The organism is Planococcus lenghuensis (assembly GCF_001999905.1).
Taxonomy (GTDB): Bacteria; Bacillota; Bacilli; order Bacillales_A; family Planococcaceae; genus Indiicoccus; species Indiicoccus lenghuensis.
Genome location: NZ_CP019642.1, coordinates 1 through 56,336, shown reverse-complemented (window position 1 = coordinate 56,336; position 56,336 = coordinate 1). Strand labels below are relative to the sequence as shown.

At 44.8% G+C, this 56,336-nt stretch carries 61 protein-coding genes and 1 pseudogene; 19 read left to right on the top strand and 43 right to left on the bottom strand.

The window, feature by feature from the left end:
• The first annotated feature begins 3 nt into the window (after positions 1-3).
• Entirely contained in the window at positions 4-159 is a 156-nt protein-coding gene (locus tag B0X71_RS21195; RefSeq protein ID WP_156890014.1) for a hypothetical protein, read from the top strand.
• A 47-nt stretch (positions 160-206) separates the two neighbouring features.
• Here the strand turns inward: B0X71_RS21195 and B0X71_RS20525 are convergent, their stop codons facing one another.
• Both B0X71_RS20525 and B0X71_RS20520 read right to left on the bottom strand, forming a co-directional pair.
• Entirely contained in the window at positions 207-473 is a 267-nt protein-coding gene (locus tag B0X71_RS20525) for a hypothetical protein (protein WP_077591418.1), read from the bottom strand.
• On the bottom strand, positions 454-726 hold the full coding sequence (locus B0X71_RS20520) for a hypothetical protein (RefSeq protein ID WP_077591417.1): 273 nt from the start codon (positions 724-726) through the stop codon (positions 454-456). Before B0X71_RS20520 ends, B0X71_RS20525 begins: the two co-directional genes overlap by 20 nt.
• Positions 727-941: 215 nt before the next feature.
• On the opposite strand from B0X71_RS20520, the gene mobQ reads away from it, so the two are divergent.
• Genes mobQ through B0X71_RS20500 form a run of 4 tightly spaced genes read left to right on the top strand, consistent with a single transcriptional unit; the run spans position 942 to position 6,859 of the window.
• The gene (mobQ, locus tag B0X71_RS20515) at positions 942-3,002 is read left to right on the top strand and encodes a MobQ family relaxase (protein ID WP_198038783.1); all 2,061 of its coding nucleotides are present in this window, start codon (positions 942-944) and stop codon (positions 3,000-3,002) included.
• 15 nt (positions 3,003-3,017) lie between these two features.
• Positions 3,018-5,003, top strand: coding sequence for a VirD4-like conjugal transfer protein, CD1115 family (locus tag B0X71_RS20510; RefSeq protein ID WP_232336896.1), 1,986 nt, complete (start codon positions 3,018-3,020; stop codon positions 5,001-5,003).
• A gap of 22 nt (positions 5,004-5,025) precedes the next feature.
• The gene (locus B0X71_RS20505; RefSeq protein WP_077591415.1) at positions 5,026-5,247 is read left to right on the top strand and encodes a hypothetical protein; all 222 of its coding nucleotides are present in this window, start codon (positions 5,026-5,028) and stop codon (positions 5,245-5,247) included.
• Positions 5,240-6,859 (top strand): ArdC-like ssDNA-binding domain-containing protein, encoded by a 1,620-nt coding sequence (locus tag B0X71_RS20500; protein WP_232336895.1) that lies wholly within the window; start codon positions 5,240-5,242, stop codon positions 6,857-6,859. Before B0X71_RS20505 ends, B0X71_RS20500 begins: the two co-directional genes overlap by 8 nt.
• 54 nt (positions 6,860-6,913) lie before the next feature.
• Here B0X71_RS20500 and B0X71_RS20495 read toward each other — a convergent pair whose 3' ends face one another.
• Entirely contained in the window at positions 6,914-7,369 is a 456-nt protein-coding gene (locus B0X71_RS20495; protein WP_077591414.1) for an ASCH domain-containing protein, read from the bottom strand.
• 344 nt (positions 7,370-7,713) lie between these two features.
• Between B0X71_RS20495 and B0X71_RS20490 the strand changes: the two genes are divergently transcribed.
• The 4 genes from B0X71_RS20490 to B0X71_RS20475 all read left to right on the top strand — a co-directional run bounded on the left by B0X71_RS20490 (position 7,714) and on the right by B0X71_RS20475 (position 9,941).
• On the top strand, positions 7,714-8,037 hold the full coding sequence (locus B0X71_RS20490; RefSeq protein ID WP_077591413.1) for a hypothetical protein: 324 nt from the start codon (positions 7,714-7,716) through the stop codon (positions 8,035-8,037).
• Positions 8,038-8,576: 539 nt separating this feature from the next.
• The gene (locus B0X71_RS20485) at positions 8,577-9,035 is read left to right on the top strand and encodes a JAB domain-containing protein (RefSeq protein WP_077591412.1); all 459 of its coding nucleotides are present in this window, start codon (positions 8,577-8,579) and stop codon (positions 9,033-9,035) included.
• Between the two features lie 55 nt (positions 9,036-9,090).
• Positions 9,091-9,324, top strand: coding sequence for a hypothetical protein (locus tag B0X71_RS20480; RefSeq protein WP_077591411.1), 234 nt, complete (start codon positions 9,091-9,093; stop codon positions 9,322-9,324).
• 140 nt (positions 9,325-9,464) lie between these two features.
• Positions 9,465-9,941 carry a hypothetical protein gene (locus B0X71_RS20475; protein WP_077591410.1) on the top strand — a complete coding sequence of 159 codons (477 nt, stop codon included), beginning with the start codon at positions 9,465-9,467 and terminating at the stop codon, positions 9,939-9,941.
• 376 nt (positions 9,942-10,317) lie between these two features.
• Here the strand turns inward: B0X71_RS20475 and B0X71_RS20470 are convergent, their stop codons facing one another.
• Positions 10,318-10,695, bottom strand: coding sequence for a PBECR3 domain-containing polyvalent protein (locus tag B0X71_RS20470; RefSeq protein WP_077591409.1), 378 nt, complete (start codon positions 10,693-10,695; stop codon positions 10,318-10,320).
• 24 nt (positions 10,696-10,719) lie between these two features.
• On the bottom strand, positions 10,720-11,622 hold the full coding sequence (locus B0X71_RS20465; protein ID WP_077591408.1) for a hypothetical protein: 903 nt from the start codon (positions 11,620-11,622) through the stop codon (positions 10,720-10,722).
• Positions 11,623-12,067: 445 nt separating this feature from the next.
• Between B0X71_RS20465 and B0X71_RS20460 the strand changes: the two genes are divergently transcribed.
• From B0X71_RS20460 to xerS, 4 genes are all read left to right on the top strand, one after another.
• Entirely contained in the window at positions 12,068-12,799 is a 732-nt protein-coding gene (locus tag B0X71_RS20460; RefSeq protein ID WP_077591407.1) for a DUF4145 domain-containing protein, read from the top strand.
• Positions 12,800-12,829: 30 nt separating this feature from the next.
• A complete protein-coding gene (locus tag B0X71_RS20455) occupies positions 12,830-13,828 on the top strand; it encodes a hypothetical protein (protein ID WP_077591406.1) in 999 nt (332 codons plus the stop codon).
• 223 nt (positions 13,829-14,051) lie between these two features.
• Positions 14,052-15,215 (top strand): toll/interleukin-1 receptor domain-containing protein, encoded by a 1,164-nt coding sequence (locus B0X71_RS20450; protein WP_077591405.1) that lies wholly within the window; start codon positions 14,052-14,054, stop codon positions 15,213-15,215.
• 100 nt (positions 15,216-15,315) lie between these two features.
• Positions 15,316-16,461: a tyrosine recombinase XerS gene (xerS, locus tag B0X71_RS20445; RefSeq protein ID WP_232336899.1), complete on the top strand. Its 1,146-nt coding sequence runs from the start codon at positions 15,316-15,318 to the stop codon at positions 16,459-16,461.
• Between the two features lie 185 nt (positions 16,462-16,646).
• Here the strand turns inward: xerS and B0X71_RS20440 are convergent, their stop codons facing one another.
• The 23 genes from B0X71_RS20440 to B0X71_RS20330 all read right to left on the bottom strand — a co-directional run bounded on the left by B0X71_RS20440 (position 16,647) and on the right by B0X71_RS20330 (position 31,690).
• Positions 16,647-17,672: an NADP-dependent oxidoreductase gene (locus tag B0X71_RS20440; RefSeq protein WP_077591403.1), complete on the bottom strand. Its 1,026-nt coding sequence runs from the start codon at positions 17,670-17,672 to the stop codon at positions 16,647-16,649.
• Positions 17,673-17,782: 110 nt separating this feature from the next.
• A complete protein-coding gene (locus B0X71_RS20435; RefSeq protein WP_077591402.1) occupies positions 17,783-18,388 on the bottom strand; it encodes a hypothetical protein in 606 nt (201 codons plus the stop codon).
• A 142-nt stretch (positions 18,389-18,530) separates the two neighbouring features.
• Positions 18,531-18,737, bottom strand: coding sequence for a hypothetical protein (locus tag B0X71_RS20430; RefSeq protein WP_077591401.1), 207 nt, complete (start codon positions 18,735-18,737; stop codon positions 18,531-18,533).
• 51 nt (positions 18,738-18,788) lie between these two features.
• Positions 18,789-19,109 carry a hypothetical protein gene (locus B0X71_RS20425; RefSeq protein ID WP_077591400.1) on the bottom strand — a complete coding sequence of 107 codons (321 nt, stop codon included), beginning with the start codon at positions 19,107-19,109 and terminating at the stop codon, positions 18,789-18,791.
• Between the two features lie 112 nt (positions 19,110-19,221).
• On the bottom strand, positions 19,222-19,536 hold the full coding sequence (locus B0X71_RS20420) for a YolD-like family protein (RefSeq protein WP_198038789.1): 315 nt from the start codon (positions 19,534-19,536) through the stop codon (positions 19,222-19,224).
• A gap of 195 nt (positions 19,537-19,731) precedes the next feature.
• The gene (locus tag B0X71_RS21190; RefSeq protein ID WP_156890013.1) at positions 19,732-19,938 is read right to left on the bottom strand and encodes a hypothetical protein; all 207 of its coding nucleotides are present in this window, start codon (positions 19,936-19,938) and stop codon (positions 19,732-19,734) included.
• 385 nt (positions 19,939-20,323) lie between these two features.
• Complete coding sequence (locus B0X71_RS20410; protein WP_077591397.1) at positions 20,324-20,911, bottom strand: HAD-IA family hydrolase; 588 nt, start codon at positions 20,909-20,911, stop codon at positions 20,324-20,326.
• Between the two features lie 61 nt (positions 20,912-20,972).
• Entirely contained in the window at positions 20,973-21,602 is a 630-nt protein-coding gene (locus B0X71_RS20405) for a hypothetical protein (RefSeq protein ID WP_077591396.1), read from the bottom strand.
• 51 nt (positions 21,603-21,653) lie between these two features.
• A complete protein-coding gene (locus B0X71_RS20400) occupies positions 21,654-22,358 on the bottom strand; it encodes an undecaprenyl pyrophosphate synthase (RefSeq protein WP_077591395.1) in 705 nt (234 codons plus the stop codon).
• A gap of 67 nt (positions 22,359-22,425) precedes the next feature.
• A complete protein-coding gene (locus B0X71_RS20395) occupies positions 22,426-22,953 on the bottom strand; it encodes a GrpB family protein (protein ID WP_077591394.1) in 528 nt (175 codons plus the stop codon).
• Positions 22,950-23,510: a nucleotidyltransferase family protein gene (locus B0X71_RS20390; RefSeq protein WP_077591455.1), complete on the bottom strand. Its 561-nt coding sequence runs from the start codon at positions 23,508-23,510 to the stop codon at positions 22,950-22,952. Before B0X71_RS20390 ends, B0X71_RS20395 begins: the two co-directional genes overlap by 4 nt.
• 124 nt (positions 23,511-23,634) lie before the next feature.
• Positions 23,635-23,853: a hypothetical protein gene (locus B0X71_RS20385; protein ID WP_077591393.1), complete on the bottom strand. Its 219-nt coding sequence runs from the start codon at positions 23,851-23,853 to the stop codon at positions 23,635-23,637.
• A 39-nt stretch (positions 23,854-23,892) separates the two neighbouring features.
• Positions 23,893-24,171, bottom strand: a complete 279-nt coding sequence (locus B0X71_RS20380) for a YjcQ family protein (protein WP_077591392.1) — start codon at positions 24,169-24,171, stop codon at positions 23,893-23,895.
• Between the two features lie 67 nt (positions 24,172-24,238).
• Positions 24,239-24,721, bottom strand: coding sequence for a tetratricopeptide repeat protein (locus B0X71_RS20375; protein WP_077591391.1), 483 nt, complete (start codon positions 24,719-24,721; stop codon positions 24,239-24,241).
• A gap of 82 nt (positions 24,722-24,803) precedes the next feature.
• Entirely contained in the window at positions 24,804-25,877 is a 1,074-nt protein-coding gene (locus B0X71_RS20370; protein ID WP_077591390.1) for a DmpA family aminopeptidase, read from the bottom strand.
• A gap of 33 nt (positions 25,878-25,910) precedes the next feature.
• Entirely contained in the window at positions 25,911-26,846 is a 936-nt protein-coding gene (locus tag B0X71_RS20365; RefSeq protein ID WP_077591389.1) for an alpha/beta fold hydrolase, read from the bottom strand.
• A gap of 283 nt (positions 26,847-27,129) precedes the next feature.
• On the bottom strand, positions 27,130-27,627 hold the full coding sequence (locus B0X71_RS20360; RefSeq protein ID WP_077591388.1) for an NUDIX hydrolase: 498 nt from the start codon (positions 27,625-27,627) through the stop codon (positions 27,130-27,132).
• Between the two features lie 44 nt (positions 27,628-27,671).
• Complete coding sequence (locus tag B0X71_RS20355; protein WP_077591387.1) at positions 27,672-28,136, bottom strand: NUDIX domain-containing protein; 465 nt, start codon at positions 28,134-28,136, stop codon at positions 27,672-27,674.
• 165 nt (positions 28,137-28,301) lie between these two features.
• Positions 28,302-28,700 carry a group-specific protein gene (locus tag B0X71_RS20350; RefSeq protein ID WP_077591386.1) on the bottom strand — a complete coding sequence of 133 codons (399 nt, stop codon included), beginning with the start codon at positions 28,698-28,700 and terminating at the stop codon, positions 28,302-28,304.
• A gap of 199 nt (positions 28,701-28,899) precedes the next feature.
• Positions 28,900-29,439, bottom strand: coding sequence for a S66 peptidase family protein (locus tag B0X71_RS20345; protein WP_232336897.1), 540 nt, complete (start codon positions 29,437-29,439; stop codon positions 28,900-28,902).
• Positions 29,440-29,628: 189 nt separating this feature from the next.
• A complete protein-coding gene (locus tag B0X71_RS20340; protein ID WP_077591385.1) occupies positions 29,629-30,099 on the bottom strand; it encodes a GNAT family N-acetyltransferase in 471 nt (156 codons plus the stop codon).
• 23 nt (positions 30,100-30,122) lie between these two features.
• Positions 30,123-30,632: a GNAT family N-acetyltransferase gene (locus B0X71_RS20335; protein ID WP_077591384.1), complete on the bottom strand. Its 510-nt coding sequence runs from the start codon at positions 30,630-30,632 to the stop codon at positions 30,123-30,125.
• A gap of 53 nt (positions 30,633-30,685) precedes the next feature.
• Entirely contained in the window at positions 30,686-31,690 is a 1,005-nt protein-coding gene (locus tag B0X71_RS20330) for a serine hydrolase domain-containing protein (RefSeq protein WP_077591383.1), read from the bottom strand.
• A 182-nt stretch (positions 31,691-31,872) separates the two neighbouring features.
• Here B0X71_RS20330 and tnpC point away from each other — a divergent pair, with 182 nt between their 5' ends.
• Positions 31,873-33,330 carry an IS66 family transposase gene (tnpC, locus tag B0X71_RS20325; protein WP_077589265.1) on the top strand — a complete coding sequence of 486 codons (1,458 nt, stop codon included), beginning with the start codon at positions 31,873-31,875 and terminating at the stop codon, positions 33,328-33,330.
• A gap of 204 nt (positions 33,331-33,534) precedes the next feature.
• On the opposite strand, the gene istB (B0X71_RS20320) is transcribed toward tnpC, so the two are convergent.
• The 6 genes from istB (B0X71_RS20320) to B0X71_RS20295 all read right to left on the bottom strand — a co-directional run bounded on the left by istB (B0X71_RS20320) (position 33,535) and on the right by B0X71_RS20295 (position 40,306).
• A complete protein-coding gene (istB, locus tag B0X71_RS20320) occupies positions 33,535-34,260 on the bottom strand; it encodes an IS21-like element helper ATPase IstB (protein ID WP_077591382.1) in 726 nt (241 codons plus the stop codon).
• Positions 34,257-35,711: an IS21 family transposase gene (gene istA / locus B0X71_RS20315; protein WP_077591381.1), complete on the bottom strand. Its 1,455-nt coding sequence runs from the start codon at positions 35,709-35,711 to the stop codon at positions 34,257-34,259. The genes istB (B0X71_RS20320) and istA (B0X71_RS20315) overlap by 4 nt, the downstream gene beginning before the upstream one ends.
• Positions 35,712-35,880: 169 nt before the next feature.
• Positions 35,881-37,230 (bottom strand): 3-phosphoshikimate 1-carboxyvinyltransferase, encoded by a 1,350-nt coding sequence (gene aroA, locus B0X71_RS20310; protein WP_077591380.1) that lies wholly within the window; start codon positions 37,228-37,230, stop codon positions 35,881-35,883.
• Between the two features lie 250 nt (positions 37,231-37,480).
• Positions 37,481-37,921 (bottom strand): DinB family protein, encoded by a 441-nt coding sequence (locus B0X71_RS20305; protein WP_077591379.1) that lies wholly within the window; start codon positions 37,919-37,921, stop codon positions 37,481-37,483.
• 659 nt (positions 37,922-38,580) lie between these two features.
• A complete protein-coding gene (locus B0X71_RS20300; protein ID WP_077591378.1) occupies positions 38,581-39,057 on the bottom strand; it encodes a DinB family protein in 477 nt (158 codons plus the stop codon).
• Between the two features lie 16 nt (positions 39,058-39,073).
• Positions 39,074-40,306, bottom strand: a complete 1,233-nt coding sequence (locus B0X71_RS20295; protein WP_077591377.1) for an MFS transporter — start codon at positions 40,304-40,306, stop codon at positions 39,074-39,076.
• 117 nt (positions 40,307-40,423) lie between these two features.
• Between B0X71_RS20295 and B0X71_RS20290 the strand changes: the two genes are divergently transcribed.
• Positions 40,424-41,002: a CGNR zinc finger domain-containing protein gene (locus B0X71_RS20290; RefSeq protein ID WP_077591376.1), complete on the top strand. Its 579-nt coding sequence runs from the start codon at positions 40,424-40,426 to the stop codon at positions 41,000-41,002.
• A gap of 261 nt (positions 41,003-41,263) precedes the next feature.
• Here B0X71_RS20290 and B0X71_RS20285 read toward each other — a convergent pair whose 3' ends face one another.
• The 3 genes from B0X71_RS20285 to B0X71_RS20275 all read right to left on the bottom strand — a co-directional run bounded on the left by B0X71_RS20285 (position 41,264) and on the right by B0X71_RS20275 (position 43,854).
• Entirely contained in the window at positions 41,264-41,656 is a 393-nt protein-coding gene (locus tag B0X71_RS20285; protein WP_077591375.1) for a tautomerase family protein, read from the bottom strand.
• A 74-nt stretch (positions 41,657-41,730) separates the two neighbouring features.
• Complete coding sequence (locus B0X71_RS20280; RefSeq protein ID WP_077591374.1) at positions 41,731-42,810, bottom strand: NAD(P)H-dependent flavin oxidoreductase; 1,080 nt, start codon at positions 42,808-42,810, stop codon at positions 41,731-41,733.
• A 30-nt stretch (positions 42,811-42,840) separates the two neighbouring features.
• A complete protein-coding gene (locus tag B0X71_RS20275) occupies positions 42,841-43,854 on the bottom strand; it encodes a YbfB/YjiJ family MFS transporter (RefSeq protein WP_232336898.1) in 1,014 nt (337 codons plus the stop codon).
• Positions 43,855-44,126: 272 nt separating this feature from the next.
• Here B0X71_RS20275 and B0X71_RS20270 point away from each other — a divergent pair, with 272 nt between their 5' ends.
• Complete coding sequence (locus tag B0X71_RS20270) at positions 44,127-45,026, top strand: LysR family transcriptional regulator (protein ID WP_077591373.1); 900 nt, start codon at positions 44,127-44,129, stop codon at positions 45,024-45,026.
• Positions 45,027-45,107: 81 nt separating this feature from the next.
• Here the strand turns inward: B0X71_RS20270 and istB (B0X71_RS20265) are convergent, their stop codons facing one another.
• Together istB (B0X71_RS20265) and istA (B0X71_RS20260) are read right to left on the bottom strand one after the other, a co-directional pair.
• A complete protein-coding gene (gene istB, locus B0X71_RS20265) occupies positions 45,108-45,866 on the bottom strand; it encodes an IS21-like element helper ATPase IstB (protein ID WP_077591372.1) in 759 nt (252 codons plus the stop codon).
• Complete coding sequence (istA, locus tag B0X71_RS20260; protein ID WP_156890012.1) at positions 45,863-47,410, bottom strand: IS21 family transposase; 1,548 nt, start codon at positions 47,408-47,410, stop codon at positions 45,863-45,865. The genes istB (B0X71_RS20265) and istA (B0X71_RS20260) overlap by 4 nt, the downstream gene beginning before the upstream one ends.
• 452 nt (positions 47,411-47,862) lie before the next feature.
• On the opposite strand from istA (B0X71_RS20260), the gene B0X71_RS20255 reads away from it, so the two are divergent.
• Together B0X71_RS20255 and B0X71_RS20250 are read left to right on the top strand one after the other, a co-directional pair.
• A complete protein-coding gene (locus B0X71_RS20255; RefSeq protein WP_077591370.1) occupies positions 47,863-49,494 on the top strand; it encodes an ATP-dependent nuclease in 1,632 nt (543 codons plus the stop codon).
• A complete protein-coding gene (locus tag B0X71_RS20250; RefSeq protein WP_198038787.1) occupies positions 49,472-50,608 on the top strand; it encodes a UvrD-helicase domain-containing protein in 1,137 nt (378 codons plus the stop codon). Before B0X71_RS20255 ends, B0X71_RS20250 begins: the two co-directional genes overlap by 23 nt.
• A gap of 459 nt (positions 50,609-51,067) precedes the next feature.
• On the opposite strand, the gene B0X71_RS20245 is transcribed toward B0X71_RS20250, so the two are convergent.
• From B0X71_RS20245 to B0X71_RS20235, 3 genes are read right to left on the bottom strand one after another with little or no spacing between them, the layout of a single operon-like run.
• The gene (locus B0X71_RS20245; protein WP_077591368.1) at positions 51,068-51,856 is read right to left on the bottom strand and encodes a helix-turn-helix transcriptional regulator; all 789 of its coding nucleotides are present in this window, start codon (positions 51,854-51,856) and stop codon (positions 51,068-51,070) included.
• Positions 51,853-52,233 (bottom strand): DUF6075 family protein, encoded by a 381-nt coding sequence (locus B0X71_RS20240; protein ID WP_077591367.1) that lies wholly within the window; start codon positions 52,231-52,233, stop codon positions 51,853-51,855. Before B0X71_RS20240 ends, B0X71_RS20245 begins: the two co-directional genes overlap by 4 nt.
• A 31-nt stretch (positions 52,234-52,264) precedes the next feature.
• Positions 52,265-52,549 (bottom strand): AbrB/MazE/SpoVT family DNA-binding domain-containing protein, encoded by a 285-nt coding sequence (locus tag B0X71_RS20235; protein ID WP_077591366.1) that lies wholly within the window; start codon positions 52,547-52,549, stop codon positions 52,265-52,267.
• A 443-nt stretch (positions 52,550-52,992) separates the two neighbouring features.
• Between B0X71_RS20235 and B0X71_RS20230 the strand changes: the two genes are divergently transcribed.
• Positions 52,993-54,120: a tyrosine-type recombinase/integrase gene (locus B0X71_RS20230; protein ID WP_077591365.1), complete on the top strand. Its 1,128-nt coding sequence runs from the start codon at positions 52,993-52,995 to the stop codon at positions 54,118-54,120.
• Positions 54,121-54,858: 738 nt separating this feature from the next.
• Here the strand turns inward: B0X71_RS20230 and B0X71_RS20225 are convergent.
• Positions 54,859-56,171: pseudogene (locus B0X71_RS20225) on the bottom strand (transposase).
• Positions 56,172-56,336 lie beyond the last annotated feature (165 nt).

Below are 56,336 nucleotides of genomic sequence, written 5' to 3'. Positions count from 1 at the left end.
CGCATGCCGTATATTATCCGTTCCATAAACGGGCTTATCCTCAGCGAAGAGGACAAAGAGAAAGTATTTCCGACCAAAGAGGAAGCAGAAGAAGAACGGACATTTCTGCAACAGAATACATCGCTGGACTGGACTATCATTCCGCTCAACGAAACCTAAACCTTCCGGATAGAGAAAGCCCGGAAAGTTTGGGTTTTTAGCTTTTCTTATCCTTTTGGCTGCCGCTTACTCTTCACGAATTCCGCGAACGTCCGGAAGATATTCTCCCGCTCTTCCACAGACAAGTCTTCCAAAGCAAAATACTTTTCAGCAAGCGCTCCGGTCTCGATCAGCCGCTTGGTCCGCGCTCTCCGCTTCTCCCAGCTCGCTCTCCGCTTCGTTTCATTTTCCAGCTGTTTTTTCTTTCGTTGCAACTCTGTGATTTGCTGCTTCAGTTCATTCGATTTCGCCAGGTTATTCGGCTCGTTGTTCATGGCGGTCCCACTCTGCAAGCTGCGCAGGTTCTTCTTGCTGTTCAGGCTGCTCAGACGCTTCAGGTTCGCCGTTTACTTGTCCGGCCAACTGATGAATCCACTCAATTGCTTCCTGTTCTGATTCGATATTCCACGTTTTCAGCACTTCCTGGCCGATGTTCTGCTGCATTTGCTGTTCCAGCATTTTCTGTTTCTCTTTCAGCTTTTCGATTTGCTGTTCGATGGATGAAATTTTTTCGAAATTGTTCCGCATGGTTTTCACTCCTTTTTTGTTTATATGTAAATATTTTAACATATATATAAATAAAGTCTACGAAAAATGGGAATAATATGGTATGATGAATCCGAGTCATCAAGACGAGTGCCCAGTTATACACCACTGTCGTGGTGCTAGGCTTCGGACCTCGCGGTCCTGATTTGTCGCCTTCGGATGTTTTAACCCCATTGAGCAGAAAGGAGGGAAGGGACGTGAGCTACTTCCGCCTGCAGGCCAACATCATCAGCAAGAAAAACCAGTCCGCGGTAGCGAGTGCGAGCTACCGCAGCGGGGAAGATCTGTACTCGGAACGGGACGAAGAACTGAAATCGTTCAAAGCCCGGGAAGTAGCGCCCGTCTCCTTCATCCTGAAGCCGGACCATGCGCCCGAGTGGACGCTTGAACGGGAACGGTTATGGAACGAAGTCGAACGAGTTGAGAAGGCGTGGAACGCACAGCTCGCACGCGAAGTGCTCGTGGCGCTGCCGGTTGATCTGAACGAAGAACAGCAAAGCGAACTCGTCCGTTCTTTCGTCCAAGACCAGTTCGTGGACGCCGGCATGGTGGCGGACGTTTCGATTCACCGGGACAAAGAACACAACCCGCACGCGCATATCTTGCTGACAGTCCGGCCCTTCGAAGCCGACGGAACGTGGGGCAATAAAAAAACGCGCCAGTATGAGTACGAACCGAACGGCGACATTAAGCGAAATGAGGAAGGGGAGAAGATCTTTAAAACCGTTTCGACGACCGACTGGAATGAGCGGGAGACACTCGTGAAGTGGCGCATGCAGTATGCGGAAGCGATCAACGCGGCCTTCAAGGAAGCCGGGATTGAGAAGACGGTTTCTGCGCTGTCGTTTGAAGAACAAGGACTCGATAAAATCGCACAGGTCCGGCTCGGCCGGAACGAGTACCAGTACGTCAAACGGATGGAAGAGAAGGGGCTGGAAGCGACGACTTTCTATCACGAACTGAATCAGGAAATCCGAAAAGCGAACGACCAGATCGCGCAGCTGAACCGCAACATTTCCTTCCTGTCTTCAAAAGAAAAAACGCAGAACGTGCAGCTCACCCTTCACCGGCAGACGAAGGCCATCACGATGCAGCTGGATGCCGATTATCAAAAAAGCCTGCGCTTCATGAAAGGGCGTTTAAAAGAAGACCTGTCCTTCAAGAACGTGAAAAACGAACTGGAAGGCTTGTACCGGTGGGAGGAACGATCACTCGAACCAAAACAGATGAAAGAACAGGTAACACATACGGTACTGGATGCTTCCCACAAGGCGTATCTTGCAGGCGATACCGCTGCATTACTGAATCAGGGCTTTTCGTCCGACCGCTTCCATGAGCGGTTCACCGCCCGGCTCGATGCATTCGAAGCGCAGGAAGAAACGCTCAAAAAAGACCGCCAAACGAATCAAACGGTCACTGAACACGCGGAGCGCGCTTACCGGGTGACCAGCCTGATTACGCACAACACCTTCAATGACTTGTATCCGGACCTGGCTGAACGGTATCAGTTCAATGACCGGACCACTGCTTTCAAAGCGGAGGTCATCGAATCGGCGCGGAGCGGCGATTGGCACCGCGTCCCGGCTCCGGAAGACGTGGAGAGGGAACTTCACTTGAGCGAGCTGGAGACAGCCTGTACGCTCGCTGAGAAGGCGACTGAAAGCATCCGGATTCAGGCGAGAATCCGTGATAAGCTGGGCACGCAAAAAATGAAACTCGTCGGTGAGGGGCAGAAGCTGGACGCCATCTACCAAACTTCTTTAAAGTTGAATACGGCGCAGCAATTGATCACTCGGTACGAGGAAAAAGCAAAGCATCACGACCAGCAACTGAATGAACTGATCTGCGAGACATTCCCGCATGCGAACGAGCGCGTGCTGCAGAAAGTAGAAGCTCTTCCGCTGGAAATGAAGACAGACGTGCTCAATCATTACCGTGAAAATAAAATGGCCGGGCGCGAGCCGTCCTTGTCTAACTGCTTACAGGCGGCATGGGGGAAACAAGAACAGCGGGAAGCCCAGCATGAACAGTACCGGCAGTCCCAAACTAATCCGTTCTACCGCGGACTCGATGCCCGTGAACAAGAAAAGGGCCACTTACCGGGCGGAACCGTTGGCGCTGATCTGATGGATGAACTGGTCCGGCAATCCGCGCAGCCGAATCCGCATACGAAAGAAACGGGCCGGCTGGATAAACTGAACCGGAAGGGGAAAAACACGCGAATGCGGCGGTACCTGGGACTTGAAATTGAACTGTAGAAAGGGGATAGCGATATGCGGAATAAATCACTGAAAAAGGGCGCCGGACTTAAAGTGGGTGTCGTCCTCCTGCTCACACTGGTGGTCGGGTATACGATTGCCGGACTCCTTCGCTTTCTGGAGGAGAAGGGGCGGCTCGATGCCCTGCTGCTTGATTGGTCCGGCACACTCGGCTTTTTGTTCGAAGAAAGCGGCCGTCAGTCCCAACTGCTGGTCGGCCTGCTGGCGCTCGTCTTCTTCACCTGGTTTCTCTCCAAGATGAATTTGTTCGAGCCGAAGTATGAAGATGCCCACGGCTTTGGCGTACATGGCTCTGCCCGGTTCACAGCACCAAGCGACGCAGCCAACGGCATTCAGTTCTCCAAACAGAATACGTTCTATCCGAAGGATTCGGAAAAAACAATGGAAGCTTTAGCGAATGGACTGATTGTCGGGCGCATGCCGAAAAAGAAACGGCTTCTGATCATTCCGCGAACGACGAAAATTGATAACCGGAACGTCTACATTGTCGGGTCCAGCGGAAGCGGGAAAGGCCAGTCGTATGTGATTCCGAACCTCCTCAACAACAAAGAGGAGACGCTGATTGCGACGGATCCAAAAGGGGAGCTGTTCGATCAGACGGCAGCTATTAAGCGGAAGCAGGGTTACAGGGTCTATCAGATCGACTTCATCAACTTCCAGCAGGACGGGTACAACCCGCTGGATTATGTGCTGGATGACCAGGATGCGCAGCGCATTTCCCTTACCGTGGCGAAGAATGCCACGAAAGACGGAAAAGAAGACTTCTTTATGGAACGGGCGCAGAAGATGCTGGCCGGGCTGATTGTGTACTGCAAGACCGAGATTCCGGATGCTTCCATGCAAGACGTGCTCAATGTGTTTAATGAAAAAGTGGCACCAGATGAAGAAACGTTTCAGCAATGGGTGGACCAGGAATTGGGCCAGCACCATCCAGCGTATCAGTTGCTAAAAGGACTCACGACACTCGGCGGCAACACACGGGCAAGCGTCACGTCTTCCTTCGCGTCCCAAATCAGCATCTTCACACTGCAGAAGATTAGTCGGATGACCCGGAAAAGCGACTTCGATTTCCGGGAGTTCCAGGAACATAAAAGTATTCTGTACGTGAAAATGCCGATGGATGAGAACCCGTTCACGGCGCTCACGTCGGTTTTCTTCGATCAGCTGATTGCCCAGTTTTACCGGATGGCCGATGAAAACAGCGGGAAGCTCAAGATTCCGACGATCTTTCTGCTCGATGAATTCGCGAATATCGGGAAAATCGAGAAATATGGACGCGTGCTGGCCACGTGCCGCGGACTCGGGTTATCGATGAACACGATCGTCCAGGACAACGGCCAGCTCGAAGCCATTTACGGGAAGGAAATGACCCGTTCCATTCTTTCGAACCACGATACACTCCTGTACCTTCGCAGCAAGGACATGGAGACGATCAAGTATTTCTCCCAGTTGGCAGGAGAGACGACGGCCAAAATCCAGACCGGTTCCACAAGCCAGAGCGGCGGATTCATGAGCGGGAAATCGAATGCGAGTCAGAGCCAGTCCGAACAGTACGTCAAACGCTCGCTCATTCCGGAAGGCGACCTGGCCAATATCGATCGAAACGACAGCTACCTGTTCGTTAGCGGGCTACATCCGATGAAACTGCAAAAGGCGTGGCAATCTGATATCTTCGGTGATTACGTCGAGCGCCACACAGAAGTCCATGCGCCGGTACCCGTTACCGAGAGCTTCAGTTCCTTCCGGAAAGAGCGGGAGGCGCAGCAGCCCGAGCCGCAAGCGGACACCTTTGCTTCAGGCGGAACCGTGACCCGTGTCATCGAGGAGGAGATCGACCAATCGGCGCTGTTCGACCTTGATTTCGATGAATTTGAGGAAGAGACGGAACAGGCCGCGGCCGAAGAGAAGCCGGAATCCGAACGGAGCATAACCGAACGGCTGCAAGAAAAAGAAGCGACCGATCTCCGGACGCTGCTATAAGACAGAAAGGGGAGAACAGCGGATGCTGGTGACGATCAGTGATATTCTCGCAAGTGACAAACGGATTCTGAGCTTTCGCGATCCGGTGCCGTTCGAGGCACTTACATATGAAGGCATCCTCGATTTGGAGGAGGACGTGCTGGACTACGAAGTGGTCTGTTACGCCCCTGTTCGCCTTGTTGGCCGGCAGGAGCCCTTATACGAGGCGTGGTACGTCAGAAAGGATGTGATCGATTATGTCTAAGAAGCTGGATCTGACCGATATCAATAAGCGGCTCGAAGAGAACCTGGAAGCCATGTTCCGCGATAACCGGTTCCAGGAGATGCTTGATGTAATGGCCAGCGGGCACCAGTATTCGTTCAATAATGTGCTGATGATCGTCTCGCAGCATCCGGACGCCACGATGGTTCGCGGATTCCGCCAATGGCAGGAGCTCGGCCGCCATGTGAACAAAGGGGAGAAGGGGATTGATATCTTTGTGCCGCTTTTCAAGAAAATCGAAACACAGAAGGTCAATCAGCAGACCGGCGAGATTCTGCGGGATGCGAATGGAGACCCCCAGACGGAGATCCGGCAGAGCATCAACGGATTCACAGTCGGAAAAGTGTTCGATATCTCGCAGACAGACGGAAAAGACATCCCGAATGTCCGGGAATTTGTCCAAAATGATCTCAAGTCCACAGAGTCCCTGACTGAGCTGTACGAACGGTTCATCGATTCAGTGAATCAGAATGACGTGACACCGCTCACGATTCAAGAAGAAGCCCATGACGGCAAGGGGTACGGCGGTTACTACAACCAGATGACGAATGAGATTGTCATCAATACCGCGGTCTCGCAGACCGCCGAGCAGAAGTTCCGGGTGCTAATCCACGAGTACGCACACAGTCAGCTGCACCACCGGGAAAGCGAACTGAAAGAGCTGCCGCGCGGGCATAAGGAAGCACAAGCCGAATGCACCGCTTATATCGTCTCGCAGTATTACGGGTTCGATACATCGCTCTCGTCAACCGGCTATATCGCAACTTGGGCGCAGGATTTAGATCTGGCAAAACAGGCTATTCAGGAAGTGCAATCGACGTCCCGTGTCATGATCGAACAGCTCAATTCCCTGCAGCAGGAAAAGATTAATGAATTTTATCAATCCATCAATCCCGAGAAAGTGAAGGAAGACCTGGAAGCGAAGTTCGGCTTCTCGTTCGAGGACAACCCGACACTGCAGCTGGCGGACACGAAGAATGGGCTCGTCGTCTACGGAACGATCGAGCAAAGCGAGCGGGATCAGCATTACTTCCTCCGGACGAATACGAATCGAATCGTGCCGATTCAGGATATCGGGGAACGGTACGGGGTCTTGAACGTGCTGGAGAACAATAAGGAACTCGTGACGGACTATCGAAAGGTGGAAGATGTGCTGGAAGTGACGAAACTGGATGAAGGGACGTACGCGGTGACGCTGGAAGGCGGCGATACCTCCCAGCGGACATTTCAGAAGAAAGCCGAAGCGGATCAGTTCATCCAGAAAACCGGACTGGCGCAGTCACTGAACACCGACCGGTTTCTTTCCAAGTCATCACATCCGGAGAAAGCGCGTCTGCATCAAGTGAACGTGCAGCACTTGAATCAACGGCTAGGAAACGTGTTGAATGAGAAGGACTTGAAAGCGGAGCACCGGGCAGGGGTTACGCTCGGCTGGTATTTGGTAAAAAATCCACGGATTCAATCGAAAGCGGAGCTGGGCAAGCAGCTTGAACAGGCAAACGACAAGAATGCGCAGATGGTCCGTACGAAAGAGGCGTTCCAGCAGCTCGGTTCCGCGGTCAAAGATAAAGAACAGGAATTGGAACGGGAATAAAACACGCAAAACAAGCGGCTGGATTCTTCAGGGTTCAGCCGCTTGTTTTTCATTTCATTTTTTATGTATTACCTCAAATCTCTCACACACAACGGGTATTTTATTATGGAACTCTTGGCCAACCGCTTTAAACTCTTTTTTAAAAAATTCTTCGTGTGCATCGCGCCAATCCTTCAACGTGCGGTCGCCTTCACCTTCTAAATAAGCGTGTTCTGCCGAAACTTCATCAAATGGAACAATTTCGACAGAAGTAGTTTCAGCAATTGCTACGGCGTTTCCATCCCCATCGAGAATAATATTGTGAAGACCCACGTATGGTAACGGCTCGTTTTCCTCATACAATAAAAAATTAGAAGCCGTCGCTGTCTTGGTACCGTCAATTACTAATGCTGCAAGTTCATCTGCCATTTCCTTCGAATCACCAAACGCCCACGCTTCATAACTTTTTGGCGCATTCGGGTTCATCTTTTTAAATTCCTCCCACATTTGGGTTATGGAATCATTACTCATAGGTATTCACCTGCTTTCTTTCACCATTTAAAATGATAACAGAATTATAGCATGTGCGTTTTTTAGAGGGAAAACGGTTCAACTTTTTTGTAAATGGTCGAACGATACTGTGAATCCGCAGTTCGACAACGGGAGACTGTTCCCTGTTCGATAGGTGAGGGTGAACAGCAGGGCAAACTGGGCACCACTATGCTTCTCCACTTGTCTTTTGGCTCTTTCGGTTTCACAGCAATATTTCCTCGAGTCGCGAAAATCGGGCAGGAAACTCACTGCTGGATATTGAAATAAGAGAGAATCGAGCCATTTATAAAATAAGAGTTGCTCAGGATAATGGGAGGCGCCGGATGATGAAACGATTACCGACAGTCGAGGAAGCGAAACAGGAGATCCAATTCTTGCAGCAGTTTGTCCAGCTGGCAGAAGCGTACGGAGAAGAGACACTGGAAAAACGAATCATCAAGCTCTATGCCATCCATGGCAGCATCAAAACGGTTACAGAAGTGCTGAATGCGGAACGAGCTAATCAGCAAGAGCCGATTGAAACAAGTGTCGTCCGGGACGTTATCCAGTCAAAGGCCAGCGATCCGCTCCATCAGCTGATTCGGAGCCACTACCTGAAGAAGACGCGCCATATGCGGAAGAAGACCACACGAAAAGTGCTATGGTGATAAGCGAATGATTCAAGCGGAAATAATAGGCGGGCGGCAGCACGAGGACGGCTAGTTGCGCATACACCGCTTCCCAAGCCGTCCTAGCGTGTCGCTTCCCTCTAAAAAATCCGATAACCACGGGCTGTAGCGTTACACGGACAGCCCGTAGGTTCCTGGCTTTTTCTAACGAGGGAACGAGCCGAAAAAGATAAAGAGAAAAGATCAAACGGAAGGCAGCCGAAGCGGCTGCCTTTTTCTGTGCTTTTTGCTTTTGCCCTCCGGAGCGTACACGTTCCGAGCCTGTCTAACCCGGAAACAGGGACAGATTCCTCGGCTTCGCCCTATCCCTGTTTCCGGCTAAGACAGGAGCCGACGGAAAACAGCCAGTCAAGGGGCGAAAAACTTTTTCAATTCGTGCTGCGCTGAAAAACTTGTTTCGCTGAAACCCTTGACTGGTCGGCTATCGGATGTGTTCGTCCTCCATGCCAAAAGGCAAAAATCCTCCCCTTTGGGAAGATGAGCGCCCGGCGGACAAACCAAAAAGGAGAGAGCCAGCCATGAAATTTGAAAACCTGGTCGAAATCGTCCGAATCAAACAAGAGGTCAGGGAAGTGGAAGAACCCTATACGAGCCTTCTTCCTCAGCAAATCCGGTCATCCCGTGATGCCACATCCTTTATCCAAGCGTTAATCGGGGATGAGGACCGGGAAGTATTCCTCGTCTTGTGTCTGAGCATGAAAAACCATGTGATTGCTGTCCATCGCTGTCACGTTGGAAGCCTAAATGCGAGCATCGTCCATCCGAGGGAAGTGTTCAAATCGGCCATACTGAACAACGCCGCTTCTATTTTAGTCGCACATAACCATCCGTCCGGTGACTGTCAGTATTCGCCCGAGGATATCGACGTCAGCAAACGGCTGGAAGAGGCGGGCAACCTACTCGGCATCGAACTTCTCGATTCCATCATCGTCAGCCCGTCCAATAGCCTGTCATTGAAGGAAAAAGGTGTCATCTAACCGCAGAAAGGGGAATTCCCCTTTCTGCAAAACCAACGATAAGGAGTGATTCACGATGTATCAGCCATTGAATAACGAACAAACAAGTACCCTCAGGAGCCTCCGTTTTTGGCGGCGGAATTTGCACGTGGCAGCCTGCCACCAGGATGTACCTGAAATCCTGAAGAGCCGAAACGCACTGGCCGCTCTATTCGACCGCTGCGATCAGATGCAGATTCCCTTCAAAGTCCAAAACCGGGTACTGGCGGCCGCCGAAGAGAATACCGCCTTCAGCGACCTATCGTTTTAAAAAGCGGCAGCCATCAGAAAGCGTGCTTTCTGATGGCTATTGCTGTGAGAATGAATAAGGTTTTTGTTGAATTACTCAACAAAAGCACGTTAAACTATAAGTGGGTGTTGAGTGATTCAACAAAGAGGAGGATGAAATGCATGAAAACCGCCACAGAAAATCTATTAAATAATTTCCCAACCCTTAAACCGTATGTCGAGAAAGAGGAGATCCATCCTGAAGAACTGGCAGTCAGTCCACACGAACAAACAGTGATTGAGCTGGCTCGTTTTTTTGAATATGAAGAGCCGTTTCAACTAGAAAAGTTGTTTTCAAACCTCGATCCGTCCTGGATTCCACTTGCGCTGGAGGAACTGCAAACGTATTTTTACGAAGACACGTACTTAGCGAAGACGCCAAAACCATTGATCATTAAAGATCCAGCTGATTTGCTGAGTCAGAAAGGATTTGCTGATTTTTTAAGTGAGAACGGGCTCTCGATAGACGTCAAAAAGCTGCACATGTACTGGAAACGGGGGAAATTGCCGGAGGAGACCGTAACAATCGGTGGAAAGCCATACTGGCTACGGGAAACGGCACAGCAATATATCACAGACAAGCAAGGAGCACCGGATTGATTGCCCGTGTTCCTTGCGTTTTTCGTTGGTTCACTAGTTTAATTATGGAGCCATGGTTGGTGCGCTTACTACTAAGTGATAGGAAAAACATAAGAAAGGAGAAGGGAGCTTGTCTGATGCAGGGCTAGTGTACATTCTTGTAAAAGTGACAAATGGAGGGAATCCAACTATTTGCTACTAAAAGGAAGGGCGACAACCAAACATGTAGGTTTACAAATTGTTGCTACAGCGTTATGATTATATATAGATAATTTAATAGTTTACGAATATCGCGAGGATTTTCTGAAGATGGAACAGGCAGCCATCGCCCTTTGTTTGGAGATGCGGGAGTGCCACCCCGCCTAAAGTCCTTGCGCCATGAAGCCATAGCTAATAGCTATGGCTTTTTATATGGTTTCAAGGCTTCTTTTGCATTGTACTGTACGACTTTTTCGTCTGCCATCACAAAAAGTGTTCTTGCGAAATGGATATTACTTTTGGTTGCTCTAACTGCAACCAGTACATAATCTTCAACTTCTTCATCATAATATTTTTTGATGAACTCAATTGAATCCTTTCGAGGGTGTTTTGCGACAAAATCAGGTGACTGGAGAATTTCTGATATTTTGTTTCCGTATTTCATGAAATCCTCAGGGTGTTCATCCTTCATATGTTGCAAGTTGGTTTCCCCTATAAAAATGGGTGTATCTGTCTCCAAAGAAAGATTGAGTATACGGATGACAATTTCATCTACTTTTCCTATCTCATGTGGCATAAGGTCCTGCTCCTTTCAAACTTATCATTCCTTCTGATCCACCTTTTTCTTTTCCTCTTTAAAAAAGCTGGATACAGGACCATATTGGACAGAAGGGTAATCTGCCCAGTTCCATGTTTCGTCTAGGAGTATGGATCGTGCTAATCCGAGGTAAGGTCCAGGATTTGAATCTGTTAGTTTAATTGAATGCGTTAACGCGATACCTCGTACACTGTAATTCGCATGGTGGTATGGACTAATGAAGTTAGCCACGTCTTCAATTTCGGCTTCATTGAGACCGTGGTGATTAGCATTTTTAAGAGGAAGATAGTGACAAGTTAATACGTCATCTTCCCTTCGAGTAACAATAAAGAACCATTGGATATTGTCTGATACTACTGGTTCAGATTTTTGGGTATTCCATTGAAAAAGATGAAGTACTTCTGCAATAGGACCATACAACGATTCGGATTTCTTTATTTTATCGATCAGTATATCGAGGGATTTTTGATTATCGGGTTCTTCCGCTGTCTTCTGAAGACGTTGCCGGATAAGAGTGTCTGAATAAGGAATCAAATAAGTAGTGGAAGATTTTTTCCCATGTTGCTCCCGGTAAATTAAATTATTGTCTACCAATACTTTAATCCATTTATCTACGGTTCTTGTTTGGACTCCAAAAAAATCCGCTATTTTTTCAACGCCGTGCCAGCTGTGACCATAAGAATTATCAGCTGCATAAGCGAAATACAGATATAACTTCAAGGGCCCCCCGTCTATTGTTTTAAGATGTTTCTCTCTGAAACTAACAAATAGCGGTAGAAAAGGGGCAGGGAGTGAACTGTTAGTTTGTCTCCAGTTCTGATGGTATTCCTTTAGCATTCGATCTTCTTCTGTTGTTGCAGGTATCGAAGAAGATAATCCGAATCTCTTTTTAACATCCTTTTTCATACTATTTCCTTCTTTCTCTTATTATCGTTAACCATAGAATAGCACGAACTAAAATGAGCATACAAATGCGCTTTTATGTAGTCATATTGAAAAACATGTGCATGAAAATGACGTTTTTAGTTTTTATTTAGTCGTACAAACTAGAATAAAAACTAAACGATTAACATAGACGATTAAATAGACACAAGTAGCTAATACGAATTAGACAACACGTAAATAGATTCGTATCCAAGTACTTTTTTATTCTTTGACGCTTCATATTAAAAAATGCCCGATTTATTGAAGGTTAATGAGTTCAGCATCATAAAAAGAAACCGGTAATTCTATATTCAATGTGTATTTTTCGGGCCATTAGGTGCAAACAGTTTTTCTATTCTTAAAATCTTAGATAATATAAGTAGCTGGTGATACAATACTAGTAAAATTTAGAAAAGTAGGGATTTTGATGTACGACAAGTTTATTCCACCGACATACGGAAAAAGCGGTTTTAGTTGTCCGCATTGTTCTGTCTTCTCGCAGCAAGATTGGTATGAGATTGAGTATAACCAACACGACATGGATTACATACTATCCGCTAATCTTAGAGAAAAGAATTATACATCTCTTGATGCTCCAAACAATGGAGGGGGAAGTGGATACATGATTAACAACCTCGCTGCCATGAGCAAGTGCTATACATGCGACAAGCCTGCATTTTGGATACGAGGTAAAATTATATACCCAAAGTCTCCAGTAGCGCCGTTGCCAAATCCGGATATGCCAGAAGATGTTGCAAAAGTTTACAGGGAAGCAAGAGAAGTAAGTCCTCTATCACCGACTGCATCTACTGCTTTATTGCGTTTAGCTTTAGAAAAACTATTGCCACAAGTGGGAGCTAAAAAGAGTGGAATAGATACTATGATAGGCGAATTAGTGGGACAGGGATTACCGAAGGAGGTAGAAAAGGCATTAGATAGCTTAAGAGTAATAGGAAACGAAGCGGTTCATCCTGGAACAATTGATTTACATGATAATCAGGAAGTCGCTCTAGCTTTATTTAAGCTTTTAAATTTTGTAGTAGATCGAATGATTACTCAGAAAAAGGAAATTGATGAGATTTACGAACTTATTCCCGAAGAAAAACTCAAAGGCATTGAGAGAAGGAACGACAAAGTGCTAAAAGAGCAGGCAAAATAACAAGACGCCAAAACAAAGGAGTACATTAGCGTGAGTGAGAGAAAAGTAAAATCGGATTTATATAAAACTTGGGAAAATTATGGTTCGCCGAATGAATTAATGGAACCTACAACTATTTTAAAGTTTTTAGAAGAAATCATCCTTAGAACAGATGGAGATTTGAATGTTGATTACTATGGCGGGGGATATGCCGATCAACTTCATTCAGTAAAAAGAGAAGGGCAATTTTTTTACTTGTATTGGAAGAACTTTGAAAGCTACTTACAAGAGGGAGAGGTGAGTAGCTTTCAAGCCATGGAGATGGCCATGTTCGGAAATAATGTATACGTTTATCAGGCAGTAGATATTAAATCATTGAAATTTATAGATTATAGCTATGAGCTATATATAGTTGTTAATTGTAGATACTTTACCAAAAAAGAATTAAAGAAAGAGATTATGGAGAAAAACTGCATTAGTAAAGAAGAAATTGTAGAAATCGATACTCCTCACTACATAGAATTCATCTTCGTAGATCAAAAGAAATTCAGTCATAGTTGTCAAATGATCCCTTTTCCGATTAATTCTTTATTAATCCAGGAAAAAATTAATCCCTTAGAAGATGAACAAAGCCAAGAAATAATGAGACAAGTAACCTTTAATGAGTTCGTATTTTCATTGTCTACTTGGAAAGCAGAATTCCTAGAGCTAACCGATTATGAAGATGAAAGAAAAATGAAAGGTTTAGGAAATGAAATTCGTACTGAAACTGAGAGACTCTTAAAATACTATGTGTTAAGCAATACGCGCTATGGGAATGAAGAATACGAGGTTTTAAAACCTCTCTACGATAATCTATTATCGAGCTATGCCCATTTAAACTTAGGAGATATAGTTAAAGTGTTAGGTAAGATGGAGATTAATATACCTAAAAGTTTCATAATTTCACTTAATAATCTTTCCCATGATAGCGGACGAACTCCTTACAAAAAGGAGATTGAGGAAGCCTTAAGTCATTTTGAGGAAATTATAATTAAGTGCTTTGAATGAGGGAAAATTTCTCAAAAAAGCATTCTCCCCTTATTGTTTTGTAGCATGACAATTTAACAAAGAAATAGAGGAAATAAATAGGATAAGTGTTACTGGAAAACAAAATTATATTAAATTCCATTTAACTCAAAAGCAAATTCATTGTTCGCAATATATCAATTTAACGAACAATAAAAAGAAGATTTGTTACAATAGAAATATATAATTACAATGAGGTGATTCCTTGGATATCAAGTACGATTTCTTTATTAGTTATAACCATAAGGATGAAAAATTCGCCGAATGGATTGCTTGGATACTCGAAAAAGAAAATTACCAGGTATTTATACAAGCATGGGATTTCCAACCTGGTAACAACTTCGTACTTCAAATGCAGAAAGGATCTGCTAATTCTAAACATACGTTGGCTCTTTTATCGAACAACTACTTGAGTGCGCTTAATACACAACCTGAGTGGGCAGCAGCTTTTGCTTCAGATCCTACTGGTGTATCAAGAAAATTTATTCCGGTACGGATTGAAGACATTAAATTAGAGGGTCTTCTGTCTCCTATAATTTATATTGACTTAGTGGGGAAAAATGAAGAAGAAGCAAAGCAATCTATTTTAGAAGGCATAAAAAGAGAGCGGCAAAAACCACCTATCGCTCCGCTTTTCCCCGGCATTATCGAGAAAAAAGAAAATAATCCTGTAACTTCCTCTAGAGGATGGTATGCCACTTGGCTGGACAAAAGAATTTCAGAAATAGAAAATGGAAAAGATATTTTTAAGATTCCGAAGGGACCGAAGTTCTCACTCCATTTAATACCTATAGAAGCACTGTCTCAGAGTAAAGTATATTCACCAAAAGAATTGTCAGCACACAAAAATTTGAAGCCTCTTTTCACGTATGGTTGGGACCCTAAAGTAAATAAAGAAGGTTTTGCGGCTTTTGTTAGAGGACAACAAGTAAACGAAACACACTCTTATGTACAGTTTTATAGAAACGGAATAATAGAAGCAGTTGAATCTGGTTTACTTTCTCTAGGCGAAAATACGAAAGAAATTATAATTGATAAATTCGAGAAAGAAATAATTGAGCACGTTAAGTTACACTATCTAAAAGTTCTTAAAGGCATAGGTATTAGATTACCCATAGCAATAGGGATTTGCTTATATGACATTGAAGGATATAGAATTTCAAGTTATAGAACAGCAAATAGACTTCATAAGCCAGACGCTATAGAACAATCTAAGCTAGAGTTACCTGTCATCCAAATCAATTCTTGGGAAGATAGTATTGACAAAGCGTTACAACCCTCATTTGATTTATTGTGGAACCATTGTGGGCTTGAAGGTTCCTTAAACTATGATAAAAACGAAAACTGGAACGAGTATAGAGGATACTAGTCCCAAAGGAAAAATTAAAAGCATTGTTCGTTAAAATTGCATATTGCGAACAATAAAGGATGAATAGATTAACACGAAAAGGAGCTGTTGCTCGGTGGCAATGACACCTGAAGAATTACGCGTTTTGCAGCGAATCGAGACGCAGTTGAAGAAGATGCCCTTCTATGTCGCGGAATATGTCCGGTCCAAAAAACGGGCGGGTCTTTCACCAAATACGCTGCATCAATACCTGTACCATTACAAGCACTTCTTTGCTTGGCTCATCCGGGAGAACCTGGCGGAAACTGCGGACGTCCCTTCTATCTCCTATACCGTGCTGGCCTCCCTTCGAAAGGAAGACATCGAACACTACATCGATCACCTTCGCGAAGAAGCCATCACCCAGGGGCAGAACGAGACGAAGAATCGGGGCGATGGAATGGTTGCGAATGTCATCCATGCCTTGAAGTCACTCTTTAACTACTTAACAAAAGAAACGGAGACAGAATCCGGGGAATCCTACTTTGACCGGAATGTGATGAGCAAGATTGTCCTCCATTCCAAAAAGGAGACAGCCAGCCGGCGTGCCCAAAAAATCAGTTCCGTCATCTTAAATGACGCGGAGATCTATGACTTCCTCCACTTCGTGGAACACGATTACATCGACACACTGAACAGTGCCGTAGCCCGTTCCCGTTTCCTGCGGGACAAGGAACGCGACTTGGCCATCCTCCACCTTTTTCTCGGGAGCGGTCTCCGTCTCGGGGAACTGGCGCGCATTCTGACGAAAAAACTGAACCTGAAAAAGAAAATGATCGACGTGAGACGAAAAGGATCCAAGGAGGATACCATTAACGTGCTTCCGGAAGCAATTGAGTACCTGCGGCGCTACATGGAGGTGCGGGAAGCCCGCTACCGCGGAGCAAACGAATCCCCCTTCCTGTTCGTCTCCTTATACAAAGGCGCGGCTCAGCCGCTGTCCAGACGGGCAATCGAGAAGATCGTCGCCAAATACACCGGTGCTTTTTCGGAAAGTGAAGGCATCAGCCCGCATAAACTGCGGCATAGCTTTGCGACGGATTACATCCGCAGTGGTGGCAGCCTGGTTTTGCTGCGGGACCAGCTGGGCCATAGCAACTTTGAAGCCACTTCCCTCTATACCAACTTATCGAATCGAGATGGCGAAGAAGTCCTTACCAAAATGGAACAGAGACGAAGACCTTCAAAAACTCAGGAAACCCCTAAATTAAAAACAGGGAGAGAATAACCAATCGGTTGTTCTCTCCCTGTTTTTTTGAAGCCCCCTTTTTCCGAAAGTGATCAGAGAAAACCGGCCACTTTCCCAAGATTATGCGCCAGTTTCCTTTTTGGAAATAGGCGTTTTTTTACTGTACACAAAAACCGCTGTTCTATTCAGAGCAACGGTTTTTGCACTTTAACGGTTGTCGGTTATTACAATGAAGCGAACTCCGGCTTCGCTACTTTGACAAGCTGCTTGCCGAGGTTGTTGCCTTCGAACAGGTCCAGGAATGCTTCCGGTGTTCTTTCAAAGCCCTCAGTGATTGTTTCTTCATACTTCAGCTTGCCTTCCTGCAGCCATTTTGCAAGATCCTGCGCACCGGTTTTGAACTCCTGCGCATAATCGCCGATTGTGAAGCCTTTCATCATTGAGCTTGTTGTGATGAATTTCCACTGGATACGCGGACCGGTATCCGCTTCGGGATTATTATAAGAAGAAATCGTGCCGCACACAACGATGCGTGCATTGCGGTTGATTTCAAAAATAACCGTGTCGGAGACGACTCCGCCGACATTATCAAAATAGACATCGACACCGTCCGGGATCGCTTTTTTGAAGTCTTCTTTAAAATTGTTATCCTTATAATTTACGGCTGCGTCAAATCCGAGTTCGTTGATTAAATAATCGATCTTGTCCTGCGAGCCGGCAATGCCGACAACGCGTGCGCCTTTCAGTTTGGCAATCTGCCCGACGACAGAACCAACCGCGCCTGCAGCGCCGGAAACAACAACTGTTTCACCTTCCTGCGGTTTCCCGATATCGAGAAGTCCGAAATACGCGGTCAGACCGGTCATGCCTAGAATGCCGAGCCGCGTCGTAATCGGTGCGGATGCCGGATCAACTTTCTGGACCGTTTGGGCGTTTGCCACATTATATTCCGCCCAATTGAGCCTGCCGGTGACGATATCACCTTGTTTAAACCCTTCGGATTTTGAGTCGACGACTTCTGCCAGCACGCCGCCCGCAATCGCTTCGTTCAGCTTGAACGGCTCGACATAGGATTTGACATCTCTCATTCGGCCGCGCATATATGGATCGACTGAAAGATATAAGGTTTTAAGCAGTAGTTCACCATCTGCCAGTGAGGGAATTTCCTTTTCAATAAAGGCAAAATCTTCATTCGTGGGTGTGCCTTCCGGCCGATTCGCCAGGTGGATCTCTTTATATGTAGTTGGCAATATGACTACCTCCTTCAAAAGTGAATTGCAAAGAAAAGCGTACCACTCGAACTGCTGAAATTCAAAAATAAGGTCGAACGGTTGAGTAAGTTACTTGCTAACACGCGTATTTACTCTCCTTTTCTTCTGTTTGGATTTACGTACTCCTGCTGCAGATGGTCAATCAATGAATAGACAACCTGTTCATCCAGCGACCCGAAACTGGAATCGAAGGGCAAGCGTTCGCCGTCAAATTTGAATGTGTCGAGCAGATACAGCACGCCCGGTGTTGCGTATCCCCCTTTATGCTGCATCATCCGGTTTAGGATATATGTCCGGAGCCCCCTGTTTTCGATTCGCCGATGGTCCAGACAAGCGTTAACGAACGATTTTTTCAGCTGGAAACGGCCTTCCCAAATGTTTTTGGCAGCCAGCTGTCCCAGCAATTCCTGGCGCGCTTCCTCCCGGATCTCTTCCTTCTCTTCTTCCGTTACCACAACAGTTGTTGTGTTTTGGTTCTCCTCCGGCAATTCAGGATTTACGTGGTCCGGCAGCCGTTCTTTCAGGAATGCCATCAGATCGGCTTCTGTGACCCACCAGCCGTTCCGCCTCGGTCCAGCTCCTTTGGAACCGTTGATTTTCCCTTCACGGAGCCAGCGTCTGACGCTTTCCTTATTAGTGGTGATTTTGTGCCGTTTCAGTACATCAAAGAGTTCGTCCAATCCATACTTTCTCAAGGTCCCACCTCTTGCCACAACAATTGTTGTTTTACTTTATAATACAATAATTGTTGTATTTTGAATAGCTGGTCTCTGTTTCTCCAAACAAATCCGGTATTTTAAGGACAAAAAAAGATCAGCAGTCGCTGATCGCCATTCGTCATTCAATATCTTCCACTCGGAAATCGCCCATTCCAAAAAGCCTGCACAACTCTTTTGCTGCCAATCCTGCCCGCTGTTCGGTCTTATATCGTTTTACTTCCGGGGTAATATAGCTCTTGCATCTTGGCACGCTATGTTCGCCATCCAAATAGTACTTCCCGGTCCAGTAGCCGATCCCACCGGTAAAGTAAATGACATAGGACATCCCTTTCTGCCGCCTTTCCTCCCTTTTTCCTTATCATACCATTCAATCACTTTACACAATATCTCTGTTTGCCTTCAATGAGACCAAGCGTAAATAATCGGCAATCTTCATGATGCCAAGGTCATTAGGCTCGATATCCAGCGCAGGGAATTCTAAAATAACGTAATCATCGTCTGGCCTTAATTGTATGTATCCTGCAGCAGAAAGGTCATCCGTAAGATTCCGCCCTCTTACCTCAAACCACTGCCAGTGCGCGGGCATAATTCGCAACAGCATGGAAGGGCCGAACAAGTAACCCCTATTCTTTTCAGTATAGCCTCCTTCAAACAGTTCAACGATATCCACTTTTTGCACCGTCGTTTCTCTCGCCACGTCTTCCTCTCCAATGAATTTCTGGTTACAAACACCCCATTAAAACGACAGTCGGTTCCCAAGAGTTACATATAATTTCAGCAGGATGGATATCGCTTCCTACAGTTAGCAGCTATTCAAGCATATGTACTGACGTGATGGCTTCTAAGGCAAGCGGCCATTCCCCAAACGGGTCCGAGTAAACTAAGATCTCTTTCTCGCCATCAATTCGTTGGATAATCCCACGATGGTAATGAAAATGCCGGTCCTGCCAGGACTGAATAAAAATAGGACATCTTCGCTCAAAGGCGACTGCGAGCAACTCATGGATACTACGCCGCTCATCGCCGCTGAGCAGCGGCTGCGGGTCGGTAATGATTTCATTGGTGAGAGGCTTCGTGTGTTCCGACACAAAGAGTCCATGCCAACGTGTATGAGCTTTCTGCATCTCTTCCACTCCCTTTTTAAGAACGTATGTTCTTATTATACCCATCTATTTCACCGATTGAACACCATTTCGTATCAATCATGAAGATATTTAAGGGAGTTGCAGAAAATTGATTCTAAAATGGGCTTTTATTAACATAGTGCCTGGGTGCTAATCGAAGTCAGAGGCATTCTGCTTGTCCTCGCTGAACCGCCATTACTCCATAACAGAAAGGTTTCCTTTTAGTCGTAAATCTGTTCTCGCTGCTTTTGCATAGATTTCCAGGAAGCTCTTCACTGGATAAGCAGCAAACTTTAACTGCTGCGAGTCCAATTCAACACCGGACTTTCCTAGTAACTCGACCATCTCTTCCACCGAAACAGTCCAATTCTCTTCCAGGCAATTCATTTCCAACCAGTCCATAATCACTTTTCTCCATACTCGGTCGGATACAGGAATATACATAGCTCCCTCCACCCGGATGGTCAGCAGACGTTCCACAAATGGCCGATATTTCTTTTTGGCTGCAAAATCGGTAATGAGTTTAGGCTGCGCTTTCCGCTTTTCCTGGAATCTGCTATGCCAGAACTCATCTAATTCCCGCTCATCTCGGTTTGTAGCGTAAGGGGAACGAAAGCCGGATTGCAACCGGCCAGACCAATATACATCACTTGAGGGTTGTTGCTGTATCGCTGGAATTTCTGCCGTGAATGCAGACTTCTCTGCGCGAGTTGCTTCCCTTGCCGCCCTCGCTTTCGCTCTTCTCTCTTCAAGTTCCTCCGTGGGAAGCGGTTGCCGAACCGATCCTTTAGAGGTTCTCTTTTTTTAATAAATCAAAATCAATGATATTTTGAAATTTGTCGTAACTTGCCAAGCTATAATCCGCGGCTTTGCTGGTTCCTTGGAAGATGCACGTCCTGATGCCAAGCTCATTTGCTGGAATAAGATCGATTTCCCTGTCCCCGATTGCCAAGTCGATACCGTACTTTTCGTGGAGGTACCGATAAGAGGCTGCATCGGGTTTCCTCGGGAATCCGTCATCAATCGTCACCATGTCACTGAAATATTCCTCCCAGCCATAGTATTGAAGGATGGCAAGGACTCCTTTTCGGTCCTTATGAGTCATGATCACATTCTTGTTCGCCAGTTTCAGCACTTCTTCCACTGATTCGAACGGTACAATATCAGCCGGCTGCAACTTCTCCTCCAGCCGGTTCATTTCGTCAATCTGCTCTTCAGATAATCCATAATGGTCGATGGCGTGAGAAAACGAGACTTTGAGCTTCTTGTAGATTTCAACTTCTGCCGCCCTTCCCCCGAGTACATGAGAAAAGATTCTGGAATAGGCAGGATAGGTATCAAATAGCGTACCATCGAAGTCCCAGAGAATATTCATCCGTAACATTCCTCTCATTTTAGACGACTTCCGTCTCAATACCTTTGGCCAATAACATATTTCAAGAGATTCTTAACGTGACAGCCATGTAAAAATTGATGATTTCCTCAACTGCCAAATTGATATAGCTTAAAATTTGCTTCAATGAATAGACTTCTAATTCTTTTTTTAAATCATCTTCAGTGTAGAAGAAGTCATTGATCGTTTCTTCTTTGAATTTCTCTAAATCCTCTGACTCGATTTCACTTATGTTATTTTCAGGTACACCAATCGCTCTCAGTTCATCCTCCAAATCTCCGCACTCAAACCATTCAATCAGTTTTCCGTTCAGCTTTCTGAAATCGCTGTGCCACCTGTCTAATAGCCCCGGATCAGCATCCAAGCGATTCTTGAAGTTGTTTTTGAAGTAGATGTGCTTCATCCATACGTCATCGGCGATTAGATGAATTAAATAGCCGAGCCCATACTCGCTCTGGATATCGACAGGATATTTTTCCGCAAAGCGCTCATAATTCACGCATCTCGTTCCGTCTTCCAGGCTTCCTTCATAGTAATGTGACTTGGTTTTTCTTTCTCTGGTAAATGCCGCGTCCGGTGCGATGCCCCCCAAAAGAAATTGCCCCTTGCATTGAATCGACAATTTCTCCGAGACACGGTCGGCGATAATTAAATGCATGATTCTTGATCCCATCCCGCCACTCCTTGCTTTTACTTAGGTCCAGTCAAATGAATAATGGACAGCTTATCCCTGCTGGTGTCTTAACTTTCTCTCTTTGTAGGCAACGATCGCTTCTGAAAGATGTGCTTTTTTGAAATCCGGCCAATACGTATCCGTGAACCAGAGTTCCGTTTCAGCTGCTTGCAGAAGCAGGAAATTACTGATCCTTTTCTCGCCGCTAGTCCTGATCAGGAGATCTGCATCCGGAATTTTCCCTGTCCACAGATGTTTCTGGAGGCCGGCAAACTCAATGGCAATTCCCTTTTCAGAACTGGATTGCGCGTCGCTGATCGTCTTTCTGACTGCCTGAACAATATCAGCCCTCCCGCCGTAGTTCATGGCTACATTTAAATTCAATCCGGTATTCAATTCCGTTTTCCTCATGGTTTCTTCGATCACTCGCTGCGTCTTTTCAGGCAGAGCCGCAATGTCCCCTATAAAGCGGACTTTAATTCTGTTTTTCATCAAATTGGCTATTTCTGATTTAAAGAAGATAAGCGGCAGGCTCATAATATAATCCACTTCTTCTTTCGGCCGGGTCCAGTTCTCGGTCGAGAAGGCATATAAGGTCAAATGTTTTATCCCCAAGTCCATGGCTCCCTGGATCACTTCTTTTACAGCAAGCATGCCCTTATAATGCCCTTTGGAACGTGACAAGCCCCTTTCAGCTGCCCACCTGCCATTGCCGTCCATCATGATCGCTACATGCTTAGGCATCCCTTCAATCATTTACCGTTCCCTCCTCGAAAAACAATAATATATCGAAAAAAAAGGCTGACAGATACATATTCAGTCGCTACAAAAAGGATTTTAAAATACCATTAATGAACTCGCTTTTTGCTTCCGTATAAGCGCTTCGGTCTTCAGCTGTTTCTGCCAGCTGTCTTTTTAGTGCTCCGTAATCTTTTGCTGTCTCAGGGTTTTCTCGCAGAAAATTCCTCAATGCTAAATGCCTTTTGAGCTCCTTACTGTCTTCTGGGCAGACATATAAATGGTGCTGCATCCATAAGACCGACCTGTCAGACCAAGGCACACATCCATCAGCTCTAGCGAACGCTTCCCTATCCTCTATCCCTAAATTCCCTTCATGAACATATCCCAGTTTCTCTAACTGCTTGACTATTTGCGGCAGTGAATTCCTGTTTTTAATAACGACATCAATATCGATAATTGGTTTTGCGCTTAGCCCCTCAACTGAAGTGCTTCCGATATGCTCAATCGATACCGCTAAGCCAGCCAGTTCTTCTTTCAATACCGCCTTTATTCCCTTGAACTCCTCTGCCCAGACAGGATCGTAGTCAGTAATAACAATGCCGTTACTCATGGAAGATTCTTTCTCTGTATCACGTTCTTGTCCCCTGTTATCTGCGGATACAGAACTTTCACTTTGTGCCATATTTGCTGCCAATTCTTCGAAGCTACGCGATTTCTATAGATTTCAAGTCTATCTTCACCTTCCAAATAATATGGCGTAGGCCGTACTTCAAGATTGAGAACATCCTCCACACCATACGGAACAAACAGCATCAAGTCACTGTGACCATCTAGTTTCACTCCCAAGGCAGTAACGGTCTCCGGAAACTTAGCCATCGCATCCTTGGAAGAAGCATAGGGTGACAAGTTATTCCGGATATGCATTCTCGCTTCATTCTTCACTGACCACGGGACATCCGGAAAAGTGATCTTCAATTCCCTTTCGAGTCTCTTCTCATCTTCCTCGTCGGTATTCCTGTCATCAAAATAAAAGACGTCAATATCCGGAAGGTGGGTTCGCTCTTCGAATTCGTGCAGCGTGTCCCAAATCTTTGACCTGACAAATCCTGCACACACCCACCAATCCGGAAGATTTAACGTTTGTACTGTTTTTAGAATCTCCATCATCCATTCGTCGGCTTCAATTAATTGTGTAATGTCTGTTTCATTTCTTAACAAGAAATAACCTCCTCTTGAAACGCTTGCTTTCGTACTGTTCGCTTTTTAAGATTTCCAGGGATATAGTCGAGAACTACCAGCTTGCTGCTACTTCCGCAAAAAAATACAGGAACCCAACTACCAAGCAGAATGCGGTTATGATTCCAGCTATTTCTCTCACAAATTTATTTCTGATTTTGTTAAGCAAAAACAGGGCAACTATCGCTACGGCTATCAGCATTCCGGCTGTTATAGCTACCGGCCCGATTACAGCCCATAAACTCATGTCGCCCATTAAATCAATTTCTGGCAATTTCATTGCCCCCTTTCTATCCCATAACTTAAAGATTTTTTATCTGATCCAGTCTCTGATTTCCTTCAATCCTTTATAAGCTCTGCCCAGCGCACTATTTTGCTCCAGATACGCTTCTCCTTTTTCCGTGAGAACAACTCGGCTTATTATCGGTCGATCATCAGCGTAAGTGATTCCGATCAAGTAGTTCTCTCTGTCCAGGAATCGAATCGTTTCATCAAATTCATTTTGTCTGATTTTCAGCTTCTCTTCCGTTAACCCATTGTTGCCCTGCTCTATCTCTTTTAAGATGGCATATCTTAATTTCTTTTTATTCATTTAACCTTCTCCTTCATAAGCCCTTTCCGGATAACAGTTGTTCCGTGAGGCAGTTTTGGAATAGTCACTACCAAGTTTCGTCCAGTTTGTCCGAATAAAACTCCAATGCCCTTTTATAGGCGGTAATATTACTGTCTGCTGTAGTCGCTAACAAACAACCGAGAAGAATCTCCATCGCCGTTCTGTGTTCTTTCAAATTATAGAGGGTTATGGCATAGAAAGTTCTCATGGCATTATTAGCCGGAAACAAGCGAATACCTTTTGAAAAAATCTTTTTCGATTCTTCATACATTCCGAGTGTTCTGTACGTACTTCCTAGACCAAGAAGCGCCCCCTCTAAGTTCTTTCCAGACAATCCGAGATGGATGGCTTTTTCGTAAAATGGGATTGCATTCGCTTCTTCTCCTAATACATCAAAACTCCAAGCGCATTGATAATTAATTAAAGGATCATCCGGAAATTCTTCTGCCAACTTCAATAAAAGTCGATTTGATTCTTGTTGTTTTCCATTTTCTCTTAATGTGATTGCATCACTCAATTTTGCTTCCACATATTCATCTCCCTATCTGACTATGGCAAAATTACTCATCTATACTTAAGTTACACTCAGCGCAAATACGTTAGATGCTCTATTATGTATTCCTGGTCAACGAAATATTGAATTTCTGGATGAGGTCTTTAAACGCCGGGCGTTCGTTTCCGTCGCGCCCCACTACTTTCTCTGCTGTCACCAGGGAATTCAATACCGCCTCTTCTGTTGCCTCACCGATCGCTCTGAAGGCCATATCTATATCCTCTTCATGAATTTGCGACAGCTTTAAAAGATTCGCTGATTTGTCATGCGGTATCTTATTTGTTGTCGAGAACCCGATGACCACTTCTCCGCTCCCGTTCGTGATAATGGATCCTGTTCTGGATAGACCCGTAATTGAACGCTTGATGATTCGGTTCAGCTGCCGTTCGGAAACGGGAAGATCGGTTGCAACAATAATCATGATTGATCCCTTATCCTCTTCCTTGTAGCTTTGCCGGAGTGCTTCCTTCAATTCCTGGCCAACTGCTCTGCCGTCGATTCTTAAGTCGCTCAGGATTCCGAAGTTCGATAAGACCAATACACCCATCATGTAATTGCCATGATCCATTTCCATGAGCCGGGAAGCTGAACCAATTCCTCCTTTCAAGGAGTAACAGAGCATGCCCCTGCCAGCGCCAATTGACCCCTCCTCGAAGTCAGCGGAAGCATTCCGTAACGCCTGACGAACATGTTCCGGCTGAACGAACTTTGCTCGCACGTCATTCAGCAACATATCATTGCATTCCCCGACGACCGGATTCACTGTTCCAGTCGTGCGGCCGATTTCCGGATTTCTCTCCAGTGTATATTCAATCAGGGCATCAGCCGCTGTTCCGACATTCAAGGTATTCGTCAGAACAATCGGCGTCTCCAGTGTACCCAGCTCGGTCATTTGAATGGTCCCCATTGTCTTTCCGAACCCGTTGATGACATGGTTGGCGGCAATGAATTTTTCCTTAAAAACGTTTCCTTGATGAGGCACTATGGCAGTGACACCGGTTTGCGTGCTCCCGTCATTTAGTGTTACATGTCCTACTGTCACCCCGTCTACATCTGTTATTTTGTTGAGCGGTCCTGTCTTTAGCTTCCCGATTTCTACGCCATATTCTCTTATTCTTTTTTGAACAGTCATGTAGCACTCTCTTTTACGGTTATTTTGGGAGACTCAGTTATTTCCGCTGGTTTGAGAAAATAGTTCTGAATGGAGAAATTGGAGAACCTCGTTACAAAAACGGTCAGGATTTTCATAGTGGGGAGAGTGACCGCAATCAGAGAAATGTACAACTTCTCCATTCTCCGCTGACTCTGTAAATGTTCGAATCTGTTCACCGCATGTGACGGGATCATACTCAGCCGTTATTAATAACATGGGAACTTTTATGTTTTCGAGTAATGGCAGCAGTGATTGATAGATTTCCCCCTCTGCCCGTAGCATGTCGAAGTGAATTTCTGATTTATCATAGAAAGCCTCCCATTCCTCTTCGGAATAAAGAGCGTAATCAGTGGGATGGTTCTGATTATGTCTGTAAATCGCCATGCGTTCTTCCCCAAGAGTATCGCTGTACTCCAAGTACTTATCCAGTAGTTCTTTCGAAGAAACTTGCTCAGCTGTATTTGCCAGCTTTAGGCATTTCTCTGCAATCTCAAAATTGCCAATCGCTTCAGACAGGCGAGCCGTCTTCTGGAGAAGGCTTTTGGATGATAAAGAAAAATCGAATGTCGGGCATTCCAAAATAACTTTATGTATGGAGCCGGGGTAAAGAGAACTATACAGGACACTTAAGAAGCCGCCAAACGAGTGACCAATGAGCGACCATTTCTCTACGTTCAAATGCTTTCTTAATTCTTCACAGTCCTCGATCAGATCCTGCAGAGCAAATAACTCATTCTCTTTGATTTCCTCAGACCTGCATACGCCGCGCTGGTCGATTGCTACGACCTTAAAGCGAGTTGAGAGTCTCTCAGCCTGATGAAACGAAAAATCATAACAGCTTTCTCCTGGACCGCCATGCAAATATAGAATTGCCTCTTCATGTTCCTCTCCATAGAGTTCAACATACATATCTTTCCCTCTGATTTTCACCATTTTTCCTTGTTTCATTCCCGTTTCCTCTCCTTTTCTCCATGATATGAGCTTGTCCAACAAAAAGTATTTATAACACTCGGCACAATAGGTACCGAAAATCCCTCTGAGTTGGAGTCTTATTGGCAGGGATTAGCTTAGAGTGGATAGTGGAGGAACGAAAATTATTTTTTCAACCTCCTTCCTTCTTTTTATCTGCTTCCTACATTTACTTTTCTTAATTTGGGATAGATTTATAGTTATCACCCATGTTTAAATTCAAGTTAACTTTTCAGCACTTTAGTTAATTTATTTCCTTATCCTATCTCCTATTCAAGTCAACAGCTTCCAGAAGAATTTCTTGATAAAGCGCATTCCACTTCGTGTAGTAAGCAGCAATTTCATTGAGGGGAATGAAGATTCTTTGCGCAGATTCATGTTCTGCTTTAAAGGAATGTAATTTTTCGATGTTCATTCGATAAAATACTTGGCAGCCGATTTTAGGGTATTTTCCATTTTCATCCCAAATCGGATTTTCTGTGTGATCGACCACAATATGTCCTAGCAATTGACAATGCCCCGAAACATATCCTTCCTCCATCGCTTCTCTTTGAAAACAGCCTTCTGGCGTCTCATTTTCTTCGATATGTCCACCCGGGAAATCCCATCCACGATGATTCAAATCGACCAAGAGCAGTTGATCTTCGTAAAAACAAAAGCCATGTACACTTGTTATTAATCCATAATCAGGAAGGACATTATTCGATTCCCAACTTAATTTAACTGTGGCTTCTCCCCACTTCACGTATGATACGGTCATATATCGATTCCCCCTTTTAATGCAGTAAAAGATTTAAACCCACCTTAATTTATATCGCCTAAATAAACAGTATTCCTTTTTTTGTCCTCATATTCTTGGATGTATTTGCGAATTCCTTTTGGATAGATGCGATAGTCCATCAAATTCGGTACCGGTACCCATTCAATTCCGACTTGATGGGAGTCAGGATTAGAAGGGACAGAAGAAACGTTTTGGTCAATTCTCATATGACACACGAAATAATATTCAATTTGATGAACATGGCTGTCAAAGTGGGCATGTTCATGATTTTTGCCTATATATTCTCGAATGTGGAGAAGATCTTTTACTTCCACGTTTTCACCAATTTCTTCAATACACTCTCTTTTTACGGTATCGGACAAAACTTCTCCATGGTCTTGTCCCCCGCCAGGAAAAAGATAAAAGCACCCTTCTTCATCAACATTTTTTGTTAATAGAACTTTGGAGTCCTTAATAATAATTGCTTTAGCAGAATTTCGAATCGACATTTGCATTACTCCTTTAGTGATAGCTTTAACTGCAATTACTTTTGTTTTTCTTTTTCCATTACTTGTATTCAAGTTCGACTAACATCCATCCGTTCTTGTAACTTACTGCAATATTCATAGCCAAGATGCGGGTATTAATGCATACCTCTCATGGCAACTTGGGACTCAATCAGTGATCTTCTTCAATAAGTCATCCAGCGTCCCGTAGCACTTTTCCACGTCAGGCAAATGATAAAAAGTGCTCGTCGTTTCAGGGTTATCTATGGCTCCATCAGGAGAGTGGATATACGCTTTCTTGGCCAGTCCAATCGCAATGCCTAGCTCGATATGGGTACCTTTCCCTCCCGGTAACAGGACGACAATAAAATCGGAATCCATGACAGCGCTCTTCTCTTTTTGGCCGATTTCTTTCAAGTCTGCCAATGTAATTGATTTTTCTTCCCTAGTTTTGGCGTTCTTCGTCCAATCATATGTATGGAGATATCCTTTAGTCACTAATTGCTGGACGACATAGTTAACACTGTTCGTATTGCTGAAACTGGATGCCACATAGAATTTTTTCATTTGGCTGATCTCCCCCTATTCTGTTCTACTGACTTTATTCGCTATCCCGTCAAATAGTCAGTACATTCCTGTTGAAATATCGATCATCCTTTTAAAAAGGAGTCATGCAAACATCAAAAGGAGGAGAAGATGAAAGGATGCTCCTCCTCCTTCATGCATGAAAATAATCATGGATATCGGCTCACCCTGCAAGGACGTATCAATCATAAGTCATTTGAATAGATCCTTTTGCATTGCTGTAAGCAACTTTTGCATGCGCTCCATTTACGACAATATTTTGCGGAGGGGCATGTCCGATATCCACATCATAGATTACCGGAATTTCTTCAGGGCCAAAGATATCCGTCAGTGCATCTGTTAAAAAGAAGTCCTCGTTCGCTTTATATCTGGACGGTCTTCCAATCAGCACTCCCTTTGTATGCTTAAACCAGCCTGCTTGCTTCATTTGCCAAAGACTCCGGTAAATATTGATGGCATCCAGGTTTACACTTTCCAGATACCAGACAATGCCCTCCTCAGCAGCATAATCGGATGCAAATTTGTTCACTTGATCAAATGGTGTGCCAATCAGCGTGCGAAGTGTGCTGATGCACCCACCCAGCAGCCTGCCGGAGAATTCCGTCTCTGTGCGGCCGTGTAGACTCTTCCATTCCGTCTTGGAGTCAAAGTAAAAACCGGTTGCCGGGTTTTTGTAGACTTTTTCCCAGCTGGATTGATAACACGCAGAAGAATGCTGCACGACTGCCCCCCTTGCGGACAGCCAAGCACTTCCGGCCACTTAGCGGTGAGGCTATCCCATTCAGGGGCTGAAAGTTCCGCAAAGTTCGTTCCATGGGCAGAAGCATTTCCGGTAATCGTTGAATAGACGAAAAGGAAAGTGCTGATATCGGAGTAACCAAGCATCCTTTTTCCGGAGCCCCTGTTCTCTCTAATTTCCCAGCTTCCCTTTCATGCGGACCACTTTCCCGCCAACTTCGGGACCGGCCTCTTCCATTCCAATTTTGCGGTAAAATTTTATTGCCGGCTTGTTTGTCGGAGAAACGCGCAGGTGGTATTCTTCCACCTCGTGCCTGTTGAAAAACCGCTGCGCATAACCATGCAGCTCCTGCCCCTGCCTCTTGCCGCGGTATTCCGGCGTCAGGTAATAGAGATTCACGTAACCGATAGTTTTACCCTCGTACTCCCGAATGGAAAGTTCCAGCTGGCCGACCGGGTTCCCTTCCTCTTCTGCCAGCACAAAGCCGTCCGGAAACCGGGCAGCCATGTCCCGGAGCCATTGGAGATAGTCCTCTTCATCAAACTCGTACATATGGCCAAAACTGACCGCAAACGAATCCCTTCTGAACCGGCAGACTGTTTCGGCATCGTTTTCCGGATCAATCGTTCTGAAGCGCAACATCTTCTTTCCCTCCCACTATGCAATCACTGAATGGTATCGATTTCTCTCCATCCATATGCCAATTCGGTCAGCCGCTTGCCGGAAATCTCGATGTCCTTGCTTCCGATTAAACGGCCGCCTAATTTTTCGTAAAAGTTCTTGGACGGATTATCTTTTAAAACCCAGACCAGCACGGAGGTAAACCCTTGCTTAAGAAGATGATTTGCCACAGCTTTCAGGAGTGCTTTCCCTGCACCTTTCTTTTCATGGCCCGGCCGTATATAAATGGCATACAACTCCCCGTCAAACGCCTTGAACTGCCCGGTGCGTTCTTTGCCGCCATCCGCGAAACCGATGATTTCTCCATTATCCTCAGCAGCAACGAAGACATCTCCGTGTTCAATGTTGTGTTCCCACAGTCTCTCCCGCTTTTCATACGTCAGTCTGTCAATGTACTCACCGGGTATGATGTTCCGGTAAGTCGCCAGCCAGCTGTCGATATGGACGCGGGCGATTCCCTTGGCATCCTGTAAAGCCGCTTTACGAACCTTCATAAATCAGGACTCCTTTTAAACTGCCTTAATTGCCACCAGCATTCATTGAACTTTTAAGAATCCATGCTGTCTGTTTGAAAAACAACATGAGCAAGATCCTTACTTATTTCCTCGATGGTACTCTTCGGATAAAAGACATTGGCGAGAATGATAATCGTCACTTCGTCGTCGATGTATCGCATCAAGTTGGCACTGAAGCCGTTGATTCCGCCTCCGTGGTGGGCGACTTGCTGATCACGAGCCTGTTTGGTCATCCAACCGAGTCCATGCTTACCCAGAGAAGGCTGCAGCATCCGCTCTTCATTCTGCTCATTTACGAGTTCATTCTTGAAAAAAGCTTGGACGAACCGGAACAGATCTTCTGTGGTGGAATACAGGGAAGCGGCGCCGTATGGGTTGGACATATGGATGAATGGCGCATTGATCAGTTCCTCGCCTTTCAAGTTATACCCCGCCGCCCGTTGCCTGAGAATGATTTCCTGCCTGTCGAAGCCGGTATTAACTATACCCAGTGAAGCGAATATGTTCTCTTCCAAGTACTGTTCATAAAGTTGATCGGTCACAAGTTCAAGAATATAGCTGAGGAGGATATAGCCTGAGTTCGAATACCTGTATCCCTTCCCCGGCGGAAAATCCAACGGCTTCTGTTTGAATCGGTCAATTGTCTCTTTGACCGGTGAATAGGTCTTCACCCACTCCGGAAAATCGGGGAATTCAGTGAGGTTCGCAATTCCGGAAGTATGGTTCAGCAAATGGGAGATTTTTATTCGGTTCCCGTTCGGGTAATCCGTTATGTATCGGTCTACTGTCGACTCCAACTTAAGCCGCTGTTGCTCCACGAGCTGCATGATGGCTGTAGCCGTAAACAGCTTGGTAATGGAACCAATCCGGTATTTGGTCTCCGAGGAATTAGAAACATCCAGCTCGTAATTCGCCATTCCAAAGCTTTCCTTGAAGACAATGTCACGCTTTTTGGCAATCAGTACCGAACCCGAAAAATTCCTGCTTTCGAGAATGCCCCTTGCTCCACCTCTACTTTCTTCTTTGAAATCTTCCATGCGCCCACCCGCTTTCCTGCTTGTCCGCTTATACAGCTATGACTGCAAATGCTGAATTAATTGTACCACTAAAAAATGGTAAACTTTTTGAAAAGGTAACTACTTAGGTATGCCTCGAGTTTAACTTTCTGTGCAGCGGGTATCGATACCCAATTTCACTTATTGAAAGCGGGGTGCCAATCATGAAGCTCAGCCCGGAAGAGATCAAAGCAATCAGCCACAGTACGCCCGAGGAAATCGAGAAAGTTCTGACTGGTCTTTGTACATACATAGAAAAACTGGAGACGAAAATCGAACAACTGGAAACCCGGGTACAGGATCTCGAGCGGCAGCTTGGCACTGACAGCCGCAACAGCAGTAAACCACCATCTTCCGATGGTTTCCGGAAACCGAAAAGCCTTCGGAAGCCAGGTGGAAAACATGGAGCACCGAACGGACATAAGGGACATACGCTGAAGATGAGTGCAACACCGGATGAAGTGATCGTCCACGAGCCGGAAATCTGTTCACACTGCAGCCGTCTGCTTGGAGAAGTGCCTGTCCATAGCTGTAAAAAGAGACAGGTGCTAGATCTGCCAATCCCCCGCTTGATCTATACCGAGCACCAGGCGGCTGCCAAGCGCTGCCCGAACTGCCGGCATGAGGAATACGGATTGTTCCCGCAGGAAGTGAAAGCGCCTGTCCAGTACGGGGATAGCGTGCAAGCCTGGACCGCCTACCTGAATATGTACCAGCACCTCCCGCTGGAACGGATCTGCCAGCTGTTCCGCGACCTCACCGGCCACCGCCCGAGCGAAGGCACGCTCCTTGCCAGCCTTGAAAAGCTCTCGGATCGGCTGGAGCCACATGAGCAGACAATCCGAGCCCGCCTGCTGGCCAGTCCCGTCGTCCACGCAGACGAGACTGGAATGCCGGCTGATGGCCGCAGAAACTGGCTCCATCTCATTTCGAATGCATACTGGACGCTTTACTACATCCATCCCAAAAGAGGGAAAGAAGCATTCGATGATTTCAGTTTCCTCACCGCTTATAAGGGAACGGTGGTCCATGATTTCTGGGCCTCCTATTTCAATCCAGCCTACAAGGTGGCGCATGCCCTGTGCGGTTCCCATCTGATTCGGGAATGTGAGGGAATCGCTGAATACGATGGTCACCGGTGGGCAGCTGAGATGCAGGCGCTCCTGCGGGAAGCACTGGCAGTGAAGAAACAAGCCGCAGAGGCCGGAAGGCCGGTTCCGGAAAAATCAGCCAGCGCGATTGAATCCAGGTACGATGAGATCCTGGAAAACAGAGCCGGTGAATGGCGAGTGCCGCCGCCTCCGAAAAAAACCGGTGAGCGCGGAAAGCACAAGAAGACCAAGTCAGCGAATCTTGCCGAGCGGTTCGTCCTGTACAAGGCCGATATCCTGCGGTTTCTTCGGGATGGGCAAGTGCCTTTCGACAACAACCAGGCGGAACGGGATGTGCGGATGATGAAGGTCAAATCAAAGATCTCCGGCCCTTTCCGCACGGAAAAAGGGGCTGTTCAATTCGCCCGGATACGCGGGTTCATTTCCACTGTCCGAAAACAAGAGAAGAACCTGCTTGAATCACTCATTTTGGTGAATCAGGGACGTTTCTCTTTTGGAGCACCTAAGTAGTTACTTGAAAAGCAACATTTTTCGTCTTCCTTTTCAGCAATTATTTAGCAGGAAAGTAAATATAAAAACAAAAAAAGAGGAAGTGCTCTTAAAGCGCTTTTCCTCTTCTTTCTTACTTCCTATAAAGCGGTTGTGTTTTGCAATGAAAAAGTGCAGAAGAATGCAATGAAAAATGCAGAAGCTTGCCAGCCTTCACTTTCGTTCTCATTTTTGCCGTGATAAAGCGTGTGTCACCCGGAAACTGTCACCAGTGAAATTCAGGATATGGGCGTGATGGATGACCCGATCGACGAGTGCTGCTGTCAGCCGTGAGTCGCTGAATACCCGATTCCACTGGCTGAATTCCAGGTTCGACGTGATAATCAGGCTCGTCTGCTCGTACCAGTCGGAAATCAGCTGGAAGAGGAGCTCCGCTCCTTCCTTGTTGAATGGGACGTAGCCCATCTCATCCAGAATGATCAAATCCACCTTCTTAAACCGATTTCGGAATTGTCCCCATCGGCCTTCCGCCCACGCCTTCTCCAAGACCTCTGCGAGGTCCGATACCCGATAGAAGCGCACCTCGCAGCCCTTCCTGCAAGCCTCGTGGCCGATGCCGGTTGCCAAATGCGTCTTACCCGTCCCGGTCGACCCAGTGAAGATTAGGTTCTCTTTCCGTTCGATGAATTGCAGGGTGCCGAGTTCAGTCGCATCCATCTGGGGAGGAAAATGAACCTTTTCGCTCCACTGAAACGAGGAAAGCGACTTCTCCTGAATGAACTTCGCCTTCTTGATCAGCCGGTCTGCTTTCGCTTCTTCCCGCAGCTGCAGTTCCATAGTCAACAGGGCTTCCGCATACTGAACAGGGTCTTCAAAAGGAATCCTGTCGTAAATATCCGCCACGTGGGCGAGACGCAGTGACTTGCACATCCGTTTCAGCTCAGCTGTCATCCCGCTTCACCTCCAATCTGAGAGGTGCGCTGGAGTTGATCATACTTCGTCCAGTCCACGTCATACGGATGGGCAATCATGTGCTCCGTGTCTTCTGTCTGCTCACCAAGCAGATCGTAGAAGTGTTCGTTGATTTCTTCCATATCTCGCGTGATGAGCTGGGCGATGAGCCATTTCAACCGGTCTTTCCGGAGTGACAAATCCGTAATCGCCAAGTACTCCCGGATCCGTCCAGGCAGGTAAGGAGCGAAGCGGGAATAAGGAACTGCGCGAGGCTTCGTGAGCCAGCCTCTCAAGATGCCTTCCCATGGAATCTTCCGCTTCCGATGCATATACGGACGGAAGTCCTCAAACAGAATCTCTCCGTGAGGAGAGAGAACTTTGAACCGGCCCCAATACTTCACCACGGATAACTGCGAGTAATTATAGCCTTTCGGTATGTAAATCTTCGTCTGGTCCACCGCAATTTCACCGTATTTATTGGCCTTGGCCGTTTCTTTTTTGAAAACCGGATAGTCCGTTTCGGGCAATGCCAGAAGATATTGGCGTTCTTCCTCCAACAGGTCCTTGATCGGAACCTGTTTCTTGTAGTGGATCCGGTCCCGATCCTTCTCCAAGTGTCCTTTGAGCACGCCCGACAGGTGAGTGAGGTCTTCCATCACCGGCGCCGGTGTAATGAAATTGTAGCGGACGTAGCCTACCTTGTTCTCCACATTGCCTTTTTCGTTCCCGGCACGCGGGTTGCACGCCTGCGGCGTAAACCCATAGTGGCTGGCAAACCGGAGAAATTCGTCTGTAAAGACGGTTTCTTCATGATGTCCGCGCGGCTTTATTACAGCCGCCTTCAGGTTATCAATGCGGATGGTCCGCGGCACGCCATCCAATTGGCTGAAGATCGTCTTCATTCCATGCAGGAAACATTCCTGGTTCTCGCCTGGCAGCGGAATCGCGTAGGCGGCGTTACTGAAAGGCAGTGACATGACCAAGCAGTGGACATCCACGAACTTGCCATCTTTGACCGCCTCCATCAGACCGAAATCCAGTTGCGCCTCGGCAGGGGGATGTTCCAATCTCTCTGAATTCTTATCCTTCGTTTCTTCTTCGAGGTCCTCACGGCCTTCGCGCCACTCCTTGATAAAATAGCAGACGGTCCGGTAGGAACCTGGAAAGTCCATCGCCACTAAGTCCTGATAGATCTTTTTATTCGTGCGCCGCTGTTTTTTCTTCAACTTCTCATCTTCCCACAGCCAGTCGCCGACAATTTCTCCCCAGTTGTCCTCGTACATCATACCGGTCTTCTGAACTTGTTTTTCCTCCGGCAGGTTCTCTCCGTCCGCATACTTCTTGGCTGTGCGCCAATTGATTCCAAGCGTTTTGGAAATCCCGTTGATGGATAATGATTTTTGGTTCCGTAAAAGTTTGATACAATTGATTTCAGGCATTGCCAGCATTCCTCTCGACCTCCACCGGTTTGATTAGACACCAATTACGGTAGGGTTATTTTCGAAGGCTGGCAAGCCTTTTTTTATTGATTTCCTCATTGCAGCGTTGTGTACGTTTTCGTTTCACAACTCTGTACTTTTATTTTGCACTAAACAGCGGTCCTATGTAAACTGCTGGCTACATTACATATTCAACTGAAATGCCCAACTGCTGAAGCAATTCAAAGTAAGTGGGACAGGTCTTTGAAACACAGCCCGGATCTCGAATGATAATCCCTGACACTGTAGTTCCAATCAACGCCAAGGACATGGCCACCCGGTGATCATCATAAGAATCCAATATTGCGGCTTGCGGAGTTCCTGGATAAACCGTCAGCCCGTCCTGGAACTCTTCAACTGAAATGCCCAGTTTCCGAAGTTCCGTGCAAATTGCACGGATGCGATCGGACTCGTGATGGCGGATATGCTCCACGTCCCTCATCGTAATCGGTCCCGAGGCAAATGGAGCCAGCGCAGCCAACGTCAGGGTTTGGTCGGACATTTCTTTCATACTAATGTCCAATCCTCCGATTAATTGTTCAGTTCCGGTCAACTCGATATAGTCTTCACCTTTAATCACTTGGCAACCCATCTTTTCATAGATCTCCAGCATATGAATATCGGGTTGATTTGTTTCTGCAGTTAGATTGGTGATCCGGATTCGCCCATTGGTCAGAGCTGCTAAGGCAAAAAAATAACTGGCCGTTGATGCATCGGCTTCCAGAGGAAGATCTTGTCCAAGGTATTCCCCTTGCGGCACCACCATATGATTAAGGTCTTCTGAAACTTCAACGGTCACGCCGAACTTCTCCATCAACCCCAACGTAATCCGGACGTATTCATGCTGAACGATGGTATCCGGTATGGTAATCGACACTTCATTCTCCGCGTAAGGGCTGGCTAGAAGTAAGCCACTGATAAACTGACTGGATATTTTGCCGGAGATCCTGACAGCCCCTCCCTTAAGCCCATCACCTTTTATCTTGATAGGGAAAAATCCTTCCTTTTCCAGATAGTCGATATTCGCCCCTAAATCGGTCAGAGCATGAATTAGCGGTTCGACCGGACGCTCGCTCATTCGCTTGCTAGCTTTCACCACCGAGTTTCCGTTCTTCGCAACTGCTAATGCACCTGGAAGGAAACGGGCAGTGGTTCCGGCAGCCCCTATGTATAAATCAGCCTGTGTGTTCGGCCAGTTGGCATTGCAGCCATGGACGGTGACCACGTCGCCTTCAATTTCTGTATCTATTCCTAGTTTATTGAGCGAGTCGATGCACCAATAGGAGTCGTCACTTTTAAGAATACCTGATAGCGTAGATGTCCCTTTAGCCAAAGCTGCCATAATCAACGCACGGTTGGTAAAACTCTTGCTTCCAGGTATCCGGATGCCTCCATCAATCGGCTGATGCGGTTTGGGGGAAATTTTTACGGACTGGATATCGTTTAATTGGGACCATGGGGATCTTGCCTTTAAATCGGGCGTACTCATTCTCAATCGTCCTTTCTGTGTAAAAAGAATGTTTTGTATTGCATTTCTATAAGTTTAGCATTAAAAAACTTCAAAAGATAAAAGCAATTAAATTAGTGCTTTTCATAGAAAAAAGCATGGATGGCTTTGTTTTAAGCAATCTATGCTTCTCTTCAACTTTACTTTTGACAACCAGTGATATATAAACTAAGATTCTCTAGGTCTTGAAGTATTTTAATTGTTCTGCTCAGTCAGCCAAAGAATGGTTCTTTTAATTACTTAGCACCTTTTTTATTAACGGAATTTGCCCCCTGTGATGGGTTAAATGAGAAATGGTAAAGATAATTAACTGCCTTTTACTCATATCCATTCCTAACCCCAAATCCACTTTTTCCTCCAAATTCTCTTTGGTTAAGCCGGTCAACACTTCCTTGCTGAATAAAAGTGCTTCATTCCAATTTGTTTTCAGGTGTTGGATATTCCATTCCGAGTTCCTGAAGGATTCAGCTGGCATTTTTTCAATCGATTCTCCAGCCAGTATCTTCATGAAGCCAGTCTCTACAGCAGTAATGTGATCTACTATCGAGGCGATATTATTGAATTCCCCTCTAGTATCAACCCACTGAACAGCAGTTAAATCATTCAGCATACTATCAATGCTTTTATGGACATACTGCAGCACGCCGTAATAATCCGCAATCTCCTTGATCATTTTCTGTTTCCCCTCCCTTTACGCTCATGAGGATAAGCACTTTTGATTAAAGGTTTCATTCTATTTCTATAATCCTAATTCGATTTTTTCCTGAAAATCCCCTTCTTTTCAAGCAACTTCTGATAACCTGATGATATGTAAACTAACATTCTGTAGGACTCTAAGTGTTCTGGTTGTACAATCTTTCGTCCTTCTGCTCCGTCAGCAGAAGAATGGTTCTTTTAATTACTTATAACCTTTTTTATTAACTGAATTTGTCTCCTATGATGGGTTAAATGAGAAATAGTGAAGATAATCAATTATTTTTTACTCATACCCACCTCTAGTCCTAAATCCACTATTTCTTCTACATTTCTTTGGTTAATCCCATCAAAACCTGTTTACTGTAAGGATAGCATCAGGAAAATACGGATTTACAACGTTAAGGAAATTAAAATATTAAAAAGCCCAATTTCTCAGCATTATAATTGAGAAATTGGACTTTTTTTCGTTACTCCGGAAAAGCGCCCTTGTATGGAATAACCTATTTTTTACTTTTGGGATAGTAAAAAAGCATCGTTATACTGTGCAACACTAGACTTTGGTTTTTCATATAAAAGTTTACCATCCTTTAATAATTTTTTTAAAGGCGAACCAGCTCAGATGATTCGCCTCATTCTTCAAGAAACTTCTTTGGCTAATTTACTTGTATTCTTTATCGCCCCAAAATGCATACCTTCATGATATAAACAAAAGCTAACGAACTCTTTCACAATGATTAATTCAAATCCCGTTGATGTAGTGTAGGTCTCTTTAACTTGCTCATCCATCCTTCCTGACAAAGTTAAATTAATCCTTTTTATTTGTTCGCTCAAAACATCAATTAACTCTTCTAGAGTCGGTGGCTTTGCTCTCCAGTCAGTTGGACTAGTTCCAGTATCAAAAAATGCGAGATAGTTAGATGGAAACTTTGTTTTCTCTCCAATGAAATGAAATAAGAACTTTTCACTAACCACATATATATGTCCCAAATTCCACTTAATATTATTATTCAACTGATCAGGTACAAGCTCACTCGTAGCTTCTTCCAGATTTTTCACAAAATTAATTGTATTTTCTCTTGCAATCCATAACTGTTTTATAATGTGATTTTCCATCACAATCACTCCTCTTTTATTGTGCTTGAACTGCTTTGGTCTGTAAAGCTACTTCTTCCTTCTTCATAAAAACTGTAACAACAATACCTAGCGCTAAAATTGCTGCTCCCATCCAAAACGCATTGTTATAACTTCCAGAAATAGAACGAAGATATCCGCCTATGAACACACCTGATGCTGCAAAAATTTGATGTAATAACCAACTAAAACCTAAGATGCTTCCCATAGCGTTTTTACCAAATCGATCACCAATAATGCCAGTCACTAGCGGAATTATCGGCATCGAAGAAATCCCATATACAACAGCGAAAATATATAATTGCCAGATTCCTGGAGACATTGCAATCCAAACAAAAGCAATAAATCGAATAATATAAAGCACTAGTAATAAATTCTTTTTTCTGATGATTCTTGTTAACTGACCGGTTATCCACATAGAAAGAGCACTGGCCAGTGCTGCTATACCAAGCAACTGTCCCCCAAGAGCTTTTCCTCCTCCAAGATCAATCGCAAAATTCGGTAGGTGCATAGTCACTAAGTATAATGTGAATCCACATGTTGCAAATCCAATAGTTGCAATCCAAAATTCTCGACTATGTAATGCATCTTGCAACGAGGCACTTTTAATAGATTTGAATACAGACGTTGAATCTCCATCAGGCATTTGATTAACATCATACGGATTATTTTTAACAAAGATCAATACTACTGGAACAACTAAAAACAGCATGATTAAACCAAGCACCACAAAGGCTGAGCGAAATCCTGAAGTGGCAATTAGAAATCCGGTTAATGGCAGAAGCACAAGTTGACCTATATTCATTCCCATGGAACTTCTTGAAAGCATCTTGGCCCTTTTGTTCACATACCAGCGTGAGACTAAAACAGAATTGGCCATCGAGCCGCAGCCAGCAAATCCAATAGCAGTTAATACACCATAATAAATAAAGAATTGCCATATTTCTGTAGTCGTTGCTGAGAGTATAAAAGCAATACCCATTAAAGCAGCACTACACGCAATAATCGGTTTAGGGCCAAAACGATCAATTAATTTTCCCATAACTGGCTGAAAGATCCCCCAAGTTATCATGTTAAGCGAAACAGCTAAGCTTAGTATCGTCAAATCCCAGCCGTACGTTTCATTTAATGGAGCAAAAAATTGTCCCGCTGTTAGATTTAATCCAAACGCACCCATTAGTGTAATAAAAGTAACTGTTACAATTTTAGGACCTAAAAAAGAACTTCGCATAAAACCCCTCCTATTTTAACCTCTTAAATAAAACTTTACTGGTTAATAATATATATTTCTTTAATTAACCTGTCAAATGTTTTATTATAGGTTAACAAGAGGGGGGTGAGTGATTTTATGGCTGTCGAAACAAAATTTCCACTTATTTCTGGAGAGGTTTCTTTAGATCTAGTCAATACCGAGTTAGTTAGACATGGGGCGCGTCATGATTTATTAACAGAATCAAAACATGTAATTGAATGGATCAATACGCTTAAACGTCATAATGTCTTACTTGATGAACAATTTAACAATAATCTAGAAGAATGGGCAGTTGATGCAGTAACACCTTTACGTGATATACGTTCGTTGCTTCGGAGAGAATATGAGAAGATGGCGACTGAAGGGAAGCCTTCAATTGGATTAATTTCATACTTACAATCTTTAATAAAAGAAGCTCCCTTTTCATATGAATTGAAAGGTAAAAATTTAATACCTATTCCAATAGGAAAACCTGTAGATGCGCTCGTTTCATTAATAGCCTATAACGCAGTTAGTCTATATGCGACTAATAAACTGGAAAGCATATGCCAGTGTGCAAATCCGGAGTGTGTGCTGCTATTTATTGATTCTAACGGAAGACGTAAATGGTGTTCTATGAAAATATGTGGCAATCGAAAAAAAGTTACTCGGCATCAACAAAAGAATAAACAATAACAATAAACATTTTTAAATACGTACTCATGTTTACTAAGTCACATAATAACCGTTCGTAAAAGTACACTTTTCCAGACAAAAAGAGAGAGAGAAAATGTACTCGTTCAGCCTCTCCTCTCTCTTTGTACAAAATCAACTTCTGATAAGCCCTCATATGTTAACTGGTAGTGATTTTATCTTTAAATTTTTTTGAAATTACTGAAGTTAAATCGCTTCAAATGTAATACTTAAAATAAGCACTTAGGTCAAGGATGTAACTCTCTAATTCAGTTTTCCAATTAGGAACTGGGCTTCTCCCTGACCAAAACTCCAGTCTTCATCTTGGTTGATTGAAAAGTTAACTATTACATCTGAAGGATTCAAGCCCATCTTTTCGTTTAATCTCATCGCCAATTCTTTATAAAAAAGTTCTTTTTGGGCAACCGTTCGCGGACGCGAGACCAAACTGAACACCACTACCTCATGAGTCCTTGAAAATCCCAATCCCGTATCCAGAATGATCATTTCATTTTCATCATGCTGTGTCACAATTTGGTACCGGTCATTTTCCGGGACACCTAATGTCTCCAGCATAACTTCATAAGAGATGTCCAAAAGCTCTTTAATTTCCTCCTTCAAGCGTCCACGCATTATGTCGATCTTCATCAATGGCATATCATTTACTCCTTCAGCTATTTTGATTAGATTCAAGTGCCTATTACAGTGAGGGATGGAAACCTTACTTCCAGTCAGAAATTCGAAGAGATCCTCTTTACATCTTCCATGACGGTTTGAATCAATTCCTTGGCGGTCTGTCTTTTAGCTAATCTTGGACTTTGACCGGACCAAAGTGACATAAACTCTGGCGTTTTTTGACCAGCAGAACCCTTGCGTATATCTTTGGTCAAGACGTTTTGGACGGGAAAATCCGGCAAGAACCGTTCGTGCCTTTTCATTTCTGAGATGAAGCGGTTTTCAATTCCCCTTGCCCACTTCCCGGAAAAGGCACGGGTCAAGACGGTCTGATCTTCATGAGCGTTGAGAATCGCTGCTTTATGTGTTTCATGCGCTCCACTCTCCTGGCATGTCATAAAAGCTGTCCCCATTTGGACCCCATTTGCCCCTAAGCAAATGGAAGCCATCAGCCCTCTTCCATCCATGATGCCCCCTGCTGCAATAACGGGAATGCTTACCTCATCGACGACCTGCGGAATCAAGGACATCAGACCAATCAGTTTTTCCTGATTTCCGTCCATAAAGCTTCCTCGATGCCCCCCAGCTTCACTTCCTTGCACGACAACGGCATCCATTCCGGCTTTTTCATTTTCAATCGCTTCCTCGACCGTTGTAGCGATTCCGATTAAGAATACGTCGTGCCGTTTTAAGTCAGCGATGACGTCCTCCGATGGAATGCCGAATGTAAACGAACAAATGGGCACTTTCTCTTCAATTACAACTTGAATGTGATCGGCGAATGCTTCTTGGACATTCGCTGCATCAGGAAACTCAAAGCCCTCTTTTGGTGGCAGATTCAATTGATGCCGGATGGGCTTCAAGGCTTGGTTCGCTGAGTTGACTTCCCCATCCATTACATCAAATTCCTCGGGAACGAATAAGTTGATGCCAAAAGGATTGGCAGTCAGCTGCTTGGTCTCCCGAATCTGTTCCCGGGCTTGATGCGGATTCAGGTAGCCGGCTCCAATCATACCCAAACCCCCAGCATTTGAAACTTCAGCCACCAGTTTCGACGTGGTGACGCCACCCGCCATAGGAGCTTGTACGAGGGGGTACTCTATTTTCAATAGTTCAATGAGCGTATTTGTTAACATCTGCTTCATCCTCCCGAATTGTTTTTTGTTTTACTTCCAGTCACTGTTTTCTACAGGCAAATTGACTTGGCTTTGTAGTTTAGTCGCTTTTTTCTCAAATGAAATGCCGTTTACAAGTAAACAAGCTCCCAGTAAAACGACTGCGGCCGCCCCAATCAATGCTGCGTTAAAACTTTGGGTCGCCGATGACATAAATCCGGCAAGACTTGGCCCAATCAATTGCCCCACCGCATAGACAGCCGTCAAGCTGCCAATGATCTGGCTGCTTTTCGCAGGATTCATTTGCCGCCTCAATGTGGTCGCCAGCGTGATGATTCCCATAAACGTCGCACCAAAGAGCAAGCCGCTTATCAGGATCCCTGTTTGCGTGACCCAAACTACCGGAATCACGATACCAATTGCCTGTAAGACCATGGCCAGAATCAAAGACTTTACATAGCCCCACTTATTCGCGAGAACAGACCACAGAATGCAGGACGGAATTGCGGCCAATCCGGCCACCAGCCAAACTAACGTCGCATCGCTATGGAAAGAAGGACTTTTTTCGGCAATCGATACGATGAACGTTCCCGTGACGATATAGCCCAACCCTTCCAGGCCATATGCAACCGTCAACCAAGGGAGCCATCTTACAGGCGGTGTTTGAACCGCTGCTTCTTTTATTTCCTTTTTCCCGGCAGTCTGTGTAGTGTCTTTCAGCCAAATCCACACGAAGAAAGCCAAAAAACCACTGACCGCAGCCAATCCAATCCACGGACCTTCCCAATGAAACGGCTCATTTAGCCTCGGGATAAGAAGGCTTGATAAGAAGATGCCAAAACCAACCCCTCCGTAAAATACACCCGACCAATGGGTTTTGTTTATCGAAGCGTGTTTATCCAGGACGATGCCGGAAGCTAAGACCAATACAACGGCACTGGCGAAGCCGGATAGAAAGCGTAAGACATTCCGAAATATAAGCGAACTGGTGAAGCTCATGAAAAGAGTGGTTAAGATACTGATGATAAGATGGAATCTTAACAGAAACGTTCGGTGCCTCTTTATGGGAAGTACACCTGCTAGAACAGTACCTAGTAAGTAGCCGGCAGAATAGGCGTATAAGCAGACCTCCCAATTCCCATGGCGATGATCAATGAAATAACCCCACCTGCTACTATAAGAAATGATGGTTTATTCAACCCTTTGCTTCCTCTAAAATCATTACATCTATAATTATAACTCCATTTTGCTATATGTTATAATGCATATAAATGATACTAGGTATCTGTTTTATAGATACCAAATATCTAAATGACTTAGACTAAAGGAGTTTTCCGATGGACTTACAAGCCTTAAAGGTGTTTCAGACAGTCGCAAAAATGGGAACCATTTCAGCTGCAGCGCGGGAGCTTAATTATGCGCAGTCAAACATCACCACGAAAATTCAACAATTGGAAAACCATCTGCAAACCACCTTGTTTCATCGGCACAATCGCGGCATTATCTTAACGTCAAAAGGAGAATCTTTATTGATTTACGCAAAAAGAATCTTTCGGTTGATTGATGAAACAAATAAGGTGATGAAAGATGACCAGACACCAAAAGGGCCGCTAATGATCGGCTCTATGGAAACAACTGCAGCCATCCGCTTGCCGGCGCTGCTTTCGAAATACCATCAGGGCTATCCCGACGTGGACCTGACGATAATTACAGGGCCGACGGAACAGCACCTCCATGGCGTTCTGCAGTATGAATTAGATGGAGCTTTTGTATCTGGACCTATTGAGCATCCGGAAATCATCCAAGAAACTGTTTTTGAAGAGGAATTGGTGCTGATCACCGATATGAAGCAACCGTCCTTGTCCTCACTAAAAGAAATTGAGAATCGGACGCTGCTTGTTTTTCGGTCCGGCTGTTCTTACCGGGCAAAGCTGGAAGACTGGCTGCACCAAGAAGGAGTCGTGCCAAACAAGATCATGGAATTTGGCACCCTTGATGCGATTATCGGTTGTGTAGCTGCTGGACTCGGCATCAGTATGCTTCCATATAGTGTCGTTGCCAAGCAGATAAATGGTGGCACACTGAGACAGCATAAGCTTCCAAATCCCTACGGAAAAGTCGACACCCTTTTCATTTACCGGAAAGACAAGTACGTAGCAACGCCTTTAACTAAATTTTTGAACCTGTTGAGCGAGGAGAAGGGATTAGGGGAAGCGCGCAATTTGATTCAAATCTAAATTTTCATTTCCATTCCCCACCTTTTAAGAAGGTGAATGTAACCGTCAAGAGGAATTTTACAGTTTTCGCTAAGATGCCGTTTACACTTTTGCTGAAAATACATGCTGGCGATGTTTCATCCGATAGCTGTCACCGTCCATGTGAAGAACCTCTACCCGATGTAACAGGCGGTCCAGAATGGCGGTCGTAATACCTTGATCGCCCATCAGTTCACTCCACTGATCCGGGCTCTTATTCGAGGTCAGAATGATTGAACTCCGTTCATACAAATGGTTGACCAGCTGGAAGAAAAGGTTAGCCTCCCGTTGATCCATCGCCATGTACATCAAATCATCGATGATCACTAGATCCGCAGCTTCAATCCGCTTCGTCTGTACTTTTGACTTATGTACGAATTCCTCCGTCTTTAAGAGGCGCATCAATTCACCCATTGTTACGAAGCTCACATGGAAACCCCGTTGAATCGCTTCAATGCCCAGGCCGATGGCCAGAAATGTCTTCCCAACACCCGGAGGGCCGAGCAGGATTAAGTTAAACCGCTGTTCCAGCCAATTAAATTCCCTAAGCTGCGCAAGCTGGCGCTCGCTCAATGAGGTCTGTTCCTCCACTTTGAATTCCTGTAGTGTCTTCACGTAAGGGAACCGCGCCCATTTCATTCGCCGCTCGATGCTTTTCGCTTCCCGTTTCGCCAGTTCGAAGGCAGTCAGCGATTCCAGGAACTCAAGATACGTCCACGATGTTTTTTCAGCTTCTCGCAGAAGTTGGGGTAGTTCCTCAGCTGTTTCCGCCAGCCGAAGCTGACGGAACTGTTCCTGCAGTTCTTTCACAGACTTGTTCATATGGCATGCCCCTCCAAGATGCGTGTGTAGGCGTCGAGCGGACGGATATTCACAGAGATATCCGGTCTGGCTGGCTGGACCGTCAGGTGTTCATGGACCGGCCGGTCCAATTCGGCGTCCATGCTTTTTAAATGGGAAACCACATCACGGAAATCATTTGCGCTGTAGAGCTGCTCAGCCACACATTTCCGGAGCGCTTCGTCTACCCATTCCGATTCTTCCAGAATTGCTTTTTGAAGAATCGCCAGCTGGTCGCGACGGTATCGTGGGTATCGCTGGCAAAGCTCATCCACGTAGACGGCAGCGGATTCTGAATCTGTAAAGCTGTAAATTACTTCTTTTTTCGCTGATTCGATTCCTTTGGACCGGTCACGCGTATGGTTTCGGTTACGGATGAGCTTTCCTTTCTCCATACTGATCGGGTGCTCAGCGATGATTTCCCTTCCCTGTGGCTTACGGATAAGCAACGTGCCTGGCTTCTTGCCTTTCACTTCGATCATCACCCGGTTCTCAGGCAGGGAACCGTAGGTTCCAGTTGGCACTGTATACCGGTTTGAGCGGTAACGAATCGTATTGTCCTTGCCTACGTTCCTTGTTATACTAGGGGCATCGGTACTTTCATTTGAAAGTAGAGGAGAGACGGGTTGTAAGTGTTGCTTTTCGACGAGAAACACTGCGACCGGTCTTTTTTTCGTTGTATGATGGACATTTTTATTCCCTGTGCGCTCCAGCCACTGCCATGCACGCCTGTTCCAGTCTTTGATTTCACTGAACACCCGACTGTCCGCGAAATTCCCTTTTATGTACTTCACCACGTTCTCAATCATTCCCTTCGATTCAGGATCTGCCTTCCGGCATAAGTGAATCTTGAATTTGCGCTCCTTTACATAAGCCTGAAATTCAGCTGTCAGTAGGAGATCGCCGGCGTTCTCGCTGACTGTAAGCAGGTGGTCCTGATCATAGACGATTTCCTCTGGCCGGCCGCCGTAAAACCGGAAAGCATTCTCATGACAACGAATGGCATCACGTGTCGTGAAGGGCCGATCCTGCCACTCCATATACTTATAGCGGGAGTGCGCCAGAACGAATGCGATGAAGTAGAGCTTCACTTCTTTTTTCGCTGTCGTCCGTTGCTTTGTCTCTCCCCAATCAACCTGAAGCTGCTTACCCATCGGTTGTTCAGGAACAGCCTCGTAGTGCCTCACCACTGCCTTTTTCTCAATCTGGTAGATCTCCCGGATTTCACTTACATACAACCGGACTGTGCTTTCCCCAATCGACAGATCGGGATAGCGCTCCAGCAGCCGGTCCTGGATCTGAGCTGCACTTAAATGCGGATACTCCTCCAGCCAAGCGACAATCCAATCCCGATAGGGATCCAGCTTCTTCGCTTTTCGATGGGGATTTGATATATACTCCCGCACCTCTTCAAAGTCCATCTCCAGATACTTGTAGACCGTCGGTCTTGAGATTTTCAATTCCGCTGCAATCTGTGCCACTTTAAATTTCTTCTCTTTCAACTGCTGAATTTTCAAGAATAACAATAACCGATCCTCCAACTTCCCAACCTCCACTAAACGAATACAATTAGTTTACCGGAAGATTGATTTTTAGTGGCGAAAGTGTAAAGGGGTTCTTAGCGGAAACTGTCAATTTTATTCTAGCGGTTACAGTGAAATTTCAACTAACAGTCGTTTGAATAAAAGTGTTCGTAAAAGTACACGTTTACGAACGTTTCAACAACACATTGAATAATGACAAAAAGGGCGTTCGTAAATGTATTCAAATACTTTGCGAACGTCCTTTTTTTCTACATACTTTTATGGACAGAAATTATAGGAGTTAAGCGAGATTTAGTAAAAAATCTCAATTGAAAATTGAGTCTTTAACTATACATTTCAGAGAATTAAACTTCTAAATAATTCGAATTGATTGATATATAGTATGTTATAGTAAAATTTGAAATTGATTACTAATACGAATAAGAGGTCAAAATATGAAAATTGATAAAATACTAATTAAAAATTATAAATTGTTCAAGGACCAAGTCATTAAAGTAAACGTAGGTTACAATATTTTTGTCGGAAATAATGATTCAGGGAAAAGTACTCTATTAGAGATACTTCAAATAGTGATTAGCGGTAAAATGAATAATTATCCCTTTGAACGCCAACTCAAGGCGTCTTACTTTAATTATCAAGTTAGACAAAACTTTATTCTACAGTTACAGAACCCGGAAAGTACTATAGAAGAACTTCCTAGCATCGTTCTGGAAGTTTACTTCAAAGACGTTGGAAGCAATTCTGAATATAAAGGGAGAAACAATTATTTAGGTGAAGATTGTCCGGGTATAAACATGTCTGTGAAATTTAATCCCATATACTCTAAGGCTTTTGTGGATATGTTAAAAGCTGGAGAAATATATGATATACCAGTTGAGTTTTATGATGTTACTTGGAATGATTTTTCAGGAAATCCAATCATTTTTAGAACTTTGCCTTTTAAGGTATCAGTAATGGATACTACTAAAAAAGACTATAGCAATTCAATAAACAAGTTTATTAGTTCAAATATAGCTGAAAATCTAACAAGTGAAGAGCAAGTGAGTTTAGCTAGAACTTATAGAAAGATAAAACATGAGTTTAACTCTAATGAAAGTGTGGCCAGTCTCAATAACAGAATAAGAAACAGTGTTCGCTTAGACGATAAAGAAATAAGACTGAGCATGAGAGAAGAGGTGCTTGATGCTTGGAAGAACGAAGTTTCTGTAGATGTTGAACACACTCCGTTTGAGGATATTGGCTTTGGAAGCCAAAACTTGATTAAGATGGAATTAGTTATGAAGGAAAACTCTCAAAAATCTAATTTCATTCTTTTTGAAGAACCAGAAAATAACTTGTCTTTTAGTAATATGTCCAAATTGATTTCAAGGATTAGTAGTGATGATTCTAAGCAAGTCTTTATATCAACTCACAGCAGTTTTGTAGCGAATAAAATAGGACTAAAAAATATTATTCTTTTGCATCAAGGTCAAGTAAGACTTTTAAACGACGTGAATGCAGAAACTATGGACTTCTTTGTAAAACTACCCGGTTATAATACTCTTAGGTTTTTACTCGCTAAAAAAATCATCTTAGTAGAAGGCCCTACAGACGAATTAATCGTCCAACGTGCATATTTCGATAAATACGGAAAACTACCGATCGAAGATGCTACAGATGTTATAACAGTTGACTCTCTTGCTTTTAAACGTTATTGCGACTTAGCCCTGTTGATAAAAAAACCATTAAATATTATTACGGACAATGACAACGATATAGACAAGAACATTATTGAAAAATATAAAGACTACATAGGAAATAACGATGGATTGATTAAAGCTTATTATGAAGAAAATGAAGATTTGCATACTCTCGAACCGAGCATTTTAGCAATGAATTTGAGTGATTCCGAGACTTTTTCAAGATTTAAGAACGCGCTCTCTAAAAATGGATCAATGCAAAATAAATCAGAGAACGAAATATTGAGTTTTATGTTAAGTAATAAAGTTGAATGGGGGTTGAGGGTATTTAATTCGAAAGAATGTATTAAATATCCCGAGTACATTGAAAAAGCAATTAAAAAATAAAATTGTTCTCGCTTGTGCAGGGTCTGGAAAGACATGGGGAATATGCAATGACGCACTTAATATTTCTGATTCTACTAAAAAAACCTTGATGGTTTCTTATACAAATAAGGGTGTGGACTCTTTAAAAAAGGAATATGCTAAACAAAATTCAGGAGTCTTAGATGAACATGTAAGAACTTATACTTGGTTTCAGTTCGTTTTGAGGGAGTTGATCAGACCATACCAAGTTTTCCTTTTGAATAAAATCAATGCGGTAAACTCATTTGATTTTTCAGGAATTTATGGACGCCGAAACTTCTCTAAAATAAATACAATTCCTTATTACCTAAATAGTAATAACGATGTAAAAGCGAATCATGCTTCAGAACTTGCTATATACCTAAATCTAATGTCCAATGGGGCAGTAATAAATAGGCTGGAAGAGATTTATTCTTGTATTTATATTGACGAACTTCAAGATTTAGCTGGTAGAGACATTGATTTATTAGAATTATTATTACTATCATCAATAAAAATTTATTGTGTTGGAGATTATAAGCAATCTACATTGAAAACACACAACGCTAAATCTAATAAGAAAAAGAGCGGAGGAAATGTTTTTAATTATTTAGAGACACTTAAAGACTCTCATGAAATAGAAGTATTGAACAGCAACTGTTCTAGAAGATTCATACAAGATATTGCTGATTTTTCTAATTTAGTTTATCCAGGTGATCCTATAACGAGTATAAGTGAAGCTTCGAAAGAATATATGGGCGTTTTTCAGGTACTTAAAGAAGACGTAAAAGACTACGTAAATCACTTTCAACCAGCTGTATTAAGGTTTGATAAGAGAACTGATACTCTAGGCTATAATGCGTTAAATTTCGGTGTCAGTAAAGGACTGACTCTAGACCGGGTATTGATATTTCCCAATGGACCTCTAAAGAAGTTCTTAACAAATCCAAATCAATCCTTAAAAAGCCCTGAAAAGTACTATGTAGGAGTTACTCGTCCGAGGTATAGTTTGGCATTCGTAGCACATAATTTAAAAGAGAGTGAGTATTTTAAAGAATACACATTAGAAATAGAAGGAAGAAAACTAAAGGTAAATAAATTTTTGATAAACGGGTAAGAGTGTTGCGGCTTCACATGGAGTAGCGGGTATGGTCGTCTTGCTAGGCGAAGCCAGCCCTTGATATAACTGGTTTCCTGACCTTATAATCATACTCGCAGAGGCTCCATGTCAAGTTGCAACATTCTGTATTCGCCGTTGCATTCTTCTGCACTTTTTTATTACAAAGCACATATGGGTTTTACCTATTTTTCTTGCGATACATTAAACGGCGGTCGAACGATGGATTTCGCCATATGAATTCTCCATTCATCTACCGAATCGGCCCTCCCCCTCGTTCTGTAATCAACTGGACCATGTAATCGTTCAAGGGCATATGCTTCTCTTTCGCCCGCTTCTCTATTTGCTTATAAACAGAAGTCGGTAGCTTCAGCGTTACCGTTTTCTCATCCTTGAAAAACTCCCATTCGTTCTCATGCGGGACAAGCAGACCGTCCGTGATGTACTTCTGCAGGATAGTTACTGCTTCCGTATTTGTAAGCGCATTCCGAGGATAGCGGCCATTCCGGACCGCAATTCGTACTTGCCCCCCATTATCTCCACATTGAAATTTTCGACTCCGCAAGTCGCAAGCAGCACATCGAGGATCTGATAGAATTCCGGTGTCCCGAACAGCACATCGATGTCTGTGAATCCCGGTCCATCTTTCTTTCTGCGGGAATGGATGGAATAGCGCGGTTTCAGCTCATACAGATTCAATCCTTCCTGCAGCGTGATGAACTGCTCGTGTTCCAGGAAAAACCCGTACCCTCTTTCCGGATGTTCTCGGAGCCGGACAAACTGATCACCGGCAATCTGGTAAGACTGGTATAGAGCAGCATCCAGTTGCTGCAAATACAGCTGGTTTCGTTTCGGACGGGTCGTGTTGCGCTTCTGCAGGTGTTCGGCAATCGCTTCCTCCTGTTCCGGAGTGATGGCGAAGCGGTAAGACGCCTTTTCAAAGGGCGCTTCCACTTTCTTCACGTCCAGTTCAAGTTCTTCGATAACTTTCCGGACTTTCCCGGCGCTCACGCCGATTCCTTCCGCTACGTCATTGATGGAACGTCCGGCTTCCGCTGCTGCTTGTTTTTGCCGGGCCAGCTGATCCACGCTCGTCCGGCTGTATTTCCCGCCGCGCAATAGACGGTGCGGATCTGGAAGTCGCTCAATAAGCCCTTTGGAAGCGTAACTGTAAACGGTCGATTTCTTGATGTCCAGGATTTTCGCCACTTCATCAACGTGGTAGAAATCCTTATTTGCATTTGTCATAAGGATTTCACGCCATACTTCCGGATGATCAGCGCCTGCAGCATCGTTTGGAACATCGACGGGTCCAGGTCTGTGATGATATCCAAAATGGGCTCCTCGTAGTCCCCGTTATACAGATTGACGGCCAGCATGGCCATTTTCCGGTACCTGCTGCTGAAGTCTTCTTCCGCAAACATTTCCTGTGCTTGAAATCCGGTCTTTGTAAAGTACGGCAACATCTTCTCGATCAGTTCATCCGTGCTCGTCATGATGAAAAGAGCAGACTGGTATTCCGAGCTTCGTTGCTCTATGGGCAGGAATTTGCTGAGCGCTTGATAGAAAGATTGCCGGTGCTGGGCTGTTAAAAACTGAGGGGCTAAACGTTCGTATGCGGACATAATCGTTCCTCCTGAGTCCATATCAAATTGGTTAGTGTGATTCGTCTGTGGCATTGCTTTTCAATTGTTCCAGTAGCAAGGCCGCACCTTTCGGGCTGAGGGTCAGTCCGGGTGCATAGTCTTTATTTTCATTCGTGATTTCCCCGGTGACCGCACAGGCGCCTTGTGCGTTATACTTTTTCAAGATGATCCGATTTTCTTCCATAAAAATTTCGAGCGGATCTCCATTTTCAATCCCCAGCGTTCGTCTGAGTTCTTTCGGGACCACAATCCGTCCCAGCTGATCAACTTTTCGTACAACACCTGTACTTTTCATTGCGATTCTCCATTCTGATGAGGTTAATTTTGGTTTCTACTTCTTAAAAAATCCGTTTCTTCCAGCCGGCTCAATTAAATTCCGTCCATGCCGGTTACCGACCCGTACTGCATCCCGTACTTTTACTTGTTCAAGCCCCCCTTCCACTTGTCGTTGATTTTCCTGTTCAAGAATCACAGTTTTTTGTCAGTCCATTTCTTTTGAGAAAATAACCGTTGATTTCCTGTAAATCTTTTGACAAGTTAAGTATATCTAATTTCAATCAGCTTGTAATTACATTTATGAAAATATAGTTATAAACAAAAAATCAAAAGAATAAAAAAACAAAACAAAGAGACTATTTGTTTAGGTTTTTGGTATAATGAGGCGGAAAGAAGTAAAAATAAACAACTGAATATAGACATAGATTGAAAATTATAAAAAGTGAGAGGCGCTGAAAGAAATTGCAAGTTACGACAAAAATCGACAAAAACGAGCTTCTGATCCTTTCGCCGGCTTCCCTCCCGTCCCTCCAGCTGAAAAAAGACACGGCAGAAAAGTCGGGCCAAAATCCATTCGTGGATTTTGATGACGTGGATATGCTGAATTGGTATATTCACGAGCGCCGGCATACGAATGAAGCGAATGAACGCTCGGAGCGGACGAAACAGGAATACCGAAACGAGCTTCAGCAATTTGTGAAGCAGCTGATGACCCATGCACCGGAAATCGGATTGGATATCGAGGAAGTGAAAGACCGTTCCCTGTTCAAGTCACTCGAACCCCGACACTTGCGTCGGTGGCAGGAATGGCTGATTACGGAAAGTCCCTATGTCCAAAAACGCGGTTCCTACAGTCAGACAACCATTACTCGAAAAACAACCATTATCCGGTCCTTTTTTCAGTACCTTCATCGGGTGGGTTATATAATGGTAGAAACTCATAACGGATTGCGGAAAGCGACGGTGCGGAAAGACGACCGCCCGAACCGGGATCTCGGTCCGAAGGACGTGGTGGAGATGTTGCGGGGGTTCAAGGCGATCGAGCATCCGGTCATGTTCGGCATCATACTGACACTGACCGCAACGGGGCTCCGGAACGAGGAGTTCTGCAGACTGGATGTACGGGACGTGCAGCGCGACCGGATTCGCGGCGGCTACTTTCTGAGTGTTGTCGGCAAAGGCAACAAGCGTAGGCAGATTCCGCTGAAACCGCGTGTGATGGCAGCCATCGAGGAGTACCGGAAAGCGCGCGGACTTCCGTCGCTGTCCGCTGCAGCTCCCGATTCACCGCTGTTTACGACTGGCCGCGGCACACGGTTCTCACCGAGCTACCTCATCCAGTACATGACGAAGGAGATGGACAAAATCCAGGAACGCGTGAACGGATTGGACGTTACAATTACGCCCCACGTATTCCGTCACGCATTTGCTATTACTTCTCATTTAAACAAAGTGGATATTTACGATATTATGCGCTCGCTTGGCCATGAAAAATTGGATACGACGCAAATTTATTTGGAGAAGATCTTTGCGAAGGAACGGCACGCGGTCAATCAATGGACAGACGATACACTGAAAGAATTTTTATAGAAGTGTAACCACTTAAGTACTTGAGTGTTTAAATAACTTGAAATGCCGGTGTACATCTCTACTTTCAAACGATTCCAAGAGAGAAGGCGCTGACCGCACGCGGAAACCCCAAGGGTGTCATCGTCCACTTCGACCGGGAGAGCATGTATACTCTTATGCCTACCAAGACTTGGTGAAGCAGGAGCACCTAATTAGCAGTATGTCGAGATGGAGAAACCGTTGGGACAATGTCACCACTGAGATGTTTCATTCCAAGCTAAAGTCGGAAAAGTTCCAGTACGTCAAATTTAATTCTCAGCGTAATATTTAGGGCGTGGAAAAGGTGGAGGACTGTATCCAGTACTACAACGATGAATGAATCCCAAAAAATCAGGCTACCTGGCACCGTAAGAATTCGGAACTATGGCAACCTAAGAATGGCACTTTATATATATCTCAAATAGCTATGTCAATCTATTACTATTTAATTTTTTACTATCTGAGCTAATTTCATAAATCGCCTATTTAAAAAAGCGCAGACGGCTTTCCTGTCCATTTTTCCTCTGAAAAATTGATTTTAGGAAGGAATCCATCACTACTTGAACGGACGGGAACCCGCTCGCTTTCCGCGGACTGACCGGCAAGTCTCACCGCCCATTCCGTGCGGCGGGATCTTGCCTGCCAGTTATTCCGCAGGAGTCTCGCAAATTCCCGTTCCGTTCAGATGAAAAAGGAGCAGCTTCTATAGCTGGATTCGAATCAGGCAGCGATCCCGTTCACCGTACCGGCCAGTTTCAGCCTATCGGCTGTCAGCCGGCATGCATTGTAGACAAGTGTGATCAATTGAAAATGAATTTTTGCTTTCTTTGCCAGTGCGATGCCGGACGTTATTCAAATCGAAGTTCTGCTTCAAGTAAGCGTTGACCCGTTCGACAGCGCCACGTGTTTTATACATGGCATCCCATTTCACGGAACTTCTGGCCGGCACAGTATGTTTGCGAAGGTCGATCGACCTTTTGATCTTATAGACTTTCTGACATAGGGAGTCATCCCGCAGCGGACAGGTGGCGCACTCGTGCGGTCTGGTGTATTTCAAGGTTTCATACTTCGTATCGTAACTGTCGTATCGGTACGCGTGTTCCCGGACACATGTCGGCGCGAAGTGCTCATCGAAACCGAGCACTTCTCCTTCCTGACGCGGATTGTAGGCGATCACCGCCTGGAGTTCCATCCGGCGCAGCTGCTCATAGATCGCCTTGTAATCGTAGCCCTTGTCCATGATGCCGGACTGGAACCGGCCGGGCCACCGCGCTTCAATCTGCTTCAAAAGCGGAATGGCGGCTTTCCCGTCATTGAGGCTGCCGGAGCTCATGAGCCCGCTGATGATGTACTGGCTTTCCGTACTTACAGCGAGATGGGCCTTGAACCCATACCAGAAGGTGTTCTTACCGTCGCTGTTTTTCTTGATGCCCCATTTCGGGTCGATCGGCATCTCGCACACGAGTGGTTCAGCCGATTCATCCAGCAGAAAACCATCTCTTTTTCATAAAGGGTCTTGGCGTTTTCCTGTGCTTCCTGTTCAGCGAGCCACCCGTCCCGTTCACTCTTGGACTTGCGTCCACGTTTCTTGGGAGCCGATTTCTCTTTTTTGGGTGAAGCCACGGCTTTATCACGCGCCTCAAAATGCGTCGCATCAATCGCCAGCGATTCTTCCGTAAGGAAGCCTTCCTGGATGGCTTGCGCTACTAGAACATCCTGAATTTTCGACAGTGCGTCCGTCTCGCTGATCACTGCAATCATGCGGGAGTAGGAAGCTTCGGACGGGACGTCATCGGGATAACAGAAAACCGCAGTCGAAGCGAAAGAACGGGTCCTGTCTCAGGCGTTTGACCAATAGCTTGATGGTCGGGATTCCGCTCCACCACACGAGCGATCAACGAATAGATCATCGCGCCATAATTGAGTTCCCTTGGTGCGCCGCGGCGCGTCTTTCTTCTCGAAAACCTCAGTTCCAATGTCGAAAAAACGGCATTGAACCGGTGGGTAGGTTCCATCTCGAATAATTCCTGCATGTCAAACAGGTACTCTTTGTCTTATAATAGGCATAGAGCACTTTCCTCCTGTTCTGGTGTGTTGTGGTGACTACCATTATACAGGATTTAGGGAGGTGCTCCTTTTTATTGTCGTTTCACACCTAGAGCCGCAAAGCCTCGCAATTATGAAATTGATTCATCTAT

What these genes read in the sequence shown, in the direction of transcription:
- B0X71_RS21195 (WP_156890014.1), top strand. Translation starts at nt 4, where the DNA reads ATGCCGTATATTATCCGTTCCATAAACGGGCTTATCCTCAGCGAAGAG.
- B0X71_RS20525 (WP_077591418.1), bottom strand. Translation starts at nt 473, where the DNA reads ATGAACAACGAGCCGAATAACCTGGCGAAATCGAATGAACTGAAGCAG.
- B0X71_RS20520 (WP_077591417.1), bottom strand. Translation starts at nt 726, where the DNA reads ATGCGGAACAATTTCGAAAAAATTTCATCCATCGAACAGCAAATCGAA.
- B0X71_RS20510 (WP_232336896.1), top strand. Translation starts at nt 3,018, where the DNA reads ATGCGGAATAAATCACTGAAAAAGGGCGCCGGACTTAAAGTGGGTGTC.
- B0X71_RS20505 (WP_077591415.1), top strand. Translation starts at nt 5,026, where the DNA reads ATGCTGGTGACGATCAGTGATATTCTCGCAAGTGACAAACGGATTCTG.
- B0X71_RS20500 (WP_232336895.1), top strand. Translation starts at nt 5,240, where the DNA reads ATGTCTAAGAAGCTGGATCTGACCGATATCAATAAGCGGCTCGAAGAG.
- B0X71_RS20495 (WP_077591414.1), bottom strand. Translation starts at nt 7,369, where the DNA reads ATGAGTAATGATTCCATAACCCAAATGTGGGAGGAATTTAAAAAGATG.
- B0X71_RS20490 (WP_077591413.1), top strand. Translation starts at nt 7,714, where the DNA reads ATGATGAAACGATTACCGACAGTCGAGGAAGCGAAACAGGAGATCCAA.
- B0X71_RS20485 (WP_077591412.1), top strand. Translation starts at nt 8,577, where the DNA reads ATGAAATTTGAAAACCTGGTCGAAATCGTCCGAATCAAACAAGAGGTC.
- B0X71_RS20480 (WP_077591411.1), top strand. Translation starts at nt 9,091, where the DNA reads ATGTATCAGCCATTGAATAACGAACAAACAAGTACCCTCAGGAGCCTC.
- B0X71_RS20475 (WP_077591410.1), top strand. Translation starts at nt 9,465, where the DNA reads ATGAAAACCGCCACAGAAAATCTATTAAATAATTTCCCAACCCTTAAA.
- B0X71_RS20470 (WP_077591409.1), bottom strand. Translation starts at nt 10,695, where the DNA reads ATGCCACATGAGATAGGAAAAGTAGATGAAATTGTCATCCGTATACTC.
- B0X71_RS20465 (WP_077591408.1), bottom strand. Translation starts at nt 11,622, where the DNA reads ATGAAAAAGGATGTTAAAAAGAGATTCGGATTATCTTCTTCGATACCT.
- B0X71_RS20460 (WP_077591407.1), top strand. Translation starts at nt 12,068, where the DNA reads ATGTACGACAAGTTTATTCCACCGACATACGGAAAAAGCGGTTTTAGT.
- xerS (WP_232336899.1), top strand. Translation starts at nt 15,316, where the DNA reads ATGACACCTGAAGAATTACGCGTTTTGCAGCGAATCGAGACGCAGTTG.
- B0X71_RS20430 (WP_077591401.1), bottom strand. Translation starts at nt 18,737, where the DNA reads ATGTCCTATGTCATTTACTTTACCGGTGGGATCGGCTACTGGACCGGG.
- B0X71_RS20420 (WP_198038789.1), bottom strand. Translation starts at nt 19,536, where the DNA reads ATGCAGAAAGCTCATACACGTTGGCATGGACTCTTTGTGTCGGAACAC.
- B0X71_RS21190 (WP_156890013.1), bottom strand. Translation starts at nt 19,938, where the DNA reads ATGGACTGGTTGGAAATGAATTGCCTGGAAGAGAATTGGACTGTTTCG.
- B0X71_RS20410 (WP_077591397.1), bottom strand. Translation starts at nt 20,911, where the DNA reads ATGAATATTCTCTGGGACTTCGATGGTACGCTATTTGATACCTATCCT.
- B0X71_RS20405 (WP_077591396.1), bottom strand. Translation starts at nt 21,602, where the DNA reads ATGGGATCAAGAATCATGCATTTAATTATCGCCGACCGTGTCTCGGAG.
- B0X71_RS20400 (WP_077591395.1), bottom strand. Translation starts at nt 22,358, where the DNA reads ATGATTGAAGGGATGCCTAAGCATGTAGCGATCATGATGGACGGCAAT.
- B0X71_RS20395 (WP_077591394.1), bottom strand. Translation starts at nt 22,953, where the DNA reads ATGAGTAACGGCATTGTTATTACTGACTACGATCCTGTCTGGGCAGAG.
- B0X71_RS20390 (WP_077591455.1), bottom strand. Translation starts at nt 23,510, where the DNA reads ATGATGGAGATTCTAAAAACAGTACAAACGTTAAATCTTCCGGATTGG.
- B0X71_RS20380 (WP_077591392.1), bottom strand. Translation starts at nt 24,171, where the DNA reads ATGAATAAAAAGAAATTAAGATATGCCATCTTAAAAGAGATAGAGCAG.
- B0X71_RS20370 (WP_077591390.1), bottom strand. Translation starts at nt 25,877, where the DNA reads ATGACTGTTCAAAAAAGAATAAGAGAATATGGCGTAGAAATCGGGAAG.
- B0X71_RS20365 (WP_077591389.1), bottom strand. Translation starts at nt 26,846, where the DNA reads ATGAAACAAGGAAAAATGGTGAAAATCAGAGGGAAAGATATGTATGTT.
- B0X71_RS20360 (WP_077591388.1), bottom strand. Translation starts at nt 27,627, where the DNA reads ATGACCGTATCATACGTGAAGTGGGGAGAAGCCACAGTTAAATTAAGT.
- B0X71_RS20355 (WP_077591387.1), bottom strand. Translation starts at nt 28,136, where the DNA reads ATGTCGATTCGAAATTCTGCTAAAGCAATTATTATTAAGGACTCCAAA.
- B0X71_RS20350 (WP_077591386.1), bottom strand. Translation starts at nt 28,700, where the DNA reads ATGAAAAAATTCTATGTGGCATCCAGTTTCAGCAATACGAACAGTGTT.
- B0X71_RS20340 (WP_077591385.1), bottom strand. Translation starts at nt 30,099, where the DNA reads ATGTTGCGCTTCAGAACGATTGATCCGGAAAACGATGCCGAAACAGTC.
- B0X71_RS20335 (WP_077591384.1), bottom strand. Translation starts at nt 30,632, where the DNA reads ATGAAGGTTCGTAAAGCGGCTTTACAGGATGCCAAGGGAATCGCCCGC.
- B0X71_RS20330 (WP_077591383.1), bottom strand. Translation starts at nt 31,690, where the DNA reads ATGGAAGATTTCAAAGAAGAAAGTAGAGGTGGAGCAAGGGGCATTCTC.
- tnpC (WP_077589265.1), top strand. Translation starts at nt 31,873, where the DNA reads ATGAAGCTCAGCCCGGAAGAGATCAAAGCAATCAGCCACAGTACGCCC.
- istB (WP_077591382.1), bottom strand. Translation starts at nt 34,260, where the DNA reads ATGACAGCTGAGCTGAAACGGATGTGCAAGTCACTGCGTCTCGCCCAC.
- istA (WP_077591381.1), bottom strand. Translation starts at nt 35,711, where the DNA reads ATGCTGGCAATGCCTGAAATCAATTGTATCAAACTTTTACGGAACCAA.
- aroA (WP_077591380.1), bottom strand. Translation starts at nt 37,230, where the DNA reads ATGAGTACGCCCGATTTAAAGGCAAGATCCCCATGGTCCCAATTAAAC.
- B0X71_RS20305 (WP_077591379.1), bottom strand. Translation starts at nt 37,921, where the DNA reads ATGATCAAGGAGATTGCGGATTATTACGGCGTGCTGCAGTATGTCCAT.
- B0X71_RS20300 (WP_077591378.1), bottom strand. Translation starts at nt 39,057, where the DNA reads ATGGAAAATCACATTATAAAACAGTTATGGATTGCAAGAGAAAATACA.
- B0X71_RS20295 (WP_077591377.1), bottom strand. Translation starts at nt 40,306, where the DNA reads ATGCGAAGTTCTTTTTTAGGTCCTAAAATTGTAACAGTTACTTTTATT.
- B0X71_RS20290 (WP_077591376.1), top strand. Translation starts at nt 40,424, where the DNA reads ATGGCTGTCGAAACAAAATTTCCACTTATTTCTGGAGAGGTTTCTTTA.
- B0X71_RS20285 (WP_077591375.1), bottom strand. Translation starts at nt 41,656, where the DNA reads ATGCCATTGATGAAGATCGACATAATGCGTGGACGCTTGAAGGAGGAA.
- B0X71_RS20280 (WP_077591374.1), bottom strand. Translation starts at nt 42,810, where the DNA reads ATGTTAACAAATACGCTCATTGAACTATTGAAAATAGAGTACCCCCTC.
- B0X71_RS20270 (WP_077591373.1), top strand. Translation starts at nt 44,127, where the DNA reads ATGGACTTACAAGCCTTAAAGGTGTTTCAGACAGTCGCAAAAATGGGA.
- istB (WP_077591372.1), bottom strand. Translation starts at nt 45,866, where the DNA reads ATGAACAAGTCTGTGAAAGAACTGCAGGAACAGTTCCGTCAGCTTCGG.
- B0X71_RS20255 (WP_077591370.1), top strand. Translation starts at nt 47,863, where the DNA reads ATGAAAATTGATAAAATACTAATTAAAAATTATAAATTGTTCAAGGAC.
- B0X71_RS20245 (WP_077591368.1), bottom strand. Translation starts at nt 51,856, where the DNA reads ATGACAAATGCAAATAAGGATTTCTACCACGTTGATGAAGTGGCGAAA.
- B0X71_RS20240 (WP_077591367.1), bottom strand. Translation starts at nt 52,233, where the DNA reads ATGTCCGCATACGAACGTTTAGCCCCTCAGTTTTTAACAGCCCAGCAC.
- B0X71_RS20235 (WP_077591366.1), bottom strand. Translation starts at nt 52,549, where the DNA reads ATGAAAAGTACAGGTGTTGTACGAAAAGTTGATCAGCTGGGACGGATT.